The 43,506-nt window shown below is 42.9% G+C and carries 33 protein-coding genes; 15 read left to right on the top strand and 18 right to left on the bottom strand.

Translation table 11 applies throughout. The features are described 5' to 3' along the window. Positions 1-191: 191 nt before the first annotated feature. Both ACYZZR_RS11105 and ACYZZR_RS11110 read right to left on the bottom strand, forming a co-directional pair. Positions 192-971 (bottom strand): zinc ribbon domain-containing protein, encoded by a 780-nt coding sequence (locus tag ACYZZR_RS11105; RefSeq protein ID WP_461534077.1) that lies wholly within the window; start codon positions 969-971, stop codon positions 192-194. Between the two features lie 3 nt (positions 972-974). After that, the gene (locus tag ACYZZR_RS11110; RefSeq protein WP_461534078.1) at positions 975-2,090 is read right to left on the bottom strand and encodes a Nif3-like dinuclear metal center hexameric protein; all 1,116 of its coding nucleotides are present in this window, start codon (positions 2,088-2,090) and stop codon (positions 975-977) included. Positions 2,091-2,315: 225 nt separating this feature from the next. On the opposite strand from ACYZZR_RS11110, the gene lpxK reads away from it, so the two are divergent. Next, complete coding sequence (lpxK, locus tag ACYZZR_RS11115; RefSeq protein WP_461534079.1) at positions 2,316-3,335, top strand: tetraacyldisaccharide 4'-kinase; 1,020 nt, start codon at positions 2,316-2,318, stop codon at positions 3,333-3,335. A gap of 5 nt (positions 3,336-3,340) precedes the next feature. Here the strand turns inward: lpxK and ACYZZR_RS11120 are convergent, their stop codons facing one another. From ACYZZR_RS11120 to ACYZZR_RS11165, 10 genes are all read right to left on the bottom strand, one after another. Continuing rightward, complete coding sequence (locus ACYZZR_RS11120; RefSeq protein WP_461534080.1) at positions 3,341-5,551, bottom strand: tetratricopeptide repeat-containing hybrid sensor histidine kinase/response regulator; 2,211 nt, start codon at positions 5,549-5,551, stop codon at positions 3,341-3,343. A gap of 122 nt (positions 5,552-5,673) precedes the next feature. After that, complete coding sequence (gene gap / locus ACYZZR_RS11125) at positions 5,674-6,684, bottom strand: type I glyceraldehyde-3-phosphate dehydrogenase (protein ID WP_461534081.1); 1,011 nt, start codon at positions 6,682-6,684, stop codon at positions 5,674-5,676. A 9-nt stretch (positions 6,685-6,693) separates the two neighbouring features. Next, positions 6,694-7,569: a lipoyl synthase gene (lipA, locus tag ACYZZR_RS11130; RefSeq protein ID WP_461534082.1), complete on the bottom strand. Its 876-nt coding sequence runs from the start codon at positions 7,567-7,569 to the stop codon at positions 6,694-6,696. Between the two features lie 145 nt (positions 7,570-7,714). Then, positions 7,715-8,284, bottom strand: a complete 570-nt coding sequence (locus tag ACYZZR_RS11135) for an RNA polymerase sigma factor (RefSeq protein WP_461534083.1) — start codon at positions 8,282-8,284, stop codon at positions 7,715-7,717. After that, positions 8,275-9,387, bottom strand: coding sequence for a glycosyltransferase (locus tag ACYZZR_RS11140; protein WP_461534084.1), 1,113 nt, complete (start codon positions 9,385-9,387; stop codon positions 8,275-8,277). The genes ACYZZR_RS11135 and ACYZZR_RS11140 overlap by 10 nt, the downstream gene beginning before the upstream one ends. Before the next feature lie 18 nt (positions 9,388-9,405). Further along, a complete protein-coding gene (locus ACYZZR_RS11145; RefSeq protein WP_461534085.1) occupies positions 9,406-9,612 on the bottom strand; it encodes a membrane or secreted protein in 207 nt (68 codons plus the stop codon). A 59-nt stretch (positions 9,613-9,671) separates the two neighbouring features. Then, positions 9,672-10,430, bottom strand: a complete 759-nt coding sequence (locus ACYZZR_RS11150) for an anti-sigma factor domain-containing protein (RefSeq protein ID WP_461534086.1) — start codon at positions 10,428-10,430, stop codon at positions 9,672-9,674. A gap of 38 nt (positions 10,431-10,468) precedes the next feature. Further along, entirely contained in the window at positions 10,469-11,002 is a 534-nt protein-coding gene (locus ACYZZR_RS11155) for an RNA polymerase sigma factor (protein ID WP_461534087.1), read from the bottom strand. Positions 11,003-11,102: 100 nt separating this feature from the next. Continuing rightward, entirely contained in the window at positions 11,103-12,164 is a 1,062-nt protein-coding gene (murB, locus tag ACYZZR_RS11160) for a UDP-N-acetylmuramate dehydrogenase (RefSeq protein ID WP_461534110.1), read from the bottom strand. After that, positions 12,146-13,342, bottom strand: a complete 1,197-nt coding sequence (locus tag ACYZZR_RS11165; protein WP_461534088.1) for a pyridoxal phosphate-dependent aminotransferase — start codon at positions 13,340-13,342, stop codon at positions 12,146-12,148. The genes murB and ACYZZR_RS11165 overlap by 19 nt, the downstream gene beginning before the upstream one ends. Positions 13,343-13,578: 236 nt before the next feature. On the opposite strand from ACYZZR_RS11165, the gene ACYZZR_RS11170 reads away from it, so the two are divergent. Beyond that, the gene (locus ACYZZR_RS11170; RefSeq protein WP_461534089.1) at positions 13,579-14,919 is read left to right on the top strand and encodes a PDZ domain-containing protein; all 1,341 of its coding nucleotides are present in this window, start codon (positions 13,579-13,581) and stop codon (positions 14,917-14,919) included. A gap of 83 nt (positions 14,920-15,002) precedes the next feature. Here the strand turns inward: ACYZZR_RS11170 and ACYZZR_RS11175 are convergent, their stop codons facing one another. The 5 genes from ACYZZR_RS11175 to tamL all read right to left on the bottom strand — a co-directional run bounded on the left by ACYZZR_RS11175 (position 15,003) and on the right by tamL (position 22,386). Next, positions 15,003-17,156 carry a polyribonucleotide nucleotidyltransferase gene (locus tag ACYZZR_RS11175; protein ID WP_461534090.1) on the bottom strand — a complete coding sequence of 718 codons (2,154 nt, stop codon included), beginning with the start codon at positions 17,154-17,156 and terminating at the stop codon, positions 15,003-15,005. 123 nt (positions 17,157-17,279) lie between these two features. Beyond that, positions 17,280-17,549, bottom strand: a complete 270-nt coding sequence (gene rpsO / locus ACYZZR_RS11180; protein WP_461534091.1) for a 30S ribosomal protein S15 — start codon at positions 17,547-17,549, stop codon at positions 17,280-17,282. 104 nt (positions 17,550-17,653) lie between these two features. After that, entirely contained in the window at positions 17,654-18,511 is an 858-nt protein-coding gene (gene accD / locus ACYZZR_RS11185; protein WP_461534092.1) for an acetyl-CoA carboxylase, carboxyltransferase subunit beta, read from the bottom strand. 113 nt (positions 18,512-18,624) lie between these two features. Continuing rightward, positions 18,625-19,692 (bottom strand): class II fructose-bisphosphate aldolase, encoded by a 1,068-nt coding sequence (gene fbaA / locus ACYZZR_RS11190; protein ID WP_461534093.1) that lies wholly within the window; start codon positions 19,690-19,692, stop codon positions 18,625-18,627. Between the two features lie 132 nt (positions 19,693-19,824). Next, on the bottom strand, positions 19,825-22,386 hold the full coding sequence (tamL, locus tag ACYZZR_RS11195) for a translocation and assembly module lipoprotein TamL (protein WP_461534094.1): 2,562 nt from the start codon (positions 22,384-22,386) through the stop codon (positions 19,825-19,827). Between the two features lie 111 nt (positions 22,387-22,497). On the opposite strand from tamL, the gene ACYZZR_RS11200 reads away from it, so the two are divergent. The 11 genes from ACYZZR_RS11200 (at position 22,498) to ACYZZR_RS11250 (ending at position 39,796) form a co-directional block, all read left to right on the top strand. Further along, positions 22,498-23,229 (top strand): TrmH family RNA methyltransferase, encoded by a 732-nt coding sequence (locus ACYZZR_RS11200; protein WP_461534095.1) that lies wholly within the window; start codon positions 22,498-22,500, stop codon positions 23,227-23,229. Between the two features lie 229 nt (positions 23,230-23,458). Next, positions 23,459-26,167, top strand: coding sequence for a GH92 family glycosyl hydrolase (locus ACYZZR_RS11205; RefSeq protein WP_461534096.1), 2,709 nt, complete (start codon positions 23,459-23,461; stop codon positions 26,165-26,167). A gap of 37 nt (positions 26,168-26,204) precedes the next feature. Then, on the top strand, positions 26,205-29,318 hold the full coding sequence (locus ACYZZR_RS11210; RefSeq protein ID WP_461534097.1) for a SusC/RagA family TonB-linked outer membrane protein: 3,114 nt from the start codon (positions 26,205-26,207) through the stop codon (positions 29,316-29,318). Between the two features lie 18 nt (positions 29,319-29,336). Next, positions 29,337-30,782 carry a RagB/SusD family nutrient uptake outer membrane protein gene (locus ACYZZR_RS11215; protein WP_461534098.1) on the top strand — a complete coding sequence of 482 codons (1,446 nt, stop codon included), beginning with the start codon at positions 29,337-29,339 and terminating at the stop codon, positions 30,780-30,782. Between the two features lie 59 nt (positions 30,783-30,841). Then, positions 30,842-31,690 carry a hypothetical protein gene (locus ACYZZR_RS11220; protein WP_461534099.1) on the top strand — a complete coding sequence of 283 codons (849 nt, stop codon included), beginning with the start codon at positions 30,842-30,844 and terminating at the stop codon, positions 31,688-31,690. Between the two features lie 25 nt (positions 31,691-31,715). Then, positions 31,716-32,927: a DUF4185 domain-containing protein gene (locus ACYZZR_RS11225; RefSeq protein ID WP_461534100.1), complete on the top strand. Its 1,212-nt coding sequence runs from the start codon at positions 31,716-31,718 to the stop codon at positions 32,925-32,927. Next, positions 32,911-34,281, top strand: a complete 1,371-nt coding sequence (locus ACYZZR_RS11230) for a sugar porter family MFS transporter (RefSeq protein WP_461534101.1) — start codon at positions 32,911-32,913, stop codon at positions 34,279-34,281. Before ACYZZR_RS11225 ends, ACYZZR_RS11230 begins: the two co-directional genes overlap by 17 nt. Positions 34,282-34,291: 10 nt before the next feature. After that, entirely contained in the window at positions 34,292-35,242 is a 951-nt protein-coding gene (locus tag ACYZZR_RS11235) for an ROK family protein (RefSeq protein ID WP_461534102.1), read from the top strand. Further along, positions 35,220-36,974 (top strand): class I mannose-6-phosphate isomerase, encoded by a 1,755-nt coding sequence (locus ACYZZR_RS11240; protein WP_461534103.1) that lies wholly within the window; start codon positions 35,220-35,222, stop codon positions 36,972-36,974. The genes ACYZZR_RS11235 and ACYZZR_RS11240 overlap by 23 nt, the downstream gene beginning before the upstream one ends. A 14-nt stretch (positions 36,975-36,988) precedes the next feature. Next, on the top strand, positions 36,989-38,956 hold the full coding sequence (locus ACYZZR_RS11245) for a sialate O-acetylesterase (protein ID WP_461534104.1): 1,968 nt from the start codon (positions 36,989-36,991) through the stop codon (positions 38,954-38,956). Between the two features lie 93 nt (positions 38,957-39,049). Continuing rightward, positions 39,050-39,796 carry a GntR family transcriptional regulator gene (locus ACYZZR_RS11250; RefSeq protein WP_461534105.1) on the top strand — a complete coding sequence of 249 codons (747 nt, stop codon included), beginning with the start codon at positions 39,050-39,052 and terminating at the stop codon, positions 39,794-39,796. Positions 39,797-39,818: 22 nt separating this feature from the next. On the opposite strand, the gene ACYZZR_RS11255 is transcribed toward ACYZZR_RS11250, so the two are convergent. After that, positions 39,819-40,739 (bottom strand): sulfite exporter TauE/SafE family protein, encoded by a 921-nt coding sequence (locus ACYZZR_RS11255; RefSeq protein WP_461534106.1) that lies wholly within the window; start codon positions 40,737-40,739, stop codon positions 39,819-39,821. Between the two features lie 317 nt (positions 40,740-41,056). Here ACYZZR_RS11255 and ACYZZR_RS11260 point away from each other — a divergent pair, with 317 nt between their 5' ends. Together ACYZZR_RS11260 and ACYZZR_RS11265 are read left to right on the top strand one after the other, a co-directional pair. Next, on the top strand, positions 41,057-42,337 hold the full coding sequence (locus ACYZZR_RS11260) for an O-acetylhomoserine aminocarboxypropyltransferase/cysteine synthase family protein (protein ID WP_461534108.1): 1,281 nt from the start codon (positions 41,057-41,059) through the stop codon (positions 42,335-42,337). 196 nt (positions 42,338-42,533) lie between these two features. Then, positions 42,534-43,334, top strand: a complete 801-nt coding sequence (locus ACYZZR_RS11265; RefSeq protein ID WP_461534109.1) for a TIGR00266 family protein — start codon at positions 42,534-42,536, stop codon at positions 43,332-43,334. The last annotated feature ends 172 nt before the right edge of the window (positions 43,335-43,506 follow it).

A 43,506-nucleotide genomic window follows, 5' to 3' on the forward strand; every position in this document is an offset into this window, starting at 1 on the left:
ACCTATGTCTTTTTGGTACGACAATCCGGCTAAAACACCTAAGGTATCCTCAAAAAAGAAAAAACTCCGGTGATCCATATAAAATCACCAGAGTTTGTTGTCTGTTTTTTTCGGAAATTAGCTTACTTCTGAAAGTGCCTTACTTGTGCTAATTCCGGCGTTTTTTATATGTGATGCGATTGTTTGTCTGTTTACAAAGATTCGAACAATTCGTCCATCTTCACCTTTTCTTCATCGGCCAGGTTGGGATCTACCAGTATACGTCCACTGTGTTCGTCGGTGATGATTTTTTTCCTAGAGGCAATTTCCATTTGTACCTGTGGGGGGATGGTAAAGAAAGAACCTCCAGAAGCACCTCTTTCAATCGCTACGACGGCCAATCCGTTCTTAACACTTCCACGTATGCGTTTATAGGCTTTTACCAGTCTTTCGTCTATCTGCTTTTGATACTCAAGAGACTTGTTCTTGAGGGCGTTTTCCTCTTTTTCGGTTTCGGCGAGAATGGCGTCTAGTTCACCTTTTTTGTGTTTGAGGTGAGTTTCGCGTTCTTTGAGTCGCTCTTTGGTTTGAGCGATAACTTCCTTTTTTTGCTCTATCTGTACTTTGTACTCGCGAATGTGTTTTTCGGAGAGTTGTATTTCCAACTCCTGAAATTCCATCTCCTTGGTCAAGGAGTTGAACTCCCTGTTATTCCTCACGTTTTTTTGCTGGTCGGAATATTTTTTAATCAGTGCTTTGGATTCTTCTATAGCATTGTTTTTGTTGGTGATCTCCTGGGTGAGATTATCAAGCTCAACACCCAATTTGTCGAGACGTGTCTTTAATCCTTCCACTTCATCTTCGAGGTCTTCTACTTCCAGAGGAAGTTCTCCTCTTACATTGGCTATTTCATCTATCCTGGAGTCAATTAACTGCAGGTCGTACAGAGCTCTCAATTTCTCTTCAACAGTAGCTTCGGTTTTTTTTGCCATAGGTTATAAATACTTGATGGAATTTGTATTGTAATCTGATAATACCACCTTACCCTCGGGCAAGGCAGGTGCAAAATTATGAATTTTTTTCGTAAGATGCTCAAACAAAAGATTTTTTGTAAACTGCTCACTTTCATAATGTCCCACGTCGGCTATGATTATTTCTCCTTCAGCCCGATAAAATTCGTGGTATTTAACATCGCCAGTTATAAAGATATCGGCGCCGGATCTTTTGGCGTGGGAAATGGCAAAAGCACCACTTCCGCCCAATACAGCTACTTTTTTGATCGGCTTTTCAAGGGGGCCTGAATAGCGTATGCAGGAGAGTTGAAGATCGCTTTTGAGTTTTTTCAAAAATTCCATTGCGGGTAACGCTTCCGGAAGTAAGCCCGTCATTCCCATTCCGATGTGCTGATTGTGGTTTTCGAGGGTGGTGATTTCGTAGGCAACTTCTTCGTAAGGATGGTGGGCAAAGAGCGCTTTGAGTATTTGCTGTTCGCGGTGCTTGGGAAATGTAACCCCTATCTGCACCTCACTTTCAAAGTGTATTTTCCCCTTTTCTCCAATCACGGGATTGCTGTGTTCTTCTCCGAGGAAACTGCCTGCTCCTTTGGTGTTAAAGCTGCAGTGACTGTAGTTGCCTATTGTACCTGCGCCTGCAGCAAAAAGGGCATTTCTGACTTGATCTGCATCTTTTTCCGGAACAAAGGTGATCAACTTTTTTACAGTGGCTTTCTGAGGTACCAGTACACTGCGGTTTGTGAGTCCGAGTACATCGCAAAAAGCCGCATTGAGTCCGTAAAACGAATTGTCGAGAGCCGTGTGAATGGCGTAAATAGCTATATCGTTTTTCACGGCCTTAATCACAGTGCGCTCTACATACGAACTTCCGTTGAGTTTTTTTAATCCGGAGAAAATGATAGGATGGAAACTCACGATGAGATTGCAGTCTTTTTCTATTGCCTCATCGACTATGTCTTCCAGAGTGTCGTGGGTAACGAGAATGCCGCTCACAGTTGTTTCTGGGGCTCCTACCAAGAGTCCGGTATTGTCAAATTCCTCGGCATAGGCACGGGGGTAATCTTCTTCCAGTAGTCGTATAATATCACCGATTAGCATACTTTGTTTTTTGAAAAATTCTTAACGGCTGAAAAAATACAGCATAAATACACCAAAAGCAAGAAAGGGCAAAAGTTTGGAAGATTTTAAAAATCAAAGGATAATTTAAACCGCTTGTGAGAGTGGTGTTGTTTGATTGGTATAGTCTTGCGTGTGAACAGTGAGGCGAGTGATGCTATGCAAGTAAAAAAATTAACCGTAATTTGCAGTGTCCAACAGTGAAATATGCGTATACTTCGAAAAATATTATGGCCGTTTTCGTTGCTCTATGGGGGTGTTGTATACCTTCGAAACTTTTTATACGACAGGAAGATACTGCATTCAGTGTCTTTTGAGGTGCCGGTAATATGCGTGGGAAATCTGAGTGTTGGAGGTACGGGGAAGACGCCCATGGTAGAGTATTTGTTAAACTTGCTATTGCCTCGATATCGGGTGGCTACCTTGAGCAGGGGATATAGGAGGAAGTCTCGGGGATATGTCTGCGCGGGAGTCAATACTGTGGTAGAAGATCTCGGGGATGAATCCTTTCAGTACCATCGAAAATTTTCTAAAGCCACAGTGGCGGTAGATGCCGACCGAGTACAAGGGATACAAAAGCTTATGCAGGGCAAATTGCCGCCGGAAGTTGTAATTCTCGACGACGCTTTTCAGCACCGTAAGGTAAAAGCGGGCTTTAATATACTGCTCACTACTTTTGACCATCCTTATACTGACGATTTTTATCTTCCTACCGGAAATCTTCGCGATAGCAAGAGAGAGGCTCGCAGAGCAGATGTTGTTGTGGTAACCAAGTGTCGTCCGAAATTGAGTGCGGAAGAGCGAGATGCCGTAATCGAGAAGTTATTAGGGGGCAGGATCAAACGACCTCAGGTGTTTTTTACGACCATCAGTTACGATCACAGTTTGCGTTCTACCAATGCTACTGTGCTTCTGGAACAGTGGAAAGACAAGAGGTTTAGCTTAGTTACAGGTATAGCCAATCCTGTTCCGCTACTGGAGTTTCTCACTGAAGGAGGGTACGATTTTGAACATTTGGAGTATCCCGATCATCACAATTTTTCGAAGAGAGAGCTTCAAAATCTCGCCGAAAAGGAATTGATACTGACTACTGAAAAGGATTTTATGCGATTGGAAGGACATCTGAACAATCTCTTCTACATCGGTATACGAACCGAATTTTTATTTGGAGCACAGCGGGAGTTCGATCATTTGATTGCAGATTATGTAGAAAGAGGGGAAAGCTAAGCTTTTTACTTCTCACGTAGATGAAGGTTGTTTCTTATTTTTTTGTAGAATACTTCGGGTTTAAAAGGTTTGGTGATAATATCGTTGCACCCTGCTTGGTACAGATGGTCTATGTTGTCTTCTAGGGAGATTGCTGTAAGGGCTACGATGGGGATAGTCTTGTTGAATTTCCTGATTTCTTGCGTTGCTTCTATCCCGCTGATGCCTGGCATGTGTATATCCATCAAAACAAGGTCGTAATATTCCTTTTTTACCATTTTTATAGCCTCGTAACCGTCGTTGGCAATGTCGCAGGAAATATCCTTTTTGGACAGCATTTTTTTGGTAACCATCTGGTTTATCTTATTGTCTTCTACCAAGAGTAGGTGTGTGTTGGCTAGGTTAATCGCTTTAGGTATAGGAGAGGCACTGTCCTCAATAGGGGAGTCAGAGGGCGCTAATAGCATGCTGAGATCGAATGAAAATGTACTACCTTTACCCGGTATACTCTGTACTACGATATCACTTTCCATGAGGAGTAATAGGTTTTTTACAATGGTGAGACCTAATCCGGTACCACCATATGTGCGATTGATCTGCGTTGAGCCCTGCGCAAAGCTCTCAAAAATATGCGGCATGGTCTCGGCAGTAATCCCCATACCGTTGTCTTTGACTTCAAAGTGAATCCTAATATGTTTTTCTTGCAGCTCTAAAAGCTGTCCGCTTATGCGAACCTCGCCATTGTCGGTAAATTTGAGGGCATTGCCGATTAGGTTGATAAATACCTGGGAGAGTTTGAGTGCATCGCCGGTAACGAGGTCGGGTATATTCTCACCTATGTCGAGAACAATCACATTGTTGTTTTCTTTGGCGGTGTGTTCTAATGATCTTACTACCTCAGAGAGCATCTGCTTCAGGTTGAATGGAGCGTTGTTGAGTTTTAATTGATTGGCTTCCGATTTGTTGATCTGTAGGATGTCGTTGATAAAATTCAACAGATATTCTCCCGAAAATTTAAGTGAGTTGAGATATTCTTTTTGACTTTCTTTGGGATTGTCTTCGAGCAAAAGGTGTGTAATACCGGTTACTGCATACAGGGGAGTTCGCAGTTCGTGGCTCACTGTAGATAAAAACTGGGCTTTGACCTTAAGGGCGTTTTCAGCCTTGTTTTTTGCGAGTTGTAATGCTTCGTTTTTTTTGAGTAGCAACTCGTTGATTTTGAGTTTAACCTTGCTGTTTCTGTATAGGCTTACGGTGAGTATCCCGATAATGATAAGTAATATGGAGCTGAATATGGATATCAGCTTGGAGATATTTACTTGTTTGGCCTGTTTCTTCGTTTTGGCTTCATATTGTTCTATGATTTTGTCTTTGAAGTGGGCGGTGTTGCGATAGCCAATAATTTCGATGTTTTTTATCAATTCAGGGCGGAAGTGCTTGTTTTTTACGCTATCTGCTTTCCACTGGTAGTCTTCAGCTTCGCCTTGGCGTTCCAACAGTTTTAAAACTGTACTCATTTGTCGGTTTTTCCACCATTCCATTTTTGGGAAGTGGTGAGAAGACAAAGTTTTTTCGGCTTTTTTGACGAGAGAAAGCGCTTGGTCGTAATGTTGTTTTTGCAGATGAGCATCAGACAAGTAAAGCAATATCCCTGTATTGAGATATGCTTCTTCGTAAGTGTCGTTTAACGGATAGGCCTTTGTAAAGAGTTCGATAGCCTTGTCGTATTCTTTTTGCAGAAGCGCTATTCTCGCTTCGTAATACCAGATGTAATGCAGAATAGTATCTCTGTAATTTTTCCTGTATAGCGATTTTGCACTTTGTACAAGTTTGGATGCAACTTCAAAATTTCCTTTTTGAGCTTCGAGAAGAGCTTTTAAGGCCGTAAATCGAGCGTTATCTCCGTCTACTAAACTAGGTTTTAAGTTGTTGTCACACAGTAGCTCATATGTCTTGAGATCGTCGTTTAGGTCAAAATCGTGATAGAGCTCTAAAAACAGTAAATATCCCTCGAAGAGATATTTATACGAGTAGGCTCTTTGACTCAGAGTATCGGCTGTTTTGACGGCGGTGTTGAGCACCTTGACAGCCTTTTCAAACTGCCCTTCATTTTTGTAGCGATAGGCTCTTTTTAAATAAGCTTCCAGACTGTCTTTACTGCTGTAATGCTGCTCCCCAAAAGCGATGAGGGGGCAAAAGACCAGTAAAAGAGCTAAGTGATGAAAGATTGTTTTCATAGCCAAAGATTCGCATAAATATAAAACAAAAATTACAATGCAGAATCTGACACAAATCTACCTCGACTGCATCGCTACATCAGAGATTTGTTGCGCAGATCATAGGCGGAATATTGCAGTTTCTATGACTGCCGCAACGAATTCATGTGTACAATAAGATCTACAATGCGGTTGCTGTATCCGAATTCATTGTCGTACCATCCTATTATTTTGACCATTTTACCGATTACCGAAGTCATCTGTGCGTCGAATGTACAGGAATATGGATTGTTGATGACATCTACAGATACAATGGGATCTTCGGTATAGGAGAGTATTCCTTTGAGTTCATTTTCTGCCGCATTTTTAAAGGTCTTGTTGATTTCCGATATGGAGGTTTCCCGTTTTACGTTAAACGTTATATCGGTAAGCGATCCGTCTGGTACCGGAACTCTTACCCCACATCCGCCTATTACGTCGCTCAGCTCTGGGAAAATTCGAGTAAGCGCTTTGGCAGCTCCTGTGGTAGTAGGGACTATCGATTGTCCTGCTGCTCTTGCTCTTCGCAGATCTCTATGAGGCTGGTCGTGCAGACTTTGGTCGGTGGTGTAGGAGTGAACGGTAGTAATGTATGCCTGCTCTATACCACAGAGCTCCCGGATTACACTTATCATAGGTGCTGCATTGTTGGTGGTACAGGAAGCGTTAGATACAATGTCTTCCGAGCCGTCCAATATGTGTAGGTTTACACCGGGCACAACCATTTTGATATCGTCTTCTTCGGGAGGAACGGAGAGCAAAACTTGTCTAGCCCCGTTTTTTATGTGATGCTGTAATTGTTCTCTTCGCTTGAATTTTCCTGTGGCTTCGATAACGATATCGGGTTGCCAAGGTGTCCAGTCGATTTGTTCCGGACTTTTCTTATTGAGAAGTGGATAATGGGTTTGCCCTGCAATAATTCCGGTAGAATCGTATGAAATCGATCCCGGCCATATACCGTGAATACTGTCGTATTTTAAGAGATGGCTCAAGGTTCTGCTATCTGAGAGATCGTTGATGGCAACGACTTCGATATCAGATCTATCCAATAACAGGCGAAAAACGGTTCTTCCTATGCGACCGAATCCGTTAATGGCTATTTTTATAGTGCTCATTACAACAATTTAATCGACGTGTTTGTGGGCTTTGTAAGACGACCTTACTAAAGCTCCGCTCTCTACGTGTCTGAATCCCATATCTAAACCGGTTTTTCTGAGACGGTCAAACTGTTCGGGCAGAATAAACTGCTTTACGGGGAGATGTTTTTTTGAAGGCTGAAGGTATTGTCCAATGGTTACCACGTCGACATTTGCATTTCTCAGTTCTCTCATAGTCTCTACAACTTCCTCTTCTGTCTCTCCTAAACCGAGCATAATTCCCGATTTGGTACGGCGAGCTCCTTTTTCTTTGAGATATCGCAATACTTCAAGGCTGCGTTCGTACTTGGCTTGTATTCGCACTTCGCGGGTCAGTCGTTTTACCGTTTCCATATTGTGTGAAATCACTTCGGGAGCCACTTCGACGATGCGGTCTAAATGGCGCTCCACACCTTGGAAATCGGGGATCAGTGTTTCGAGCGTGGTTTCCGGGTTCATGCGTCTCACGGCATTTACAGTTTCTGCCCACATGATGGATCCCATATCCTTGAGGTCGTCTCTATCTACAGAGGTGAGGACTGCGTGTTTTATGTTCATCAACTTGATAGAACGGGCTACCTTTTCTGGTTCTTCCCAATCAACGGTTTCCGGTCTTCCTGTTTTTACTCCACAAAAACCGCAAGAGCGCGTACAGATATTTCCGAGTATCATAAAAGTTGCCGTTCCTTCTCCCCAGCATTCTCCCATATTGGGGCAACTTCCCGATGTACAGATGGTATGTAGTTTGTATTTGTCTACCAACCCCCTCAGTTCTGTGTATTTTTTGCCCGTTGGCAATTTTACACGGAGCCATTTGGGTTTGCCTTTAGGCGGTGCTGCCTGGGTCGCGGTATCTACACTCATAAATGATATACTTTTGAGCTACAAAGATACAAAAGAACAATCAAGTAGGTCGTATGAAAAGGGATAAGTCTGTCGCGGTATTGAGAATAGCTCGATAGTGCCGTAGGACGAGGCAGTGAGGTAATTGTCTCTTTTCTTTGCCGGCTTATAAGCCTTTGCTTTTGTAGATAATTTCGGCCAGCAATTTTTTGGCTCGCAAGAGTTTTACTTTTACATTGTTGAGAGGCTCGCCGAGTTCTGTTGCTATTTCTTGATAGCTCATTTCTCTAAAATAACGCATATTGATCACATCCTGATAATGTGGTTTCATCATTTTGATAAAGCGCTTTAATTGGGCGAGGTTTTGCTCGTATATCAAATTGTCTTCGGCCGATGGAGTGTTGTCGGGAACGTCGTAAACCGTATCGTCTTCTTGTGAAGTAGTGTGGAAGAGGCTCGATTTTCTCTTGCGTAGAAGGTCGTAGTGAATGTTTTTGGAAATGGTGATGAGCCAGGTTTTGAAAGAGTAACTATTGTCGAAAGTAGCAATTCTGTCGAAGGCTTTTGAAAATGTCTGTATGGTAATATCTTCAGCGTCGTTTTCGTTCTTGGTTCGGATAAGTTGAAAGCCATAAACGTCATTCCAGTAATAATCAAGGAGAAAATTAAAGGCTTTTTGGTCGCCTTTGCGTGCCTGGTCTATATTTTTTTGGATGAATGCGGTGGTTATTTCCAACGTGTTTGTTTTCTAAAACAGGTTATAAAGATATAAAATTGTACGACAATCAGTACGGCTTCATATAGTGGTAGTAGCCACAAGAGGTTTTTCTCTCCCAATTTTTCCGAAATTTTATATGCAGATATATACTGAACTATCCATTTGATGAGAAATAGGCTTGCCAGTATTGCGGTCTGTTTGCTTTGTGTGCCGGCTAATATCAATACGGGTATGGGTAGTACCCAAAAGAGAATCTGAGCTGAATAGAGGAAGGCAGATAAGAGGCGATCTTTGAGCTTGAAGTTGCGAAAAACGAGGAAGGCTTCTCTTTTGCGGTGTATCCACGTTCGGTAATCGGGAACATTCACAGCTTTGGTGTGCGCAGGTGGAGCGATACAGATGGTCGTGTTTTTGGCTGTGGCAACTTCGTTGATAAAGAGCTCGTCCTCTCCGTTGCTCATATTCATATGGCTTATAAAACCGTTTACCTGATAAAACACGCTTTTGTGATAGGCTATATTACTTCCTTCTCCGGTGAATGGCAGTCCCGTTTTTGCGAAAGAAAGGTATTTAACAGATTTCATCAGTTTGTCATATCTGATGATGGCGTTGGAGAAAGATCCCTTAATTCTCTTTAGGGAAGAATATCCGAGAACTACGTTTTTGTCTTTGTGGAAAGACTTGCTCATATCCGCAAGCCAGTGTTCCGAAGCGGGTATGAAATTGTCTTCGGTAAAGATCATACAAGGGTATTTGGCGGCTTTTATTCCGAGGGTGAGTGCGTATTTCTTCTTGCCCCAGAACGCTTCGTTATTGATCACCTGTACAACCTTGATATCGGGATACTGGCTTTGAAAGTGTTCTATGACCTCTGAGGTATGATCGGAAGAAGCGTCGTTTATAAGCACGACCTGAAAGTCAGGGTGTTTTTGCGCGAGTATATGCGGTAGTGTACTTTTGAGGATGTCAGCATTGTTTTTGGTGCGGATAAGTACAGAGACGGGAGTGATTTGTTTTGGATGCCTTTCATTGACAACGCCACCCAGCCGACTAGACAATAAGTAATATGCTACGAGAACTCCGGTGCTTCCCGTTAACAGGCAAAGTAATACGGTGAGCATAAGTGATAGCCCGTGGACTTAATTTTGATAAGCCTTTGGATCTTTACATTCTTGTTCGTCCGGCATTTTTCCGCAAAAGCTACACGGTTCTCCGGATTGGTTCAAAAAGGGACTTTGGCTAGCGCAAGTGCCAGCAAATTTACCATCCTTTTTGGCCCATATCTTAATAGCAATACCGGCAAAAGCGAGAGCTAACAATCCTGTAGTAAGCAAAACTAGTTTCATAGCGACAATCTTTCTATAGATACTGCAAAGATACAAAACAAATTATGTTTTACCACGAGTTAACGCAGGTAAATGCTCGCTACGGTATTTTCTTCAGTGGCGGTGATATTTCCTCCTTTGGGTTCGATAGTGATATTGTAGCTTTTAGCATCTTCCTTAAAGGGGATAGAAAGCAATTTGTTTTGGGTGTTTTCCAGTATGCCCAAACTTTCCATTTTGCCATTTACTTCTGCCCACATCTGGAATACCTGCTCTTTGGGGAGTTCTGGTAGAGATACAACGTTTATCATTGACAGTTTTTCAACGGGGTCTATATAGGCTACTGTTTTGAGATTTTTAGCTCTGCGGTTTCCTTGAAGTACATATTTTCGGGTCTTGGGATTGTTGAGAATGAGAAACTGGTTTTTTACATCATCTAACTTTGAATTGGTGTTTAGGATATCGCTTTTTAAGGCGGCAATCTCTTCGTTGACTGATCCGTTTTTTTGTAACAACAATTTGTTTTGGTACAGTAAAACGATAGTAGAGGTACAGAATACCGCAGCTATTACGGCCGCCATATTGGTAAATCGGGGTACAAACCGTTTTTTTCTTCGAATGGCGTGTATCACATTTTTTTTGACTTTTTCGGGAGCTGGTTTAGCAAAAGACCGGGTGTAATTTTCTAGGTCTTCTTCCAGTTCGGTGTACTTTCGCTTTACCTCCGGATATTTGGCTATGCAGTTTTCAACATAAACGTTTTCCTCTGGTGTGGTAGTTCCTATGAGATATTGCTCCAGCAGATCACTTTCCAGTATCTTTTCCATGTCATTTTTCATATCAGATCTTTTTACCCCTGCTTTTTGTTGTATTTATTTTATTCGGTATCAAAAATTTTGCGCAATTCTCGCAGTCCAATCTTTAGACGAGACTTCACTGTTCCCAGAGGGATATCGAGTACTTCACTGGCTTCCTGTTGTGTCATGCCCTGAAAGAACAGGGCTTCGAGAATCACCTGATATTTTAAATCTAAGGAGGCGAGATGCTTTCCTATATCCAGATGCTCGGGTTTAATAGCATCGATACCTATATTATATACGTTGGAAATATCCAGTTGGATTTTCTTTTCTTCTTTTACACTGCTATTTCTCACTTTGTCGATGGCTGTATTTCTGATAATACGGTACATCCACGTAAAGAGCTTGGCTTTTCCAGTATCATAAGTATGTGCTTTTTTCCAGATTTTCATCAATCCTTCCTGAAGCGCATCTCGAGCCAGTTCCTCGTCAGATGTGATCTTGAGCGCAATACCGTATAAAGCGTCACCGTAGTAATCGTAGAGCATGGTCATTCCCTTTTCATCTTTCTCGATGAGCAGGTTCACAATGTTGATTTCCAGTAGAGAAGACATGATGTCGGGAGTTGGGTGAAACTTTACACTGCTTAAACAGCTTACCCAAAGGTATCAAATAATGTTTTTAAAGGAAAGTTTTTTTGATTTTCACTACAATTTAAAGTACGTTTACTTCAGGTTCGAGCATTACTCCAAATTCCTCGTTTACTTTCTCTCTGATACGCGAGGCCAACTGCCATATTTCCCGTCCCGTTGCACCGCCGTAGTTAACCAGTACAAGGGCTTGTTGCGGGTGTACTCCGGCTGCACCGAAGCGTTTGCCCTTAAAACCACACTGTTCTATCAGCCATCCTGCAGGGATTTTTACCTGATTGTCGGGCAGGGGATAGGAGGGGGCTTCGGGATAGTGTTTCAATATTTTTTTGAAGGTGTTTTCCGAAATAACAGGGTTCTTGAAAAAACTGCCTGAATTCCCAATTTTCCGAGGGTCTGGAAGTTTGCTTTGCCGGATAGAAATTACAGCATCAGAGATATCTTTAATTCCCGGTTCTGATATACCTCTTTGATCGAGTACCTGCGATATGGCTCCATAGTGTATGCGGATATGGTGGTCTGTACGACGGAGGCGAAAGGTGACTGCGGTGATGATGTATTTGCCCTTGGCTTCTCGCTTGAAGATAGAGTCTCGGTAGCCAAACCGACATTCTTCTCTCGAGAAGACACGGGTTTTTCCGGTAGCTATCTCTAGGGCTTCGCAAGATTCGAAAACGTCTTTGAGTTCTACGCCATATGCTCCTATATTTTGAATGGGAGCTGTTCCCACATTTCCCGGAATAAGTGATAGATTCTCCAAGCCTCCGTATCCTCGTTCTAAAGCCCATAGCACAAAATTGTGCCAGTTTTCACCAGCTCCTGCTTTTACAAGTACGTCGCTTCCGTCTTCCGCTTCCAATTCAATTCCCTTGATTTGGATGCGAACGACCAATTTTTCGACGTCAGCTGTGAGCAGGATATTACTGCCGCCTCCTAGGATAAGTTTTTCAGGATAATTTGGCTTGGAGAGTATTTCCAGCAATTCATTTTTGTCGGAAACCTCAACAAAATACCTCGCGCGCGCATCGATTCCGAAAGTGTTGTAATTTTTGAGCGATATGTTTTCTTCGATGTGCACGGCAAGAGAATTAACAGAGGAGGTTTTGTTTACAGTTTGTCTGGGTATACTTTAAGAGCTTCTCTAAGGATGTTGACAGCTGTCTTTAAATCTTCTTTTTTGAGGACATAGGCGATACGAACCTCACGTGTGCCCATTCCCGGAGTGGAGTAAAATCCTGCAGCCGGAGCTACCATTACGGTCTGATTTTCGTATTGGTAACTCTCTAAAAGCCATCGAGCAAAATCATCTGAGTTTTTAACAGGTAGTTCTGCAATACAATAAAAAGCTCCTTTGGGTTTGGCTACTTTTATGCCTTCGATGGTTTCGAGTTCGCTGATCAACAGATTTCTTCGTTCGGTGTATTCTTGCAGCACCTCGTCGAAATAGTTTTGCGGTGTTTGTAGTGCTGCTTCACTGGCCATTAGCGCATAGGTAGGCGACGACAATCTGGCTTGAGCGTATTTCAGCACAGTAGAAATTACCTCCTTGTTTTTGGATACCAGACATCCGATTCTCGCCCCACACATACTGTAGCGTTTGGAAACAGAGTCGATCATGATGGCATGAGACCCCAGTCCTTCTTCCTGCATTACGGAATAGTGTTCGGCACCGTCGTAGGTAAATTCTCTGTATACTTCGTCTGTAATGAGGAAAAGATCGTGTTTTTTTACGATTTCAGCGAGTTTTTTAATCTCCTCTCTGGAATAGAGGTACCCTGTCGGGTTACCGGGATTACAAATCAGTATAGCACGTGTTTTGGAAGTGATAAGCTCTTCAAAAGCCTCTATAGGAGGAAGGGCAAAATTGTTGTCTATGGTCGATATCACAGGGACGACCTTTACTCCAGAAGCTGTGGCAAAACCGTTGTAATTGGCATAAAATGGTTCGGGTATAATGATTTCGTCACCGTAGTCGGCAACAGCTCCCATAGCAAACATCAAGGCTTCAGAACCACCGGTGGTCACCACAATCTGATCGGCAGAAACCTGAATGTCATTTTTTGCGTAATAGGCCGCGAGTTTCTCGCGATACTGTTCAGAGCCTTCGCTTCTGCCGTATTCAATGATTTCTAAGTTGTTGTTCTTTACCGCGTCGAGAGCTACCTGAGGGGTTTTAATATCAGGTTGACCGATGTTGAGGTGATATACTTTACGACCTTTTTTTTTGGCATTCTCCGCAAAAGGAACGAGTTTTCGGATAGGAGATTCGGGCATCAACTGACCTTTGTGTGATATTGATGGCATAATAGCAGTTTCTTGTGGTTAATTAATGATAAATACTGCAGGGGTGACTGTTGTTTTAGAATGCCAAAGGGCATTGTTGATAAACTTACATCAGACGCACTGCAGTGCAAATTTGCAAAATAATTCCTAAGTGATATATGTTAGGTGTAAATATTGTGATTAATATTTACGTTAAAGTTTTTAATGATGTTTTTGTAAGGGGAACTAATGATTATATTAGTAATATATTGTTTTTTATGTTAAAAAATACGATAAATTTTATCTCAGTCATCTTGCTGCTGCTTCTGTTTCAGGTAGAGGTAGAGGGGCAGACTAAATTTGAACTACTTCCGGATCGGAATAAGCACAGTGTAAAATTTCAGTTGGTGAACAATCTGATAATTATCCCTGTCGAAGTTAATGGAGTAGTCTTGTCGTTTATTTTGGACAGCGGGGTGAGCAAACCTATACTGTTTAACCTCGGTTCCGAAGATCCTCCTGAGTTTTCAGATTTTGAGACAATTTTTATTCGTGGACTGGGGGATGGAGAGGCTATACAAGCCTACCGATCTGGAGATAATATTATAAAAATCGGTGAAGCGGTTGTAAACGACAAGAGCGATCTCTATCTCATACTGGATCAGGGGATTAATTTTGCCCCGAGACTCGGTATTCCTATACACGGAATTATAGGTGCTGAACTGTTCAGAGATTTGATTGTGGATATAAGTTATTCAAGAGAGAAAATCCGTTTCTACAAGCCGGGAAGTTATCGTTACAAAAGATGTAGAAAATGTTATACCTTGGATTTAGATATGATACACAACAAGCCATACCTACAGGCTGATGTTGTACTGAACGGGCAGAGGGAAGCGGTTAAATTATTAATCGATTCCGGAAGCAGTGATGCACTTTGGTTATTTGACAGAAAGAGCAATGGCTTGTCGGTTCCGAAGCGACATTTTGACGATTTTTTGGGTAGGGGGCTGAGCGGAAGTGTGTACGGGAGTCGCGCTAGAGTAGAGAAATTACAACTCGGAGGGTTTGAGTTCAAGAGTGCCAAAGTGGCTTTTCCTGACTCTATTTCTTTACAACACCTTCAGAGCCTGAGTGAAAGGGATGGCAGTATAGGGGGAGGGATACTGAAACGTTTTGATGTGACTGTAGATTACACTGGGAAAAAGATAAGACTCAAACGAAATAGGTATTTCAGACAACCGTTTAAGTACAATATGAGCGGTATAGAACTTCAACACAACGGAATGCGAATTGAAAGGGTGCCAGATCGAAATATCCGTAAGTCTCCGGGCTATGGAGAAACGCCTAAAACGCAGCGGATAATGTCCGAGCAATTGTCGAAATACAGCCTGTATCCCACCTTCGAAATCGCTGAAATACGGAGTGGTAGTCCTGCAGAAGATGTTGGTTTGGAGAAAGGAGATGTGATATTTTCGGTCAATGGAAAACGAGCTTCCGGACACTCGTTGCAAGAAATGATATCCCTGATGAATGTGAAAGCTGGAAAAAAAATACGATTGACCGTAGAGCGCGACGGTGAAAGGCTGCAATTTGTGTTTCGGTTAAGAGAAGTGCTATGATTGTAGATGGGGATAGACAGGTGGAACAAAGAAAAAAGCCCGGTTAATGCCGGGCCTTTTTGTAGTCGGTAAACCTTTGGTTACTAACGGTTTTTATGCTCTTTTCTCTCACTGCCTTCTTTTCTTGCAGGTCGGGGGATTAGAGCTTTACGAGATACTTTTGGCTTTTTTGTTCTAGGGTCGATACCGAAGTATTTTACTTCGAAAACATCGCCCATATTGACGACGTCGGATACGTTTTCTGTACGTTCCCAAGCCAATTCAGATACGTGTAATAAGACTTCGTTTCCAGGTGCTTTTGTATATTCGACGACGGCACCGAAATCGAGCATTTTAATTACTTTTACTTCGTAAACCTCACCTACTTCCGGCTTGAATAGCAAAGCGTCGATTTTAGCTAAAACAGCATCGATACCTTCTTGATTAGTGCCCAAGATTTCGACGATACCTTGTTCGTCTACTTCGTTGATAACAATAGTGGTATCGGTAGCTTTCTGCAATTCCTGAATCACTTTTCCACCAGGACCAATCAGCGCACCGATAAAATCTCCCGGAATAGTTCTAGTTATGATTTTCGGAGCGTGAGCTTTTACTTCAGCATTTGGTTTTGCAATGGTTGAAGTAAGTTTCTCCAGGATGTGCAAACGTCCTTCGCGAGCTTGTTTTAATGCAGTTACCAAAATGTCGTATGGCAATCCTTTTATCTTGATGTCCATTTGGCAGGCAGTAATTCCGTCGGCAGTTCCTGTTACTTTAAAGTCCATATCTCCGAGGTGATCTTCATCACCAAGAATATCAGACAACACTGCATGACGCTCACCATCTGAAATAAGTCCCATAGCAATACCCGACACCGGTTTTTTCATTTGAACACCAGAATCCATCAACGCCATAGTTCCGGCACATACAGTGGCCATAGACGAGGAGCCATTAGATTCAAGTACTTCAGAAACTACCCTTACGGTATAAGGGGTGTCTTCAGGAATCATTCCTTTTAGTGCGCGTTGTGCCAAGTTTCCGTGACCTATTTCACGACGAGAAGTTCCTCTTATCGGGTAGGCTTCACCAGTACAGAAGGGTGGGAAATTGTAGTGGAGATAAAAGTTTTCCTCTCCCTGTTGTGTCGGCAGGTCGATAATGTTAGCCTCTCTAGAAGTTCCGAGAGTAACAGTTGCAAGGGCTTGTGTTTCTCCACGAGTAAAGATAGCCGACCCGTGAACTGACGGTAAATAATCTACTTCACACCAGATAGGACGAATCTCATTCGTCTTTCTTCCGTCTAAGCGAATACCTTCGGAAAGCGTGAGCTCTCTTACTGCTTCTTTTTCTACTTTGTTGAAATAGCTAGAGATCAGAGCCTCATTTTCTTCCAGTTCTTCTTCGCTAAAAAGGGCTAAAACCTCGTCTTTTACTGCAGAAAAAGCTTCGCTGCGTTCTCTTTTGCTGTAGCCGCTTTTTGCGATTTTGTATATTTTGTCGTAAGCTGCTTCACGTACTTTGGCGGCGATGTCTTCGTCTGTTTTGGCAATGGTGTATTCTCTTACAGGTTTTTTGCCAAAGGCCTCTGCCAGTCGTACTTGTGCTGCACATTGAACCTTGATGGCTTCGTGGGCAAACTGAATGGCATCAGCCATTTCTTCTTCAGAAATCTCTTTCATTTCCCCTTCTACCATCATCACAGAATCTTCAGATGCACCGATAATCATATCGATATCAGATTCTACGAGCTGTTCGCGACTTGGGTTGATAACAAACTCTCCGTTTATACGACCTACTCGAACTTCAGAGATAGGGCATTCAAACGGAATGTCAGACAATTGGATAGCTGTCGAAGCGGCCAGTCCTACTAGCGCATCAGGCATTACCTCTTCGTCGTGAGACATGAGTTGTATCATTACCTGTGTTTCGTTCTTATAGTCAGATGGAAACAAGGGGCGGAGTACGCGGTCTACGATACGCATGGTCAACACCTCGCGGTCGCTAGGTCTGGCTTCCCTTTTGAAAAATCCTCCTGGATAACGACCAGCTGCCGCAAATTTTTCTCGGTAATCTACAGTGAGTGGAAAGAAATCCATCGCACTCTCTTTATAAGACGATACTACGGTACAAAGTAACATTGTATTGCCCATTTGCACAACAACAGACCCGTGGGCTTGTTTTGCCAATTTTCCTGTTTCGATAGAGATGGTTCTACCATCTCCCAGATCGATAATTTCTCTTTTTACTTCAGGAATCATAAAATGTTTTTAATTAATTATACAAAGGGTTCCGTCTGCCGACGGGCGTTGTGTTGTTGTAGTTAACCCAATGAAAATTACTTTGCCTAAAACAAAAAAGAGGCACTCAGGCCTCTTTCGGAATTATTTTCTAAGTCCTAATTCTTTTACTATAGCACGATATCTCTCGATATCTTTTTTCTTGAGATAGTCGAGAAGACTTCTTCTTTTACCGACCAAGCTCACCAGAGAGCGCTCTGTATTAAAATCTTTTCTGTTCTTTTTCAGGTGTTCAGTAAGGTGAGTGATTCTATAAGTAAACAGGGCGATCTGTCCTTCGGCAGATCCGGTGTTTTTTTCAGAACCTCCGTGCTTTTTAAAAATGTCTTCTTTTACTTCTTTTGATAAATACATGCCAATATTGTTTAAATGATTCTTATGTATTGTGTTAGATTTTCTAACAGGGCGCAAATATAGAATAAATAGTTGTAATATTATTGTTTCTGCCCAAAAAAAGCTTATGCTCCTATTTCTCGATTGAGAATGAGATCGAGATAGAGGTTGATGTTTTTCTTGAGGTCTCTTCTGTGAGAAATAAAATCGAGGAATCCGTGTTCCTGTAAAAACTCAGAGGTCTGGAAACCTTCTGGCAAATCCTGACCTGTAGCTTCTTTAACCACCCTTGGTCCCGCAAAACCAATCAATGCGCCAGGTTCAGCGATATTGATATCGCCCAGCATGGCGTATGAGGCTGTTGTTCCACCAGTCGTTGGGTCAGTACAGAGTGAAATATAGGGTATGCGTGCCTCGGCGAGCTGGGCTAGTTTAGCCGACGTTTTAGCCAGTTGCATCAGTGAAAGCGCGGCTTCCATCATACGCGCCCCTCCCGATTTGGAAATCATGAGAAAGGGGATGTTATTTTGGATGGAATAATCGATAGCTCTCGCAATTTTTTCACCGACTACGCTACCCATAGATCCGCCGATAAAAGCAAAATCCATACAGGCGATGACCAAGTCTTTTCCCATCGATTTGCCGACCGCTGTGCGCACGGCATCCTTGAGTTTGGTCTTCTCCTGGGCCTCCTTAAGACGGTCGGTGTACTTTTTGGTGTCTACGAATTTTAACGGATCCTTGGAGGTGAGATTCGGATTCAATTCTGTGAAAGTGTTGTCGTCAAAGAGGATAGAAAAGTATTCTTTACTCCCAATGCGAACGTGGTAATCGTCTTCCGGACTTACGTAAAAATTGCTTTCCAGTTCTTCGGCTCCGACAATTTTTCCTGTGGGCGACTTATACCAAAGTCCCTTTGGAGTGTCCTTTTTTTCTTCGGTCGAGGTCTGAATCCCTTTTTCTTTTCGTTTGAACCAAGCCATATATTTCTTTTTCGTTATTGGATATTTGAGTTTTCCGAATTTTGGATGCGCAAGTTAAAAAAATAAGTCTTATAGCTGTACGCTGTTTAAATCCGGAAAATCCTGTAGCCTGTTTATAAGGTATTTACATTGTTAAGATCCTCAAAGGCTCTTTTTAAGCGCGCTTTAAACGTTTTTTCTCCTTCCCTGAGCCATACTCTCGGGTCGTAGAATTTCTTGTTGGGTTGATCGGCCCCTTCAGGGTTTCCAATCTGAGACTGAAGATAGTCTTTCTTGTCTTGTATATAATCTCTTATTCCTTCTAAAAAGGCGTATTGAAGATCGGTGTCTATGTTCATTTTTATAACTCCGTAACCGATAGCTTCTCTGATCTCTTCGAGTGTAGAACCCGAACCGCCGTGGAATACAAAATCTATGCTGTTGGCAGGAACATTGAATTTTTTAGATACGAATTCCTGTGAGTTTTTCAGAATTTTAGGGGTCAGTTTTACATTTCCGGGTTTGTATACACCGTGAACGTTACCAAAGGCCGCAGCTATGGTAAACTTGGGGCTCACTTTCATCAGTTCTTCGTATGCGTATGCCACCTCTTCGGGTTGGGTGTAGAGTTTTGAAGAGTCTACATCTGTATTGTCTACCCCGTCTTCTTCACCCCCGGTTACTCCGAGCTCGATTTCGAGGGTCATTCCTATCTTGCTCATACGGGCGAGATACTTTTTACAGATCTCAATATTCTCTTCAATGGGTTCTTCTGAGAGGTCGATCATATGAGAGCTGAACAGCGGTTTGCCGGTCTCGGTAAAGTGCTTTTCACTGGCATCCAGTAATCCGTCTATCCACGGCAATAGTTTTTTTGCACAGTGGTCGGTGTGAAGTATTACTGTAGCGCCGTAGGCTTCGGCGAGTTCGTGTATGTGTTTGGCTCCGGCGATAGCACCGAGAATTGCCGCTTGCTGTCCGTCGTTAGAAAGCCCTTTTCCAGCGTTAAACTGGGCTCCTCCGTTAGAAAACTGTATGATAACCGGAGCGTTAAGGTCGGCTGCAGTTTCCAGCACGCTGTTGATGCTGTCTGATCCTATCACGTTTACCGCTGGTAGAGCAAATCCCTTACTTTTGGCATAGGCAAATATTTCCTGTACTTTATCCCCGGTAGCAACTCCGGCCTTGATATTGTGACTCATAGTTTTTAAAGTTTTCCTGAATTAGACAGTTATTAAAAAGCAAAAGTAATAAAATTAGCAGTCTTAATCTCAAAATAGAGCGGCAAATTGAGATGTAGGGTGTAGTGTAGATAGTGTGTAATGAATAGGGCCTTAAAAGGGGTAATTAATTCCGATGTTGTACACTGCATTGCCGAAGTTGTAATCCCGAAACCATCTCTTTTCCATAGGTTCTGCAGGGTTGTAGGTCTTAAATCCGGTATCTAATCGAATGACAAAAAATCCGAAATCGTATCTGAAGCCAAAGCCACTGCCGAGGGCTATATCTTTAAGTGAAGACAAACCGGTAAAAACAGCATCTTCGTCGTCCACGTCGTCTAAGGTATTCCATATATTTCCGGCATCGACAAAAAAGGCACCGTTTAGGCTTCCCATAATGTTAAATCTGTACTCGAGATTCAGTGCTATTTTCAAGTTAGCCTCGTTAAAGTCGTTCCTGGCATTTGTGCGTCCCGGTCCGAGAGAATAAGCCTGCCATGCTCGGTTGTCGTTTGTTCCTCCGGCAAAGTAACTCCTCGAAAAGGGGATGTTAGTGGCATTGCCATAGGGAATTGCGAGTCCGAAAAAACTTCTGAAAGCAAAAATTCCCCGACTTGATACCTGTAAGTGTTTGATAAAATCCAGTTCTGTCTTTACGTATTGGGAGTACTGTACGTCGAAGACCAACTTTTTATCCTGATCGTTTTTGTTGAAATCGATGAGTTGTGAAGCGGCAGATAAAAAATTTCCGGCAGTTTCCAGTTTAGCCTTGAACTGTGAAAAGGTATTGTCGCTTGTTCCACGGCGGGTGTTGTGAGTGTATGTAAAATTGGAGGCGAATATCAGGTTGTTGGCGCTGAGTCTCCTTCGGCGTTCTTCTATGCTCGAAATAGTGCGGTAATCTTCAGAGCCAGGAGTTATACCGCCTATGCCTCCTGAGAGTGCGTCTCTGGTAAACTGACGAGCCCCATCGGGGATGAGAAGATCGCCTCCATCGTCGAAATATGTAGGATTGGTGCTGGTGTTTCCCGCGATGTGGTTGAGTCGTTCATAGCTGTTCTGGTAAACCTGAAAATAACGATCGACGTTGAGATTTCGAATGAATTCGATATTGATAAGCTCAAAGCTGTGTTTTTTTCGATATGATGGTGTCCAATTGTAGCGCAATATGGTGTTGAAACTCTGTTTGTCCAATCCGATATTTCTCTGAAAGGAACTACCTACCGATATACGTGTTTCGGGTAACATATATTTTGGGATAATTCGATCGGTGCTAATCGGAAAGAATATCCTCGGGAAGTTGAGCCTTATATCGCCTCCAAACTCGGAGATATTAAAAAAACGGTCGTGAGGATTACTAGCTTCTCTCGACGAACCTATGGTTCCTCGTGCCGATACCTCTAGTGTTTCTGCCCCCCTGAAGACATTGCGACTTATCAGCGATGTGCTAAATGATATCCCTACATCTTGTATGTTGGAATGGGAGATATCGGTGTTTAGCCCAAGGGAAAATTTAGGGCGGTGAGAGAGGTATATATTGGTGTTGAGACTGTCGTCGGTACCACGGGCATAACGGTACTCTATATTTGGATATTTAAAAGTGTTGAGATTGCTAATCTGTCTGTAAGTACGACTGCGATCAATTTCGCGATACAGGCTACCGGGTGTAATAGCTACGGCATCGGCAAGAGCTTTGGGCTTGTATCTCAATTTGTTTCGGAAATAAATGGTGAAGCGGTCGTATGTGATCGAATCCAGAGATTCTTGCTCCATGCCAAAAGTGTAGTCGGCATAAATGTTTACGTTTTTAATGTGATGTATTTTGTAGGGAACCTCTTTTACTGTGTCTCCTACGCGTTCGTATCGGTTGTTTATCTCTATTTCGACCGGCATTTTATAATCTTCATTAGAGGCGACTGTATCGCGCAACACATTGAAGTGTACCGACGAATTGGGTTGAAATTGGTATATACCCGTATTGGTGAGAATGGAGTTGATACGCTCGCGTTCGGCCTCAAAATGTGCCAAGTCGAATTGCTCTCCTTGTTTTATCAGATTTCTAGAGTTGTATCTGTTGTATATGGAATCTATATCGGGAGAGGCAATTTTTTTGGTAATACTGTCGATAAAATATGGATTACCTGTAGTTACGTGATAATTTACCTCACCCTGTTTTTTCTTATTCGGTATAGAGTCGATAGAAAACGTTACCTTGTTGTTAAAATATCCCTTGCTGTTGTAGTAAAGACTGAGGCGGTCTTTAGATTTTTGTGCTCCGGTTTCCTCTATAATTACTGGAGGTTCTCCTGTTTCCATTAGCCAATTGTTAAAACCCACCACCGATCTGCCTAGCTCTATCACTTGTTTTTCAGACAAGAGCCTACTAAGTCTTTTTTTTCTCTTTTCTTTGCGATACAACCAGTCGGTAAACGCTGAATCCGATTTCGGCGTGGCGAGATTGTACAAGTGCAGTTTCAGATTAAATCCCAACAAGGCGTTGTTGGGGTGCTGCGACATAAGGTTGTGTAAACGCTCTCCTTTTTCCCGTTTCCCGTTTACATAAATGTTGTTTTGGGTAAGGAGCAGCTCGTTATCGCCTACTCTTTTTACCGTATTACAAGATACTATAGACAGTATTAAAAAGATTACCGCTATTTTTGTGGTTTGGGTTTTCAATGGAAAACAACGGGTTTTAACAGGTTTCAGATTTTATGAATAACCAGAGTCTCTTAGGTTCTTTGGTTAGACAAAGATGTAAAAAAAATGTGTGAAAATACACTGTGACGGATGGTTAGTAAAAGCGAAATTAAACTAATAACGGGTTTAGACCAAAAAAAGTACCGCAAGCGACATGGAATATTTGTGGCTGAAGGTGTAAAAGTTATTACCGAGCTTATCGATGCTGGGATGAATTTGAGGGAATTGTACACCACAGATACCGACTGTTTTCCTGCTGCCCTTAGCTGTACACGAGAGATATCAGAGCAAGAGTTGAAAAAAATCAGTCGCTTGAAAACACCGAATAAAGCACTTGCCCTTTTTGAGATACCGGCAGAAAAAGAAATCAAAAACTCCGGATTGGTGCTTGTTCTCGACGACATAAGGGATCCGGGTAATCTGGGTACCATCATCCGCTTGTGTGACTGGTTTGGTGTAGATCAGTTAGTTTGCAGTGCTACGACAGTAGATTGCTACAACGCCAAAGTGGTACAGGCCAGTATGGGATCTCTGGCTCGGGTAAATGTAGTGTACAGGGAGTTGGAAAACTATATTCAAGAATCTGAACTCCCCGTATTTACAGCCGATATGAACGGTGAGAATGTTTACGACTCCCACTTGCCCGAACAAGGTATCTTAGTAATGGGGAATGAGGCCAATGGCATATCAGACAAAATACGCTCGCTCTCCCACAAAATTCTTTCAATCCCCCGCTTTGGATATATGCAACAAACAGAGAGCCTTAATGTGGCTACTGCAACCGCGGTTCTTTTAAGTGAATTCCGCAGAAGAGGGAATTAATAATTGCGTGTTTCTGCGAGGAGGACAGTGTTTTAAACCTTCGTTTGTTCAGAATAAAATTTTAAGCGCAATAATCCCTTGTTGTATATGGTATTGATAAGCGTAATAGCTCCTAAAAATAGAATAACATAAAATATAATTGAAAAAAATATATAATTCGTAATTTTCGTGTTATTTTTTGTTTACATTTGTATAATGTCCATATGTATGAACATATAAAATTAAACTGATGAAAAGAAAAGGTAAAATAAGGCTTTTGAGTACTGCTGTTATTTTCTTTTTGGCCTGTGTGCTGTACGGGCAAACGGGAAACATAGCTAAGGAAGCTAGAATATCGGCTTCAACGATTTTATCGGATGCCTTTTCTCCACAAAATATTGCAGATGGTATTATAGGGGTTCCGGGAGTGGGCGAATGGGCATGCGAAGGGGTCACGACAGATTGGGGATACATTCGTTTTCCTTGGGTTGAATTGCGTTGGGAGAAGCCACGGAAAATCAATCGAATAGTTGTATACGATCGTCCTACTGAAAAAGAATTTACTGCAGGGGGCAAGCTTGTGTTTAGCGATGGGAGTTCGATATGGGTAAACCGCATACCGAATAATGGAGAAGGAAAGGAGGTTCGATTTGATACCAAAGCAGTAGAATGGGTGAAATTTCAGGTCACTGATGGTGATGGGAAAGATTTGGGATTGTCTGAAATAGAGGTGTTTGCGGCTCCAGAAGATAGGGATGAGGCTGTTTTTTGGGTAGACCCTTATATTGAAACCAACCGGGGCCGTTATTTGTTTTTTATCACGGGATCCAGACCGTTTGGTATGATGAGTGCCGCTCCTCTTACACGAAATAAGAATCAGAATGGCGGCGGTTATAATTACAATGACGAACATATTCTAGGCTTTGAGCAAATTCACAGTTGGATGCTGGGTGGACTGGAAATTATGCCCGCACCTGCAGCGGTAGATCCTACCAGAGGGCAGGAGGGCTGGAAGTCGGCTTTTAGTCATGAGGACGAAATAGTGCAACCGGGGTATCAGCGAGTTTATCTCAAGGATCATGGTGTTCGTACAGAATTTACCGCCACTGACAGGGTGAGTTTTTACCGTTTCGCTTTTACAAAAACTATGGAAACTCAGGTGTTGACTAATCTCGGTGGATATGTGAGCAATGTGCAGATGGAAAACGCATATGTGCAGCGAAAGGGAGAACGCACTATAGAAGGGTATTTCAGTACAACGAATCGCTTTTGGGGAGGGCCGGAAGACGTGAAGGTCTTTTTTGTAGCAGAATTTGACAAGCCTTTTAAGCGAGTTGATGGGTGGACTGGTAAAAGGCGTTTTTACAATATAAATGAAATTGAAGGCGATAGTACCGGAGTTACCGCAATTTACGATGTAAGTGCGGGAGATGTGTTGCAGATGAAGATAGCTATTTCCTATACCAGTGTGGAAAATGCCAGAAATAACATCAATAGAGAATGCGCTCACTGGGATTTTGACAAAGTCCATCGCGAGTCGGTCAATGAATGGAACGATTGGTTGGGAAAAATAGAAGTAAAAGGGGGGAGCCGTGAGCAAAGAGTAAAATTTTATACCGATCTGTGGCATGTGCTTTTAGGTAGACAGAAAATAAATGACATTTCTGGCGATTATCCCGATCGTACTTCAGGAATTCGAAAAGGAACTTTTACAGAGGCTGATTTTAAGATAAAGACCTTGCCCAAGGATGGAAATGGCAATTTGGAGTTCAATATGTACAATTCGGATGCTTGGTGGCTTACACAGTGGAATCTGAATGTGTTGTGGGGACTCGCATGGCCGGAGGTAATGGATGAGATGTCAGCTTCTATGGTACAGTATGCAGTTAACGGTGGACTCTTACCCCGTGGCCCCAGTGGTGGCGGTTATTCTTATATCATGACAGGGTCCCCGGCAACCAATCTCATCGTTTCCACTTTTCAGAAGGGCTTACTCACCAAAATAGATAGCGAAATTGCATATGATGTAGTGAAAAGAAATCTGTTACCGGGAGGGATGCTTGGAGATGCCGCCGATATCCAATTTTATACAGACAATGGATACTGGCCTGAAAATGCAGGAATCACCCTTGAGGCTTCTTTTCAAGATTACGCCTTGTCGCAAATGGCAAAAACAATGGGGAAAAATAAAGATTATCGTTTTTTTAGCAAGAGAGCAAGTGGATGGAAGACGCTATTTAACTCGGAGCAGAAATTGATATTCCCAAGAGATCGAAAAGGTAACTTTATGCACAACGACCCACTTTCAGGAAAAGGCTGGATTGAAGCCAATGCTTGGCAGGCTACATGGTCGGTATCACATCAAATTGAGGAACTGGCCTCACTGATGGGAGGGGAAGATGTACTGTGCGACAAACTCAATCACGCTTTCGAAATGGCAGAAGAAGACGATTTTGTCTTTGCCTACAACGAAGGGTATGTGAGCTATGCCAATCAGCCCGGTTGTTCTAATGCCCATGTTTTTAATCACGCCGGAAAACCTTGGCTCAGCCAGTATTGGGTTCGCAAAGTAGGGAAACAGGCATATGGAGGTACTACTCCCGATTTGGGGTATGGCGGGCACGATGAAGACCAAGGGCAGATGGGAGGAGTCAGTGCTTTAATGGCTATCGGACTGTTTAGTCTCGATGGCAATGTTTCTCAAAATCCGGTATACGATATTACCAGTCCGGTTTTCGATGAGGTGCTGATCAAACTCGACCCAAAATACTACGAAGGAAAAGAATTTAAGATCATTACCCATAACAACAGCCCCGATCATGTGTACATTCAAAAAGCCCTTTTAAACGGAGAGGAATATCAGAAATACTGGTTTTCTCACAATGTTTTTCAAAAAGGAGGGAGCCTTGAACTCTACCTTGGCGACAAACCTAATATGCAGTGGGGAACCAAGAATTGAGATCTAAAATGAGTAGCAATCAAAAATCTGTTTTATTATGAAAATACACCGATTAATAAGAGCATATGCTCTGTTTCTATCTCTTCTCTGTTTCGGGATGTCTGCAAAAGGCTTTGCTTTTCAGCAACAGGAAAAGATAGTGATTAGCGGAACGGTTCGGTCTGTTGATGGAGAAGCTCTCGCCGGAAGTACTGTTGCGGTAAAAGGAACAAATACAGGTACCATTGCAGATTTTGACGGAAATTTTGAGATAGAAATCCCGGATAGAAACGCAGTACTGGTATTCAGCTATGTCGGATTTAGCCCTAAAGAAGTGCGAGTTGGAGTGCAAACGGTACTGCAGGTGGAGTTAGAACCCGATATGGGAAAACTCTCTGAAGTAATCGTTATCGGATATGGCAGTCAGCGGAAATCTGATGTTACCGGGGCTGTTTCTTCTGTAAGTGCTGAAGAATTACAGGCTGTGCCGGCTTCGAGTTTCGAACAGGCATTGCAAGGTAGAGCGGCAGGTGTACAGGTTACCCAGGCTTCTGGAGTCCCGGGAGGGGGTACCAATATACGTATTAGGGGAACGAGCTCGGTGAACGCCAGTAGTGAGCCTTTGTATGTTATAGACGGAATGCTTGTAAACAGCGAGGTAGGAGAAACCTCTGCAGGTGGAAGGGGGGGCGGGATAAGTCCGCTTTCGACCATCAATCCGAACGATATAGAATCTATAGAAATTCTCAAAGATGCTTCGGCAACAGCTATTTACGGTTCAAGAGGGGCCAATGGGGTAGTTTTGATCACAACGAAAAAAGGAAAGGAAGGGAGAGAGACCATCAGTTTTAACGCGTATTACGGAGTACAGCAGTTGTCAAATAAATTACACCTCCTCGACGCGAGGGAATACGCAACTCTTGTAAATGAGGCCGAAGTGAATGCTGGGCGCAATCCCATTTATGTAAACCCGTCTTCCTTGGGCAAGGGTACCGACTGGCAGGATGAATTGTTCAGGACAGCGCAGGTCTCCGATTATCAACTCACTTTTTCGGGTGGTGATGCAAAGACAAAGTACGCCATTTCTGGCGGATTGTTTACTCAGGATGGTATTGTGACGGGGTCCGATTTTCGCAGATATTCTTTCCGTGTTAACCTCGAACGCGAGCTGAGCGACAAATTTAAAATAGGAAACAATCTATCCTATGCGAGGATTGTATCAAACGGAGTGCTTACTGGTCCCGGACAAATCGTTCCGGGAGTCGTGGCCAATGCCTTGCAAATAAACCCTATACTCCCGGTGTATGATCCGAATCAGCCAGGTGGATACACTTTCGAGCACGATCGCAAAGACGCAGTAGCTAATCCGGTGGCTGAAGCTCGAGAATACGAGTCGAGAACGGTTACTTCAAGGCTTCTCGGAAATGTGTTTGCCGAATATGCAATTACTGAAAATCTCAATTTTCGCAGTAGTCTAGGGATTGATTTGCTGCACACCAAAAACAGTGCCTTCGGACCAAATTTTCTGAAACGTACAGAGAGCAGCCGAGGAGAGGCATCTATAGCTACACTCGATGCGCTGACTTGGCTCAATGAGAACACACTAACCTATAATAAGAACTTTGACGGAGGAGATCATCTTACGGCGCTTCTGGGATTTACGTTACAAGAATTCCAAAATGAATCGCTCACCAGTATAGCTTTTGGTTTTCCCGATGGACGAACAGGATATCACAATTTGTCTGCCGCAGAAAATCCGCAACCTCCTGTAAACGACGAGTCAAGATGGTCGCTTGTGTCTTATTTGGCACGAGTCAATTACGTGATGAAAGACAAATATTTGTTCACTATTTCCGGAAGGGTCGACGGTTCTTCAAAGTTTGCAAAGGGCAATCAATACGGTTTTTTCCCCTCAGCTGCATTTGCATGGCGTGTGATCAATGAAGATTTTATGAAGGACTCTCAACTTTTTAGCGATCTAAAACTGCGTTTGAGTTACGGTGTTATCGGAAATCAATCTATAGCTTCCTATAATTCCCTTGCTTTGGTAGCGCCTTTCGGTGAAGGAGTGTTTAATAATGGAGCGGGAAGTCCGGATGTGTTTTACGGTCAGGAACCCAGCAGTTACCCTAATCGCGATCTGAAATGGGAAACCACCAGACAGGCAAACCTCGGAGTGGATATGGCATTCTGGAATGGAAAGTTACGAGTTACAGCAGAAGTATACGACAAAAAAACCTCCGATCTCTTATTGGGAACTCCTATTCCCTTTACTTCGGGCTTTCAGACTACTCTGTTGAATGTGGGAAATGTACAGAACCGCGGATTTGGTTTGGAAGTGGGAGCCGATATTTTTAATGGGGCATTCTCTTGGAATGCTTCGGGAAATTTTTCCGTAAATCGCAATAAAGTGACCAATTTGGCTAGGGACGAGGATATTAACCTCCTGGTAGGTGGAAGCATACTGAAGGAAGGAAAACCCATAGGAACTTTTGAAGGCTATGTTTTTGAAGGCATATATCAAACCGATGCCGATGCCGCAGCTGGTCCGGCATTGAGGGGGCAAACCCCCACTGCAGGAGATCGTCGATATAGGGATATAAGTGGTCCGGATGGAAGCCCCGACGGTTTTATAGACGAATATGATCTCACCGTAATAGGAACGGCCGAGGCCGACTATACCTGGGGCTTGAACAATGAATTCTCCTATAAGAATTTTAGTTTGAATATTTTTATTCAAGGCAGCCAAGGGAATGATATGGTCAATATGAACTTGCTCAATCAGGAAAATATGAATGGGCAACAGAACGTCTTGGCAAAGGCAGGTCTCAACCGATGGACTCCAGAAAACCCGAGCAATACTTATCCCAAAGCATCGGCAAATGACTCCTTCAACAGTACCTTCTCATCGGCATTTGTTGAGGATGCCTCTTATGTGAGAGTAAAGAATGTAACCTTGGGATATAATTTCCCGAAGAAACTGACCGATCGTTTTGGGATTAGCAACCTACGTGTATATGCCAGTGCCACCAACCTGTTTACGTGGACCAATTACAGCGGATATGATCCCGAAGGCAATGCCTATGGAGGTACTACCAATATCGTTGGAGTAGATGATGGCAACTATCCTCAAACGAGAATGTACACATTTGGAATTAACCTCGGATTTTAAACACAAAAAGACAACGCGATGAAAACAATATATAATTTTCTATTAAAGCCATACAGTTGTTTGCTGTGTGCACTCCTGTTCTTTTCTTGTAGTGATTTTCTAGAGGAAAATCCCGAAAACCAGGTGGCCACCAGTAATTATTACAAAACTGCACAGGATGCCTTGGCTGCAGTAAATTCCGTTTATGCCCATCTTGGAGCATACGACGCCTCCAGGGGAAATACTGCGGGGGTTTATCACAGTACGTTTTGGGTAACCATTGGTCTTGCTTCCGATGAGATGAACAATAACCAGCTAGGGGCACCACAGTTCGATCAGCTGGAAACTTTTACCTATAATGCCGACAATGTAGCCCTGCAGGAAATATGGGAGGTTCATTACAAGACTATTTATCTAGCCAACGTTGCCATAGCGCGCATTCCGGGTATTGAAATGGACGAGGTTATAAGAAACCGATATGTCAATGAAGCAAAGTTTTTAAGGGGACTGCTTTACTTTAATATGGTTCGGATGTTTGGACAAATACCATTGGTTATTACTGAAGATGCCCCGCTCAATCCAGAAGTGGCTTCTACTGATGAAATTTACCAACAGATTATAAATGATCTCACCGATGCCGAGGCACTTCCGCCTGATGGGGAGATACAAGAAGGAAGAGCTACACAGGGCGCTGCACAGGCTTTGTTGGCTCGGGTATATCTGCGTATGGGAGAGTATCAACTGGCTTCAGATAAGGCTTTTGATGTCATAGATTCGGGTTTATACGGGTTGTGGGATCAATACAAAGACGCCTTCCGCATTGAAAATCGAGGAGGAAAGGAAGCTGTTTTTTCTGTGGGATTTGGCGATGCAGGAGGAGCTATTTCCTTCTGGGAAGTAGGGCAATTTAATGTCAGATTATTACCGGCTGCTTTAAGTGCTGAGGTAGATGGGATATCTAACACTCAAGGATGGCAAATCGCCAACGACAATATGTATGCCACCTTTGCTGCGGCAGACGAACGCCGAGAGGATACTTTTATGACCAGTTTTATCGCTTCTGATAATTCTACTGTAAACTTGGATCACGTGTATATCGATAAATATTGGGATGCTGTAGCCGATCCGACGGCAGGAGGATCTTTTAACGATTTTCCGGTTATCCGCTATGCCGATGTATTGCTCGTATATGCCGAAGCACAAGCCAGATTGGGAAAGTTTGACAGAGCCAATGAGTATCTGAATAAAATAAGACAAAGAGCCAACTTGGGAGAAGTAGAGGCCAGTAATATGGAAGATTTTATAGACCTTTTGGTCGAAGAAAGAGGCAAGGAATTTATAGGAGAAGGACAGCGTTGGTTCGATCTTACTAGACTTGGAAGACTTAGTCAACGCGTGGAAGCCATAAAGGGAATCTCGGTGGCAGAGCAGTACAATCTCTTTCCCATTCCGCAGCGTGAAAAATTGGTTAATCCCAATCTATAGAAGAATAAAAACATCAAATTCCGAAAGGATATTTGCATGATCAACCAAAAATAAACAATATGAAAACCATAGTATATTACCTTGTATTTTCTGTAGCCTTTGCCCTGCTTTCCGGGTGTGACGAAGACGAGCAGACTCCGGAAGACTATTACGACCAAGGAGATTTTCTGATCGGTTTGAGTGCCGAAAAAATCCCAGGTCAAGGACAGTACATGAGTCGCCTGGAATCGGGAGACACTCTTGATCTTAAAATTTCAGTAAAATCTCCTGAAGACTTGGAAAAACTAGAGATCAGCAAGACTGTAAACCTACAGAAAGACAGCTCATTCGGTCAAGATGGAACCCTACAGCTACAGGCTTCAGGAACAGAATTCGATTATGCGTTTGTCTATATTCCCACTGTTGATGATGTAGACAAATTGGTGGGGTTTAGCTTTAAGGCAATCACTTTAGGGGGACGGGAAAAGACCAGTGATCTCACTGCAAGTATTACCCTGAGTCCGAGAGATAATCTTCCGCGTCGAAGATGGGAATGGACGTCAATTCTACATGTAAATAATGAGGATGACCCTAATTCGGAAGTAATAGAGGAATGTGAAAAAGACAATGCCTATCTCTTTAATGCCGACGGTACCATGAGCTTGGAATACGGAACAGAAACGGGAGCCGGAGCCTGTGCACTCGACGGGTTGAATGCTTTTAGTAAGTGGTATATTACAGAAGACGAACAACACTTTGTCATGGAAAAGTACAATGTGTTTACACCGGATATCATTGTTGCTGATGTATTTGAAATTAAGAGTCTTACCGTAGATAGAATAGAACTACAGCTTACCGCTGACCTTTCTGAGCTGGGACTGCGAGACGAGGAGGTGTTTCTCTATATCTTCGAAGCTGCACCTAGGTAAAAACGGATTTTGAAAAGTAAATAAAATGAATTGTAAAAAAAGTAAATATACTGTTGTCTTTGAGGTGATATGTGCGCTGCTTCTCCTATCCTGTAAAAATGATGTACACGATAAGAATAAGAAAGGTGATTTGTTGCCCGGTGAGGTGACTTATAGCGTAGAACGGGCTCCGGAGTGGACAGCAGTTTTTAATAGAGATTCAGGCTGGTTCGGAGGGGATGGTATTTTTGCAATACCCTATTCGGGAGAAGACCGAGGCAAAGAGGGCGACAGTATCGTATTCTTGTTCAGTGATACCATGGTGGGTGAGATTGTCAACGACTCTCTGATGCCCGGATATAGCATGGTAAACAACTCTATGGCGCTGTATCAAAAAGGAGAAGAGCCCGAAACAACGACGTTTTTCCTGGCCGAAGACGATAAAGATAAGGCTGCAACCATGTTGGTGCCCGATAGCAAAAGCGGAGAGTATTACTGGTTAGGGGATGGTTTTGTAAACCGAAAACAAGGAGGAAATCTCTATCTATTTGCTTATCGCATACGCAATACCGAAACAGATGATCTCTTGCCTTTTGAAGAAACCGGTAACGACCTTCTAATTGTAGAAGACAAAAGCGGGATTCCTTTTAAAGCACGAGCCTTGAACATCCCTTTTTTTGGTTCTGGAGACATTGAAAACAGGATTTCTTTTGGTGTAGGTATTCAAGACGATGAGAAAGAGTACGTGTATATATACGGTGTTCGCGGTCAGCGCAAGGAGTTGGTTTGCGCTAGAGTGCATTATGAGAAAATAGAAGATTTTAATGCCTGGGAATTTCGAAATGCCGATGGCTGGACCAGAGAGATAGAACACACAATTGCGCTTGCAGACAGTGTGTCTAATGAGCTTAGTGTGTCCCACTTAGACAATGGACGCTATGCACTGATATACCAATACGGAGGCATATATCCCAATATATATATGCAAGTTGGAGATACGCCTTATGGCCCCTTTGGCGAAAGAAAGGAAATATGGAATACTACCACAGATATAGACGATCCCGACCTGTTTACTTATAACGCTAAGGCACATCCCGCAATTTCGAAAAAAGGAGAACTGTTGGTGAGTTACAATGTGAATAGTTTTAATTTTTTTGATGTTATAGAGAACAAGCCACATCTGTACAGACCGAGATTTATCCGGATAAAATTTGAGGAGGCAAAAAACAATAATAAAATCGATGAAAGATCAGAGTAATAACAGAGGAATTTTTAAGGGATACATTGTTCATATTACCGTAGTCGCTGCCCTCGGAGGTTTGCTGTTTGGTTATGATACTGCCGTTATTGCAGGTGCAATAGGTTATTTAGAGGAAAAATTTGCTCTGAGTCCAGCTCTTGTAGGTTGGGCGGCGAGTAGTGCTATTTGGGGATGTATTCTCGGGGCTGCGGTTGCAGGATATATCAGTGATCGGTATGGTCGGAAAACAATACTGATTACAGCTGGAGTATTCTTCTTTGTCTCTGCTCTGGGTTCGGCCTTGGCTGTAGACCTCACAACTTTTGTCCTCGCGAGATTTGTAGGAGGAATAGGGGTTGGAGCTGCCTCTATGTTGTCTCCATTGTATATATCGGAGGTGTCTCCTGCGGCATCTAGAGGACGATTGGTAAGTGTATATCAGTTAGCCATCGTATTCGGTATCAATATTATTTACATCATCAATTATCTAATCACTATTTCGGGAAGCAATGCCTGGAATGTGGAATACGGATGGCGCTATATGTTAGGGTCTGAGGTTGTTCCGTCCATACTCTTTTTTGCGCTTTTGTTTACAGTACCGGAAAGTCCGAGATGGTTGATGAAAAAAGGAAGAGAGCAAAAGGCTGGAGAAATCCTTCGCCGTATAAACGGAGAACAGGCCGATTTGATACAGGAAGAGATTCGGAACACCTTAGACGTAGAGACGGGAAAATGGAGTGATCTTTTGGGGAAAGGATTGAGACTTGCCCTTGTTGTGGGAGTTGTTCTAGCTCTGTTTTCACAGATTACCGGAATCAATGCAGTGATATATTTTGCTCCCGAAATTTTCAAGAGTATTGGTTTTGCGGTAGAGTCGGCTTTCTATCAGACTATTTTTATCGGTCTTATCAATACGGCCTTCACTTTTGTAGCCTTGTGGCTTATCGACAGGATAGGGCGTAGAAAATTGTTGTTATGGGGAGTGTCTGGCATGGTGTTTTGCCTGTGTGCGATAGGAATTTGCTTTCATTTTGAAATAACTAAGGGGCCCTGGCTTATTCTTTTTGTCTTGGGCTTTATAGCTTGTTTTGCATCTTCACTCGGACCTATTCCATGGGTAATACTTTCAGAAATATTTCCGACAAAAATACGGGGTATAGCCATGTCACTTTGCACTTTCATGCTGTGGATAGGAGTCATTTTTATCACCCAGTTTACTCCACTGATGTTAGATGAGTTGGGAGGGGCTTATACGTTCTGGATATTTATGATTAATGCGCTAATACTTCTGTTGTTTACTTGGAAGTTTATTCCGGAAACAAAAGGAAAAAGTCTTGAACAGATAGAAAAAGACTGGATTAAAACCCGATAAAATGTAGTATATGAGAAATGTAAATATCGGTATCGATTTGGGAGGCACCCTTATAAAAACAGCTCTGGTCGAAGAAGACGGAAATATCTGTGAACTAAAAACCCTCGAGGCAAAATCGGGTCGTAGTATGGATTGTGTATTGAGGGATATCGAAGCTGTGGTACACAAGTTTTGTGCAGATAAAACCTATAAAGTAAGAGGAATAGGTATCGCTTTTCCCGGAATTGTAGATGTCGAAAATAATCGAGTGCTTTCGAAATATGTGAAGTATCCCGGTGCATCACAAACGAATTTTGAGGACTGGGCTCAACGAAATTGGAGATTACCCATAGCCATAGAAAATGATGCCCGTGCAGCCTTGTTGGGAGAATGGCAGTACGGGTCGGGGAGAGGGAGTGACAACTTGTTGATGATTACTCTGGGTACCGGAGTTGGATCGGCAGTACTCATAGAGGGAAAATTGCTCAGAGGAAAAAATTTCCTAGCTGGAAATTTAGGAGGACATATGAGTATAGATTACCACGGTATACAGTGCAATTGTGGAAATATTGGTTGTGTGGAAAGCTTGGCGTCGACCTGGGCGCTGAAAGATTTACTTGAAAAGAGAGAAGATTGGACTAAAAGCGCTTTAAACCGTGAGAAAAGTGTGGATTACGAAAGTGTTTTTCGCTGTGCAAAGGCCGGTGATAAGGTTGCAGTAGAGATACGAGATAACAGTATAAAAGCGTGGGGTATTGGTGTTGTCAACCTCATTCACGCCTACGATCCCGACAAGATAATTATAGGTGGAGGGATTATGAAAAGTAAGGATGAAATACTCCCAGGGATAGAAAAAATAATTGAAAAACACAGCTGGATACCCGTGGGAAGTTTGCCTGTAGTGGTAGCAGACAAAAAGGAAACAGCAGGTATTTTAGGAACAAATTATATATTGAATAATGAAAGAAAAAATGGTGTCTAATTATGACAAATACCCTAAAATAAGGGTAAGTGGAAATGAATTTGGGTGTATACGTGGTTGGGAGGCAATATGCCAAGAGATAGGAGAGAAATCAGGCAACAGAAGAAGGGTAGTCATCGAGACCTATCAAGGAGTCGATATTGCTGAGGTGAAGACCATTCTTAAAAAATATCTCGGCTCTTGCAGGATCTACGAAAGCACCCAAGCGATGAAATCTGAAAAGGAAATCATCAAAATGGTGTATCCCTATGTCACAGACGACAGGGTTTTTGGATATATGACCGATTTGACCCTTGAGGATTTTTTCGATACTGAACGCCAAAGAAAGCTGAAAGAAGAGATAGAAGCTGATAGCGAAGATTTTCAGATAGTCCTTGGTCCGGGTGCCAGTTTGTGTTGTGGAGAAAGTGATCTAATTGTTTATATGGATATGCCTCGCTGGGAGTTACAACTTCGAATGCGAAGACACGAAGTGAGTAATCTCGGTGTGACCAATCAAGACTCAGACTTTGCCCTTCGAGTAAAGCAATCATTTTTTGTAGATTGGAGGGTGTTGGACAGGCATAAGAACTCGATCTTTACACAGATAGATTATTTTGTCGATACTGTACGTCCTTCAGATCCGAGAATGATTTCTGGAGCTGCGATGGAGCATATGTTGGACGCTAGTAGTAAACAGCCTTTTCGCGTCGTTCCGTTTTTTGATCCCGGCCCTTGGGGAGGGCAGTGGCTTAAGGAAGTTGCCGATCTAGACAGAGACCGTATTAACTTTGCATGGGCATTTGATTGTGTTCCTGAAGAGAATAGCCTTCTGTTCGATTTTCAGGGAATAGTTTTTGAAACACCTTCCATTAATTTGGTGCTCAGACGACCTCAACCCTTGCTAGGAAAAAGAGTATATGAAAAATTCGGCGCTGAATTTCCCATACGTTTTGATCTTTTGGATACCATGGGAGGAGGAAACCTCAGTCTTCAGGTACACCCTACCAAGGAGTATATAAAGGAAAAGTTTGGAATGCCGTATACTCAGGACGAAAGTTATTATCTACTCGACGCAGGTGACGATGCCGAAGTGTATCTCGGAATCAGAGATGAAACAGAACCGGAAAAAATGATTGCCGCATTGAAGGAGGCTCAGGAAAACGGCAGTAATTTTGATGCTGATGCTTATGTCAATAAATGGCCTGTTAAGAAACACGATCACTATCTAATCCCATCCGGAACAGTACATTGTTCGGGAATTAACAGTGTAGTATTAGAGATAAGTGCAACGCCTTATATTTTTACATTTAAATTGTGGGACTGGGGGCGATTAGGGCTTGATGGAAAACCGAGACCCATACATTTATCACACGGAGAAAAGGTTATAGATTGGAACCGGAGAAAACAATGGACGAGAGATAATCTGATTAATCAGATAGAGGAGATTGCTAGAGGAGACGGATGGAGAGAAGAAAAAACCGGCTTATATGTCTCTAATTTTATTGAAACACGGAGACATTGGTTTACGGGAGCAGCACCTCATCATACCGGAGGAAGTGTCAATGTACTCAATTTGGTAGAAGGGAGAGAAGCCGTTGTGGAAAGCCCGGAAAACAAATTTGAACCTTTTGTGGTTCACTATGCCGAAACCTTTGTGATTCCTGCCGCAGTAGGAGCTTATACCATACGCCCCACAGGAGAGTCGGAAGGTAAAGAATGCGCTACTTTGAAAGCATTTGTAAGAGAATAACAAATAAGAGATATATGATAAAAGTTGTGTTGTTTTGGCAGTTTGCCCTGACGCTTGTTTTTACAACCTATGCCCAAGAACTCCGTTTGCCAGCCTATTTTTCAGATAATATGGTGTTGCAACGAGATACTCCAATAAATCTTTGGGGTTGGAGTGTTCCAGGACAGGAGGTCAGGGTGAAAATAGGAAGTAGCTCACAACGAGACAAAAGTGATAAGGACGGAAAATGGCAGGTACAATTACCAGCTTTTCCGGCTGGGGGACCATATACCGTCAAGATTAGCTCAGGAGCCTCGGTGGTCGAGTTACATAATGTGCTAATGGGTGATGTCTGGCTCTGTGGAGGGCAGTCTAATATGGAGTGGCCGTTGGGGCAGACTCCTTTCGAGGAGACCGACACCCTGTGGCTTAAAGAGCAACAGTTAAGGCTATTAAAAATAATACCGGAGATGGATTATCGGCCGAGAGAAGATGTGCATTCTTTTGGTTGGGAGCTTCCTAATCCTGAGCGGATATCAGCGTTTTCTGCCGTGGGGTATCACTTTGGAAAATTTGTACAGCGCGAAAGTGGAGTGCCCATAGGTCTCATCAGTGTAAATCTTGGAGCCACTTCCATAGAGACTTGGATGAGTAATGAAAGCCTAAAAGCGTTTTCACAGTTTAAGGAAGAGTTGAGGCATAGTGGAAGCTTTGCCGAAGTAGAGGAAGCTTTTGACAAGAGCAAAAAAAACTGGTATAATCAATATTACTATACCGGCCCGGGCATAGCCGAAAAATGGTTTCTACCTCAAACAGATACCTCTTCCTGGAGTACGATGGAAATTGCCGGTAATACCTGGGAAGAGGAAGAAAACCTGAAAGATTTTGACGGAGCCGTGTGGTTTCGCAAGAATTTTGACCTTCCAGATGAGTTTGAAGGGGACTCTCTTCTCCTACAGTTATTACAAATAGACAATCACGATATTAGCTGGGTAAACGGACACCGCATAGGAGAAACTTTTGGTCGGCACAATCACAGAAATTACACTGTACCTGTAGATATACTCAAAAAAAAGGACAATGTACTCACGGTACGCGTTTTTGATACCGGAGGCATAGGTGGTTTTACTACTCCTGCCTTTTGGGGTAATGAAGTGTTGTGGGGTAAGTGGTATTACCGAAAGGGATTGGAATACGACGCAGATAAATTTCTGGAACAGGAACTGGTTAATGTCACCCCTTTTTCATCTCCTGCGGTGTTGTACAATGCCAACGTGGCTCCACTTACTTCATTGAATATAAAGGGTGTGATATGGTATCAGGGGGAAGCGAATGTAGCAAGGGCAGTAGAATACCGCAAGTTGTTTCCGGCACTTATTCGCGACTGGCGCAATCACTTCGGAAGAGAAATCCCATTTCTCTGGGTACAACTGGCCAATTATGGACAGGAAGCCGACACACCCAAATCATCAACCTGGGCAGAGCTTCGAGAGGCTCAGAGTATGGCTCAACACTTGCCGAATACGGCTATGGCAGTAACGATAGATATAGGAGAAGCCGAAGATATACACCCCCGAAATAAACTAGATGTGGGCAAACGCCTCGGAGCATTGGCAATGAATCTTTGTTACGGAGGGAAATATGCTGCACAATCTCCACAATTTAAAGATATGGAACGAAAAGGAGATAGCCTTTTTATTCGTTTTACCGCTGCTACGCCTGCTTTGAAAACCAGCGACAAATACGGGTATATACGAGGGTTTCAACTCGCTGCGGAAAACAGGAAATTTTATTGGGCCAAGGCTTTCTTACGCGGTGATACCGTAGTGGTATACACTCCTGGACTTCATCGTCCTGTCGCTGTGCGATACGGTTGGAGCGACAATCCTGGCAAGTTGGACCTCACCGATGAAAATGGATTACCCGTGGCTCCCTTTAGAAGTGACGACTGGAAACTGAGTACAGACGGGGTGCTATTTGATAGTAAAGCTCCTCGTTTCTGAAAGAGAATAAAAGTTTGTGGATATATGTAGGAATATATGGATGTATAAATTAGTATCTTTGTATCCTTACCAATTCCGCGGAAAAGGACAATCATGCAAAAAAAGAGTGCTATAGTATTTAAAGTGGATCATCACAATGGGATACCACTGCATTTACAAGTAGAGCAATTATTGAGGGAGCTAATAGAAAAACCAGAGTATAAGGAAGGAAAACTTCTCCCTAAGGAAGTAGAATTAGCCAAAATGCTGGGTATTTCCAGAAATACAGTCAGACAGGCCACGAATAAACTGGAACATGAAAAACTGCTGATACGTAAAAAGGGAGTAGGGACTCGAGTTGTAAAGCAAACCCTGAGTACAAAATTGAGTAATTGGGCCAGTTTTAGTGAAGAAATGCACAGCAAAGGTGTTGAATTTGTAAACTACCAAATCAATGTGTCTTGGGTAGCTGCCGATAGTGAGGTAGCTACTGCCCTACAGATTGAAGAAGGCCGCGAAGTACTTCGCATGGAACGCCTTCGAGGTCTGGATAAGGGGCCTTTTGTAAATTTTATTTCTTTTTTTCACCCTCGTATTGGACTTACAGGAAAGGAAGACTTTTCTCGTCATTTATACACCATATTGGAAAGAGATTACGCTACCATTCCTTCGGTGTCTAAAGAGAGAATCAATGCCATCCAGGCCACCCGAAAACTGGCAGAATTGCTAGATGTAAAACCTGGAAGTCCCTTGTTGTTCCGTCGGCGCTTGGTGTGCGACCCTGGAGATCGACCTATAGAGTACAATTTAGGGTACTATCGGGCGGATAGTTTTACCTATGAAATTGACATCAAGCGTTGAATCCGACAGCGTGTCTGCGGTTTTATTGGAATAGGGAAACAAGAGTGTTGGCATAATCGTTCAGGGTCTGGTAAATGGTTAGCGAGGCGGTGAGTATAACGACTAAACCTACCACGATAAACAGCACTCTTTTGTCAATGCGCGAAGCGAGGAAAGCTCCTATGGGAGCCGCAAAAATTCCCCCTGCGATTAGGCCCAGTACTACCTGCCAACTGTCTATACCTACGTAATAGAGAAAAACGCCAGTAGCAAAGAAAGTGATAAAAAATTCGGCAGTATTCACTGTTCCTATGGTTTCTCTCGGACTCTTTCCCTGATTGATGATGTTGGAGGTTACAATCGGCCCCCAGCCACCTCCTCCTATGGCGTCTAGTAGTCCGCCGAAAAAAGCGAGTAACCCCGCTCTTTTAACCTCCTTTTTTTCCTTGGGTTTGTTTCTGATGCCCTTGTATAGAATAATACTTCCCAATACGATAAGGTAGGCAGAAATATAGGGCTTTACGGTGTCTCCGTGTAATAGGTCGGATAAAAAATAGGCTCCTGCCATAGCGCCTATTACTCCGGGGATTACCAGGCGAATCAACAGTTTTTTATCGATATTCTTAAAGCGGAGATGAGATAGACCGGAAACACCTGTGGTAAACACCTCTGCAGCATGAACACTGGCAGAAGCAATTTTAGGAGAAACTCCAAAGTGTAATAACAGCGCATTGCTACTTGCACCGTAGGCCATACCCAAAGCGCCGTCGATCAATTGGGCAAAGAAACCTATGGCGACAAAAGTAAAAAAGGTGCTATCGAAAGAAAATTGGTGACCTTCACTCGAAATTATGATATAGGTGAAATAGGCAATGAGTAAAAATTTAAGCACCAGTATGGCAATGCCGATCTGCTTAAAACTAATTTTGAACAAGCTGTTCTTTAATGCCTGTATTGTTGTCATAGTTGTTCTTCTTATCTGTTGTATACCCGGAAAGTCTATTGGAGCCAGAACAGCTGACAGTCCAATTCCCGGATGAAGTATGGAAAATTCAGAGAGCGAATATAGAAAAATAATTAAATCTATCGATTTAGTAGAGATTATTTTTTACTTTTGACTCCCGATTAGATTTGATGTCTTTTAACTGAAATTTGTTAAAAATTCAAGCTTAGGTAGATAGAGTGAGAAATATGGGATATATTGTCCGTGTTACCTATGTGAGAAATATTTTTCGATTAGAAATACATATTGCGAATTCAACATATTAAAATAATAGAATTATGAGTGATTTAAAATTTGCGACCAAAGCTTTACGTGCAGGGCACGATGTTAAAGCTCACAACGGTGCAATGGCAGTACCTATCTATCAGACTACGTCTTACGTTTTTAAGAATACGGATCACGCTGCGAATGTGTTTAGTTTGGCCGAACCTGGATATATCTACACCCGGTTGAACAATCCAACCAATGATATTCTCGAACAGCGTTTGGCAGCTATCGAAGGCGGGATAGGGGCTGTGGTAACAGCTTCAGGAACCTCTGCCTTGAGTACTACCCTGCTCATTTTGCTCAAAGCGGGAGATCATATTGTAGCGTCCAATAGTTTGTACGGCGGGACTTTTAACCTCTTGAATGTGACACTTCCGAGATTGGGTATCACCACCACTTTTGTAGATCCTTCCGACCCGTCTAATTTCAGCAAGGCTACACAAGAGAATACCCGAGCCTATTTTTTCGAATCCTTGGGGAACCCGAAACTCGATATCATAGATATAGAGGCTGTTTCTAAACAGGCCAAAGATTTTAAGATACCTCTTATCGTCGACAATACGGTAGCTTCTCCGGCCTTGATTAATCCTATCGCTCACGGAGCTAATATTGTCGTTCATTCCTTGACCAAATACGTCAGTGGTAACGGTACTTCAATGGGGGGAGCTATTATAGATGCCGGAACTTTTGACTGGAGCAGTGGGAAGTTTCCAGAATTTACCCAACCTTCTCCCGGTTATCACGGCTTGGTGTACCACGACGCATTGGGAGCGGCTGCTTTTATAGCCAAAATAAGAATAGAAGGGCTTCGCGACCTCGGGGCATCTATGAGTCCGTATAACGCTTTCCAGATTATTCAGGGATTGGAAACACTCGATATCAGGATGAAAAAACACAGTGAAAACGCCCTTGAACTGGCTCGCTGGTTGTCTGAACAAGAAGAGGTGGCCTGGGTTAATTATCCGGGACTTGAAAGCAGCCCGCACCACGAGCTCGCCAAAAAATACCTCCCGAAAGGACAGAGTGGATTGCTTACCTTTGGTGTTGTTGGAGGGTTTGAAGCGGCGAAAGTTGTGGTCGATAATATCAAACTGTTTTCATTGTTGGCTAATATTGGAGATACCAAGTCTCTTGTTGTTCACCCGGCAAGTACTACACACCAACAACTTTCCGAAGCTCAACAAGCCGATGCGGGAGTTACCTCCGATCTTATTCGCCTATCGGTAGGACTGGAAGATCTGGAAGATCTGAAAGCCGATCTGAAGCAAGCATTTTCCAAAATAAAGGCATAACTTTTTTTAGTCGGACGTTGCGAACTAAGTCTATATTGTTCTGTATCCGACAAGCATTGCCACAAATCAAAATGTCCGAGGTAAAGATCTTTGCTTCGGACATTTTTTTATGCTGTAATAGTTCTTTAAAAAAATGTAACGTATTTTTAGACAGTGATACTAATAGAACGAGATTAATCTTTAAACTGTTTTGAATATGACGGCACATGAGATAGATTATACCATTTACGGCGAGGAGATGCAGTATGTGGAAATAGAATTAGATCCGCAAGAAGCTGTGGTTGCTGAAGCTGGAAGTTTTATGATGATGGACAGTGGTATTAAAATGGATACCATTTTTGGAGATGGTTCAAATCAGGACAAGGGAGTATTGGGTAAACTCTTCTCGGTAGGAAAGCGTTTGTTGACAGGAGAGAGTCTTTTTATGACGGCATTTCTAAATACTGGGGCAGGAAAGAAAAAGGTGAGTTTTGCTTCACCTTATCCGGGCAAGATCGTCGCTGTTGATCTCACCGAATTCGGAGGGAAATTTATTTGCCAGAAGGATGCTTTTCTATGTGCAGCCAAAGGAGTGAGTGTAGGTATTGAGTTTTCGAGGAAATTGGGCAGAGGCTTTTTTGGAGGAGAAGGTTTTATCATGCAGAAACTGGAAGGAGACGGTATGGCCTTTGTACATGCAGGTGGAACTATGGCCAGAAAAGTGCTGGCACCCGGAGAAGTGTTGAGAGTAGATACCGGATGTATAGTAGGCTTTACCAAAGAGGTCGATTACGATATCGAATTTGTTGGAGGCATAAAAAATACCTTGTTCGGAGGAGAAGGAATGTTTTTTGCCACTCTTCGCGGACCGGGAACAGTGTATGTACAATCGCTGCCGTTTAGTCGCCTTGCCGGTAGAGTATGGGCTGCAGCTCCTCAAGGAGGAGGAAAAGACAAAGGAGAAGGCAGTGTATTAGGAGGTCTTGGCGACTTGCTGAGCGGAGATAACCGTTTCTGATCTCCTCCGCTCTTGTGCAAGTGCAGTTTATCTAGGCACTTTCAGAAGTAAGCTAATTTCCGAAAAAAACAGACAACAAACTCTGGTGATTTTATATGGATCACCGGAGTTTTTTCTTTTTTGAGGATACCTTAGGTGTTTTAGCCGGATTGTCGTACCAAAAAGACATAGG

The sequence above is a fragment of the Sinomicrobium sp. genome (assembly GCA_029266035.1).
In the GTDB taxonomy this organism is placed as follows: Bacteria; Bacteroidota; Bacteroidia; order Flavobacteriales; family Flavobacteriaceae; genus Sinomicrobium.

Coding starts and splice junctions, on each gene's coding strand:
- ACYZZR_RS11140 (WP_461534084.1), bottom strand. CDS start 9,387: ATGCTCACCGTATTACTTTGCCTGTTAACGGGAAGCACCGGAGTTCTC.
- ACYZZR_RS11235 (WP_461534102.1), top strand. CDS start 34,292: ATGAGAAATGTAAATATCGGTATCGATTTGGGAGGCACCCTTATAAAA.
- rpsO (WP_461534091.1), bottom strand. CDS start 17,549: ATGTATTTATCAAAAGAAGTAAAAGAAGACATTTTTAAAAAGCACGGA.
- gap (WP_461534081.1), bottom strand. CDS start 6,684: ATGAGCACTATAAAAATAGCCATTAACGGATTCGGTCGCATAGGAAGA.
- ACYZZR_RS11165 (WP_461534088.1), bottom strand. CDS start 13,342: ATGCCATCAATATCACACAAAGGTCAGTTGATGCCCGAATCTCCTATC.
- ACYZZR_RS11175 (WP_461534090.1), bottom strand. CDS start 17,156: ATGATTCCTGAAGTAAAAAGAGAAATTATCGATCTGGGAGATGGTAGA.
- ACYZZR_RS11155 (WP_461534087.1), bottom strand. CDS start 11,002: ATGTCTTCTCTACTGGAAATCAACATTGTGAACCTGCTCATCGAGAAA.
- ACYZZR_RS11245 (WP_461534104.1), top strand. CDS start 36,989: ATGATAAAAGTTGTGTTGTTTTGGCAGTTTGCCCTGACGCTTGTTTTT.
- ACYZZR_RS11240 (WP_461534103.1), top strand. CDS start 35,220: ATGAAAGAAAAAATGGTGTCTAATTATGACAAATACCCTAAAATAAGG.
- ACYZZR_RS11210 (WP_461534097.1), top strand. CDS start 26,205: ATGAAAATACACCGATTAATAAGAGCATATGCTCTGTTTCTATCTCTT.
- accD (WP_461534092.1), bottom strand. CDS start 18,511: ATGGCTTGGTTCAAACGAAAAGAAAAAGGGATTCAGACCTCGACCGAA.
- ACYZZR_RS11205 (WP_461534096.1), top strand. CDS start 23,459: ATGAAAAGAAAAGGTAAAATAAGGCTTTTGAGTACTGCTGTTATTTTC.
- ACYZZR_RS11200 (WP_461534095.1), top strand. CDS start 22,498: ATGGTTAGTAAAAGCGAAATTAAACTAATAACGGGTTTAGACCAAAAA.
- lipA (WP_461534082.1), bottom strand. CDS start 7,569: ATGAGTGTAGATACCGCGACCCAGGCAGCACCGCCTAAAGGCAAACCC.
- fbaA (WP_461534093.1), bottom strand. CDS start 19,692: ATGAGTCACAATATCAAGGCCGGAGTTGCTACCGGGGATAAAGTACAG.
- ACYZZR_RS11105 (WP_461534077.1), bottom strand. CDS start 971: ATGGCAAAAAAAACCGAAGCTACTGTTGAAGAGAAATTGAGAGCTCTG.
- ACYZZR_RS11145 (WP_461534085.1), bottom strand. CDS start 9,612: ATGAAACTAGTTTTGCTTACTACAGGATTGTTAGCTCTCGCTTTTGCC.
- ACYZZR_RS11230 (WP_461534101.1), top strand. CDS start 32,911: ATGAAAGATCAGAGTAATAACAGAGGAATTTTTAAGGGATACATTGTT.
- ACYZZR_RS11120 (WP_461534080.1), bottom strand. CDS start 5,551: ATGAAAACAATCTTTCATCACTTAGCTCTTTTACTGGTCTTTTGCCCC.
- lpxK (WP_461534079.1), top strand. CDS start 2,316: ATGCGTATACTTCGAAAAATATTATGGCCGTTTTCGTTGCTCTATGGG.
- ACYZZR_RS11215 (WP_461534098.1), top strand. CDS start 29,337: ATGAAAACAATATATAATTTTCTATTAAAGCCATACAGTTGTTTGCTG.
- ACYZZR_RS11265 (WP_461534109.1), top strand. CDS start 42,534: ATGACGGCACATGAGATAGATTATACCATTTACGGCGAGGAGATGCAG.
- ACYZZR_RS11220 (WP_461534099.1), top strand. CDS start 30,842: ATGAAAACCATAGTATATTACCTTGTATTTTCTGTAGCCTTTGCCCTG.
- ACYZZR_RS11250 (WP_461534105.1), top strand. CDS start 39,050: ATGCAAAAAAAGAGTGCTATAGTATTTAAAGTGGATCATCACAATGGG.
- ACYZZR_RS11110 (WP_461534078.1), bottom strand. CDS start 2,090: ATGCTAATCGGTGATATTATACGACTACTGGAAGAAGATTACCCCCGT.
- ACYZZR_RS11260 (WP_461534108.1), top strand. CDS start 41,057: ATGAGTGATTTAAAATTTGCGACCAAAGCTTTACGTGCAGGGCACGAT.
- ACYZZR_RS11225 (WP_461534100.1), top strand. CDS start 31,716: ATGAATTGTAAAAAAAGTAAATATACTGTTGTCTTTGAGGTGATATGT.
- ACYZZR_RS11255 (WP_461534106.1), bottom strand. CDS start 40,739: ATGACAACAATACAGGCATTAAAGAACAGCTTGTTCAAAATTAGTTTT.
- ACYZZR_RS11150 (WP_461534086.1), bottom strand. CDS start 10,430: ATGAAAAATGACATGGAAAAGATACTGGAAAGTGATCTGCTGGAGCAA.
- ACYZZR_RS11170 (WP_461534089.1), top strand. CDS start 13,579: ATGTTAAAAAATACGATAAATTTTATCTCAGTCATCTTGCTGCTGCTT.